Raw genomic sequence first — 55,152 nt, 5'->3', positions numbered from 1 at the left:
CGTCGGGCGTCGAGGTGATCTCCTGATGCGCGCCGATATGGGTGCCGAGGCGCAGCAGCGCGGCATGGATGGTTTCGACGTCGTCGACCCGGCCGGGGCGGATGACGGTGTCGGTGACCTTGGCTTGGGACTCCCCTCGCATGTATCAGGCCGAGGTTCCGGCCGGGCCTGGCCCTGTCAAAAGGTCATCAAGCTCGCCAATGCGGTCTTCTGAAAAGACGCGAATACCGTTCGCTTCGAGCAATGCGGTGGTCGTGCCAACACCGGCCACCAGGTTGCTCGAAAAACTCCCATCATAGATGAAGCTGCTGCCACAGGACGGGCTGCCGTCGGTTAGAACTGCATAGCGACATCCTGTTTCGCGGGCGAGATCGAGCGCGATCTGCCCGGCTTCGCGGTAAAGGTCGGTCACATCGTTGCCGGTTAGCTCGACCACTTGCCCTTGGCCTCGGAGCACGGTGCGGCCGTCACCTGCGCTGCGAATTTCTGCCGGGGGACGCGGCGTGGAAAAACCTGCGGCGACTTCCGGGCAGACTTGCACGATCCGGCCGTCCGCCTGCCACCGCGCCAGTATGGGATGGTCGTTGAGCCGGTAGGAGCCGTTATAGCGAACCTTGCCGCCGAGCAGGCAGGCCGAGACGAGAACCCTTTCCATGTCAGCTCCTCCCTTTGCCACGCGCGACCTCCAGTGCGCTCTCAAAACGCCACCCGGTCGCCGCCCTTCAGTGCCAGCATTTCGCGCGCCTCCGCCGGTGTAGCGACCTCCAGCGACAGCCCGTCGAGAATGCCACGGATGCGCAGCACCTGATCGGCATTCGACTTCGCCAGTTGCCTTCCGTCGTAGAGACTGTCCTCCAGCCCGACCCGGACATTGCCGCCCATTGCCGCCGCGATCGAAATCAGCGGCATCTGGTGCCGGCCGGCGGCGAGCACTGAGAACTGGTAGCTGTCGCCGAACAATTTGTCGGCAATGCGCTTCATGTGGACGAGGTTTTCGGGGTCGGCGCCGATGCCGCCCAAAATGCCGAGCACGAACTGGATGAACAGTGGCCCCGACACCAGCCCACGATCGCGGAAATGCGCCAGCGAATAGAGGTGGCCGACATCGTAGCATTCGAACTCGAAGCGGGTGCCGCAGCCCTTGCCGAGCTTTTCGAGCACGCCCTCCATGTCGGCGAAGGTGTTCTTGAAGATCGTGTCGCGGGTGGCTTCCAGCAGCTTCGGCTCCCACTCGTGCTGCCAGTCCCTCGGCTTGTCGAGCATCGGGAACAGCGCGAAGTTCATCGAGCCCATGTTGAGCGAGCACATTTCGGGTTCGGCCCGCAAGGGTGCCGCCAGCCGCTGGTCGAGCGTCATCAGCGACGAGCCGCCAGTAGTGATGTTGATCACCGCATCGGTCGCCTGCTTGATACGCGGCAGGAACTGCATGAACACGTCCGGATCGGCGGTCGGCCGCCCGTCTCGGGGATCGCGGGCATGCAGATGCAGGATCGAGGCGCCGGCTTCAGCGGCCGCGATGGCGTCCGTCGCGATCTGGTCCGGCGTCACCGGCAGGTAGGGCGACATGGACGGCGTGTGCACCGAACCGGTGACGGCGCAGGTGATGATGACTTTCCTCGGCGCCATATTTTGTCCCTCAGCCCCCGACCGGCAGGTCGAGCTCGGCGGCGAGCACCTCGAGCGAGTCGCCGATGATGGCTATGATCTCACCGATCTGTTCAGCCGTGACGATCATCGGCGGCGCGACCATGAAATTGTCGCCGTCGACACCGCCCTTGACCTTGCGGCCATAGATGATCAACCCACGCGCATAGGCGAGGTCGAGCAGCCGCTGTGTGGCTTTCTTGGCCGGCGCGATCGGTTCCAGCGTCTCGGGATCGGCAACCATCTCGGCGCCCAGCAAAAGACCTTTGCCGCGCACATCGGCGATGAACGGGAAGCGCCTGGCCAGCCCCTTCAATTCGCCGATCAGCACATCGCCCATGGCAGCCGCATTGGCGATCAGGTCGAGCCGGTCCATCTCGCCGAGCACGGCGAGGCCTGCTGCGCAGGCGAGCGGATTACCGGCATAGGTGTGGCCATGCTGGAAGCCGCCGGAGGCAAGCAGCGGCTCGACCAGCCGCATGGGCGCCGCCAGCGCGCCGAGCGGCGCATAGCCCGAGCCCAGCCCCTTCGACAGCGCGACGATGTCCGGCTTGCAGTTCCAATGGTCGCCGCCGAGGAATTTGCCGGTGCGGCCGGCGCCGCTCATCACTTCGTCATGGATGAGCAGGATGCCATAGCGGTCGCAGATCTCGCGGATGCGCGGATAGTAGCTGTCCGGCGCCACCAGCGCCGCGGTGGCAGCACCGCCGACCGGCTCCATGATGAAGGCGAGCACGCTGTCCGGGCCTTCAGCGAGGATCTTCTCCTCCAGCATGTCGGCATATTGGATGCCGCGCTGTTCCATCGAAAGATTGTCGCGGTCGCGCCAGGCGGCCGGCGCCGGCACTGTCGGCATCACCTGCATCAATGGCGTGAACGTCTCGGCCAGCGCGTCGTCGCCTGTGACGGAAAGCGAGCCGAGCGTTCCGCCATGATAGGACGGAAAGCGGGTGATCACCTTCCAGCGCTCGGGCTGGCCGGCGGCCACCGCCCATTGCCGGGCGAGCTTGATGCAGGATTCCGTCGCTTCCGAGCCGCCGGAGACGAAGAAGATGCGGTCCATTCCCGCGGGCAATCTGCCGGCAAGTTCCCTCGCAAGTTCCTCGGCCGGCTCGTTCTCGAAATGCAGCCGGTAGGCGAAGGTGGTCTTGTCCATTTGCCGCTTCATGGCGTCGAGCACATTGCGGTTGGAATGGCCGATATTGGCGACCATCGGCCCGCTCGATCCGTCGATAAAGCGGCGGCCGTCCTTGGTCCAGAAATAGATGCCCTCGGCGCGATCGACCAGCGGCCGGCGCAGGCTGGAGAGATAGAACAGATGCGACGGCGGCCGCGTCTCGGCTTCGGGGGCAGGGCTCTTGGACTTCAGCATGTCAGGACTTTCCGAGATAGCGGTCGATTACATTCTTGGTCACGCGCTCGACCATCGGGTCCTGCCTTAGCAGGCCGGCAACCCATTCGCAGCTTCCGGCATGAAACACCTCGCCCTTGCCGCGCGGGAAATTGACGATCATGCCGTTGCCGCGCTTGACCTTGTCGAGATTAGCGTCGCTCGCCTCACCGAACAGCGTTTGTGCAGTAAACCGGCCGTCCTCGTCGCCGAGGAACTGGTCCTTGAGCGGAATGTCGGCGCTCTCCTCGACCTGGCTGGCCATGCCGACCGCAAGCACCTCGAGGCCATCAGGCGCGCCGCTGGTGGCGGTGGGATAGGGCAGGCCGCCGCGGATCTCGAAATCGAGCCCGTCGACCTCGTAGCCATAGATATGGCTGTCGGCGCCCAGCAGATCGCCATAGTAGATGCCGGTGCCGGCGAACGCCCAGTGCTCGGGACGGTAGACCGGAAAGCCGCGCACGCCGCGCGGTGCGCAGCCGCCCCAGCCGGCATAGACGCCTCGCGTTGCGTTGAGGCCGAAGGTCGCCGAACCCGGCCGGCCGATCTCCGGCGCCTCCCAGGAGTTGGTGGCGCGGGTGACATCGCCGCCGCTATAGGCGGGGTCTTCGGCGCGCGCCTTGTACTTGTAGCAGACCTGCCGGCGGCCCTCGTCCTCCAGCCGTGTCTGCCACATGAAATTGCCGGCGAAGCGGGCCGCGCGGCCGCCACGTGTCACATACGCGTCGACCGCGTCGCGCATTTCCCAGGTCCAGTATTCGTCATGGCCGACGAAGACGACGCAGTCGTAGCCGTCGAGAATTTCTGGCGAGAAATGCAATTCGTGCTGGCTGGCGAGATCGACCGCATAGCCGGCGCGCTCGGCAAAGCGGAAGAAATGGCTGTCATAACTCGCCCAGCCGGACGAAGCGTACTTTTTCGAATGCCTCGTGGCAAAAGCCCATTCCATATGCGGATAGCGCGGCACCGTCTTAGGCGGCACCGCGACCTCCAGCGGCACGCGTGGCGCATCTTTCGGCAGCACGACGAAGCCGCGGCACCAGGGCCGCTGTGTCGACACCATGCGCGCATACTGGTCGCGGTTCGCGCCGGTGATGCCTTCATAGTGATTGGAGCCGCCCCAGGTGTTGTAGGCGAGCCAGGTGCCCGTCGCCGCCATCTGCAACACGCGGCCGGGTTTCTTACCAAGCTTCGGTGCGACGATGAAGAGATGGTGGCAGCGGATCGGCTTGCCGTCACGGCTATCCGCTTCAAGCGTGATGCGATAGGCGCCGGACGGCCAGTCGTCGCCGATGCGAAACTCGAACAACGCCTCCCAGCCGCAGCCCTCGACCGAGCACTGGTCCGGCGTGTCCTGCCAGCGCGCCGCTATGCCAGTCTTCTCGAACGCCTTTGTCTCGGAGCCGCCGTCGCGGACGATCGTGATGCCAAAAGTGGCGGCCGTCGCGCTGACATGCAGCGCCACCGTTTCGCCCGGGCGGTAGGAAAACCGGTCGCTGTAACACCAGATCTCGCCACGCTCGCCGTCCATCCCCGGCCGTTCGTAGTAATGCGTGCGCACTGCCTGCCGGCGCTGCTCCGGCGTCAGTCCGAAATCGGGGAATTCGGTCGGCAGATTGGTCATTGACACCGCAAAGGGCTCGAACGCCGCCATTTCGGCGATCTGCCGGCCAAGCGTCAAATGGAAACGATCGGGCCAGCAATCGCCAGGGCCACCCTTGGCCGCTCTCGCCAAACCGACTATCTCAAACAAGGCGGTGTTTTCCGCACCTGGGAGCCGACATGCTGAGAGTCCAGAAGGTCAAGGTCGACGACATTTACGTGCCGGCCGCGCGCAAGAAGACGCTGCATCCCGAGACTGTCCGCCATCTGGCGGAGGACATTCTGGAAAACGGCATGAAGATGCCGATCCAGGTGCGCCACGACGGCAAGCGCCATATCCTCGTCGAGGGCCTGCACCGGCTGGAAGCGGCCAAGTGGCTCGGCGAGACCGAGATCGACGCCTATCTGGTCCAGGCCAAGCGCCACTAGGCGAACTCCTGAGCCGTCGGCCGACGCCGGCCGTTCCTGTCACCCTCCTGTGAATTTTTTCGCGGACCGTGTCGGCCCGCGCTGCGCTCACCCGTCTTTGAAGCGGAACCGCAATTCAAACACGCCGAGGAGACCCCATGACCACCAAGCTCGACATCGCCCCCGCCAATGACCGCGAACTGGTTCTCGCCTGCATCATCGATGCGCCGCGCGAGAACGTCTATCGCTGCTGGACCGACAACAAGCTGGTGACGCAGTGGTTCGCGCCAAAGCCGTGGACGACGCCGCGCGCCGAAATGGACGTGCGCACCGGCGGTAACAGCCTGGTCGTCATGGCCGGTCCCGACGGCAATGAATTTCCGAACCCAGGCGTCTTCCTCGAGGTCGTTCCGGGCGAGAAGATCATTTTCACCGATGCCTATACCAGTGCCTGGGAGCCATCCGAAAAACCGTTCATGACCGGCGTGCTCACCTTCGAGGACGAAGGCAACGGCAAGACCCGCTACATCGCGCGCGCCAAGCACTGGAGCGTCGCCGACCGCGAGCAGCACGAGAAGATGGGTTTTCACGAGGGCTGGGGCCAGTGCACCGAACAACTCGAAGAACTCGCCAAGACACTTTGACAGCGGCAAGACCGGAGGAGACCAGCATGTCCAGATCGATATTTTTCGCCATTCTTGCTTCAGCCGCAGCCCTGTTTGCCGCGCCGTGCCAAGCCAACGCAGAGGAGACCAAGCCCGCCATGACCACCGAGACCAAAGCACTGCCGAAGCCGGAAAAGTCCGGCCTGCTGCCGATCGACGGCCTGAACTATTATTACTCCATCTATGGCAAGGGCGAGCCGCTGCTTCTGCTGCATGGCGGTCTCGGCACCACGGATATGTTCGCGCCGATCCTGCCCAGGTTTGCCGAAAACCGCACCGTCATCGCCGTCGACCTGCAGGGCCATGGCCGCACCGCGCTTGGCGACCGGCCCTTTGGCCTGGAGGCGATGGGCAACGACATGGCCGCGATCGTCAAGGCGCTGGGTTACGACAAGGTCGATGTCCTGGGTTATTCGCTCGGCGGCGGCGTCGCCTTCCGCATGGCCGTCCAGCACCCCGAAACGGTGCGCCGGCTCGTCCTGGTCTCGGCCGGCTATGCCGCCGACGGCTTCTATGCCGAGATGCGCGGCCAGCAGGCGCAGGTCAGCGCGGCGGCGGCCGAATTCATGAAGGACACGCCAATGTACAAATCCTATGTCGCGGTGGCGCCGCATCCGCAGGATTTCCCAAAGCTGCTCGACACGCTCGGCACCTTTATGCGCAAGGATTATGACTATTCCGCCGATGTGGCCAAGCTCAAGATACCGGTGATGCTGGTCTATGGCGACAGCGACATGTATCGGCCCGAGCACGAGATCAAGTTCTACCAGATGCTCGGCGGCGGGTTGAAGGATGCTGGCTGGATGCGCGAGAACCTGTCGCAGAACCGTCTGGCCATCCTGCCCAACCGCACCCACTACGACGTCTTCTTCGCCCCGGAACTGACGGCCACGACGCTGCCCTTCCTCAATGGCGAGACCAAGGTGAAGAGCTGGGACGAGGTCGTCAGCGAAACGAAATAGTCATCTGTCCGGCAATTGCCTGACTGCGGCCGTCTCTCCCGGAGACGGCCGCAAGCCTTCTATGAAGCCTTGGCGCGGCGCGGCTCTCTCAGATGCTTGATGCCGCTCATCTCGACGAAGTTCGTCGCCGCTTCCCAGAGATAGTCGCCATAGAGGAACGGCTCGAAGGGGGTTGCGCCGGCAAGCGGCAGCGGCGCGATCTCGGCGTCGACGCGCGGCTCGTAGAAAAACGGGATTGAGAACCGCGCCGTTTTCGGCGCGATCACCCGGTGCCGCGTCGCCCTGACGCGCCCGCCGGTCCAGCGCTCAAGCAATTGGCCGAAATTGACAGCCAGCGTGCCGTCGGCGGGCGGCACGTCGATCCATTCGCCGGCGAGGTTCTTCGCCTGCAGGCCCTCGACGCCGTCCTGGGCGCAGCGTGACGAAACCTGAATCGGCATGTTCGCGCCCGATGACGGTGCGGGTCTCGCCCTTGTGGACGACCGAAAACTCCGGGCCACTCGTGTCGACGCCGCTGTTCGGGTCACGCAAAGGGTAGCGGATCAGCCGCAGCGTCGAGATGCCACCGTCGAAATCTGCGTCGAAGATCGTCTCCGGCAGGCCGAGCCCGCGCGCGACCGAGCGCATCAGCGCGTTGCCCACCGCTTCCATCGCCAGATAGTAGCTTGCGGCGGCCGCGCGCCAGCCCGGCAGCGCCTGCTCGGCGGGCAAGGGCGTCGGCTCGCAAAGCGGATCGTCGGAACGGGTCGTCCGCGCATGCGCAAGGTCCGGCCCCATGTCGATGCCTTCCTTGTAGGAGACGGCTGTCGGCTGCAGCGGGAACCAGCCGCGATAGACATTCTTCCTGGTCCGGTCGAAATTCCAGCGCAGCAGTTTCTGCTTTTCGGCCTCGGGCAGGGCGAAGATCTCGAGCAGGCGCGCCCGTTTCTGAGGCGTCAGCCAGGCATCGCCGGGGAAGTCGCGGACCGCCATGAAGCCGATGCCCGAAGCAGCGGCCATGATCGTGGCATCGGCGCGCTCGCGCTCGGGCGAGGGTGGTCCGAACAGATCTGCGATTCCGATGGTTTCGATGTCCTGCGCCATATGGCTGCCTCCCGAGCGGCTGGCCGCAAGCAGGCGCGGGGTCTGCCGTTCTGTCAATCCCATACCGGCACCCGTCATTGGGCCAATGGCGGCACCGCAACGCCACGGCCACACAACATCACTGCAACTGATGATGTCCCATCAAAGCTTTTGAATTGACGCTGCAATCTTCGCCGCTAGCGTTAGCCAATATCCCATGAAGGCATGGAGTGCGGCGATGGCAAGGTATGGTGGCGGGTGCCTGTGCGGCGCGGTTCGCTATAGCGCGGAGGCTACGCCGATCAACGAGCGCGTCTGCCACTGCCGGCTCTGCCAGAAGGTGATCGGCGCAGCCTTCAACGCGCGCGTGCTGTTCCGCATCGACGACGTGACCGTCGAAGGGCCGGTGGCGATGGTCAACACCTCGCCGGACCTCAAGCGCGGCTTCTGCGCGGCCTGCGGCACGACGATGTTTTCGCGGCGGGATTCCGCCGGCATCATCGGCATCACGACAGGCTCGCTTGACGATCCTTCGGTGTTCAAGCCGCAGATGCATATCTGGACGGCCTCGAAGCAGCCCTGGGTGCAACTCGACGACGGCCTGCCGCACTATGAAGGCGCGCCGCCTCCGAACTAGGATTTTCCCTCCTCCCACTGTGGGACAAGGGTGGGCGCCGGCGTTAACAGAATTTAATCCGAAACCACGAGATAGCCGGCAAAGCGTCATTGGCGAGCCATCATTGCCTGCTTATCTATCGGCTTGCGGGCCGGTATTCGAGGAGGCGACGGATGAGCGACAGCATCAACACCCTGGACGAGCTTTTGAACGACCCGATGGTCCGGCTCGTGATGGAGCGTGACCGCGTGCAGCCGGCGGAGCTTCGCATGTTGCTCGAAAGGGCCCGCGGGCGCACCGCCGAAGACGCGTCCGCCGATCAGCCGGTCGTGCCGCCGGCGCATGTCGTGGCCAGGACCTGCCTGCAGCAATGGTTGCTCGGATAAGAGCAATTCCAGGAAAAGTGTGCAGCGGTTTTCCGTCCGGAATTGCGTCAAAACAAGAGTATCAATCGCTGAACCGCCCCTCTTCTGCCGTCAGCCGGAATTCGCCGGCAAATAGCTGTAGTGGCTGCGGAAATAGGCGAGCCTGAAGCCGAGACGCGCATAGTTGCGATAGGCCGGTCCGTCGCGGTCGGGGTGCGGCGCCTCGATGTCGGCGACGAACAGCTTCGCGCCGGCGGCAATGCCGTCGCGAACCATCGCTTCGCCAAGCAGCGCGTCGAGATCGAAGCTCGGTGCCATGATGCCCGGCACCGGCGCGTCGATGCCGCTCCAGGCCATGCCGTCGGCGCCGATGAACAGCGAGCGCACCGCAACGACCGCGCCGTCCCGCTTCAGCATGTAGTGATGCCAGCCCAGCCGGCCGACCAGCGCCAGCAGCCAGGGCGAGGTCGGCAGCCGGTAACGGCTGTCGACGAAACCAGCCCATTCCTCTGCCGTTGCCGGCGTCACCCGTTCGACCGAATGCCCATCGGTCGGGAACAGCGGCTTGGGCGCCAGCGGTGTCGCGTCGCGAAAGATCCGTTCCCAGCCGCTCTGGCGCTGCAGGCCGCGCGCCTCGAGCCAGCATCTGAGTGACGACGGCTCCGCGTGCGGATTGGCATAGAACCACGGTCTCGCAATGCCGGCGGCACGGTAGTGCGCCAGGAGCGTGTCGAGCTGGCTTTCGGTGGCCGGGCGCTCGACGCCAAGATTCTTCACGCTGTTGAAATGGATGAACGGGATCGTCGTGCAGGTGGTCCAGACGAGATCGGCTTCCTCGGCGATCGACAGGCCTTGGCGCGCGGCGAAATCGGTAGGCGCGGCGGCGTAGAGGTCGTGCCAGGCATTGACCTCCGCGCGTTCGATGGCGCGGCTGAAGTCGCGGGAGACATCCTCCATTGCAATCGCGGGATGGTGCGGTTCGGGCAGGACAACGGGTTGCAATTCGGACAGTGCAGCGGTCGACATCGGTTCCTCCCAACTCACACCTTACGTTGTAAGATTAGCGAATGGTAATATTACCACGAAACTTGTCAAGCTGGATCGGGCGCACCCTACAAAACCGTGAATTGGATTCCCCGTCTCGCGACGCTATCCCACAGCCGGGATCGGCCGAAAGCGGCGCTTCCCATGCAATTTTCGCCTGGGAAGGATCGACATGGCTGACATCTGTACTCAGGGCCTGGACACCGGCTTCGTCGGCCTGGGCTACGCCAAGGTAGCGTTTCTCGGCGTGGTGCAAGGCATCACCGAATTGCTGCCGATCTCGTCCACGGCGCATATGCGCATCGTGCCGGCCGTGCTTGGCTGGCAGGATCCGGGCTCCGCGTTCTCCGCCGCCATGCAGCTTGCGGCCCTGGCGGCTGTGGTCAGCTATTTCTGGAGCGATGTCAGGGATATCCTGTTTGGTTCGCTCGACGCCCTGACGCGCCGCGATTTCGCCGACCGGCATTTCCGCCTGGCGCTGTGGATCGTGTTGGCAACCATTCCGATCGTCATTGCCGGCGTCGCGCTGTCGGGCCTGCTCAACGCCTGCAATTCGCCGCTGCGCAGCCTGAGCGTCATCGGCTGGGCCTGCATCGGCATGGCGATCCTGCTCGCGCTGGTCGAGATTTTTGCCCGCCACCGGCGAACCATCGGCGAAGCATCCATGGCCGACGCGCTGCTTGTCGGCGTCGCCCAGATCGGCGCCTTGATACCTGGCGTGTCGCGCTCCGGTTCGACCCTGACGGCCGCGCTCGGGCTTGGCTTCAAGCGGGCCGAGGCGGCACGCTTCTCCTTCCTGCTCGGGCTGCCGGCAATCGCGCTCGCCGGCCTCAAGGAATTGTGGGAGCTCCACAAGGTCCACCTCGATGCCCATGGCTGGTCGGTTCTCGCCGTCGGGCTCGTCGTCGCCTCGATTTCCGCCTTCTTTGCCATATGGGGCCTGATGAGCATTCTCGAGCGGTTCTCCGCCTGGCCCTTCGTCGTCTATCGCGGCGTGCTCGGCGTCGTGCTGCTGGTCGCGGTGGCGATGGGGTGGCTTGCCTAAAGTGCGCTGATATTCAGGTGATGCCGGCCTGCAAATGGCGGTTTCCTGCGCTTCCGGCGCTCACATACCCAACAGTATCTCCGCTCCGGTTCTCGGAACCCACCATTTTCGACGCGGCCTGACCTGAATCTCAACACACTTTATCGAACCGACGGCCGTCACCTGGAAATCTGTGTTGCGCGGCTACCACGCCTGCGATGCAAACGGTAAACCGTCTGTGATCGCCCTGCGCACGCATTGACTCGCTCGTGAATTCTCCCTTAGCTTTTTGTTAACAAACAACGGACGTGGGGCCGCAATGGCATCCTCTATGGGTTGGCATTGCGCGGCGCGGCTTGCAATAGCTCTGACGGCTTTCGCCTCTGTGCCGGGTTTGGCCAGCGCGGCCGGCCCGTCCATGATGGTCGGCGGTCCGACGTCCCAGCCAGTCGGCCACTATGATTTCTGCAAGATCCATCCCGCCGAATGTTCCATCCGCTCGCCCAACAACACGCCGGAGCATATGACCGGCAGGCTGTTGCGCGAGATCACTGCCGTCGATGCCTCGGTCAACACGCGCGTCAAGCCGATGAGCGACATGGACAATTACGGCAAGGAGGAATTGTGGGCCTATCCGGACAATGGCTTCGGTGATTGCGAGGACTATGTGCTGGAAAAGCGGCGCGAACTCATCAGCAGCGGCGTTGCCGTATCCAACCTGCTGATGACCGTCGTCCGCAAGCCGGACGGCGAAGGCCATGCGGTGCTCACCGTGCGCACGGACAAGGGCGACTTCATCCTCGACAACCTCAACGACAAGGTTCGCCTGTGGAGCGAAACCGGCTATCGCTACCTGAAACGGCAGGCGAGCGACAACACCGGGCACTGGGTCTCCATCCTCAGCGGCGACGAGACCCTGGTCAGCTCGGTCAAATAGCCCTGCCGCCAACCCGGCTTCAGTTTCTCCCGCAGACAAGGGCAGAGCAGAGCCGCGCTCGCTCACCATTTCGCTAATAATTGATTCAAACTTTGTTGGTAATTTCTCGTTAGGGAATTGCCAGTTGTCCGGCGGCGGTTGGTTGCCTTCGGTCTGTTGTGTTTTGCGTACAGGTCCAGATGCGGTTACCAGGCGTCGTCATTTTCTCGCTCGCGTCCCTGTGGCTTGCCGGCTGTTCTTCGACAGCGGGCGTCGATGCCCTGCAAATGCCGTCGAACGAGACGACCAGCTCCGTCGTACGGCCAAGCGTGCCCGTCGCGGCGGCCCCTGACACACCCGTTCTTCCGCCTATGTCGGACGAGGCCGCACCAGTGGCCGACAATGCGCCGCCCTTTTCCCTGGCCGAGGAAGAAGAGACGATCGCCACGGACACGCCGTTGCCGGAGGAGGCCATCGAGCCACCGGTCGAGCCGGTTGCGCTGGTGTCGCAGCCGAAGCGGCTGACGCGCGCAGCACCCCCGATGCTGGCCGGGCCGGTGACGCGCTACGGTTTCCGCGACGCCAAGCCGATCAATTTCGGCCGGGGGGCCTCGCCCCGGCACCTTGCCGTGCACGGCGTCGACGTCTCGCGCTGGCAGGGCAATGTGAACTGGGGCAAGCTGCGCGCCCAGGGCGCCAACTTCGCCTACATCAAGGCCACCGACGGCGGCGACCATCTCGATCCGATGTTCAGGACCAACTGGCGCAATGCCGATGCCGCCGGGCTGAAGCGCGGCGCCTATCATTTCTTCTACTGGTGCCGCACCGCCGGCGAGCAAGCCGACTGGTTCATCCGCAACGTGCCGCGGGTAGAAGGCGCGTTGCCGCCGGTGATCGATGTCGAGTGGAACGGCGACTCCTCCTGCAAGCGGCGACCGTCGCGCGCGACGGTGCAGGAAAAGATGCAGGTGTTCATGGACAAGCTGGAGCGACATTACGGCCAGCGGCCCATCATCTACACCAGCCCCGATTTCTATCGCGACAATCTGCGCGGCGCCTTCCTGGACTATCCGTTCTGGCTGCGCGCGGTGGCGCGGCATCCATCAAAAGTCTATCCCGGCCGCAAATGGCTGTTCTGGCAATATTCCGGCTCCGGCCTGTCGCACGGGGTGAGGGGCCGCATCGACCTCAACGTCTTCCATGGCGATGAGCGGCAATGGCGTGCCTGGGCCGGCGGCAGCCGCCAGATGATGGCCGACGCGGATTAGGACACCGTCCGCGTTCCAAGGTTTTGGCGGCAAATTTCAGCGTTTTTCTAACGATCCGCTCACCCTGTTCCTTAGCGGTCCCGCAACGCCCGATTGGTAACATCCACGTGATCGTGCATGTCGCCCCAAAGGCATGCCCTTAGGCCTGACCTGAGGGTGCGCAGCGGTTTTGAACAGCGACATGCTTCAAAACAATGGCGTGAGGGGTCGATGCGCAATCCGGTTCTGGCAGTCGCTTTTGTGGCCGCTCTCGGCTACGGATTTTTCAACACGCTCGGTCATATGCCGAGCGACAAGCCGGTCGCCATCCCCGACGCAGCACCTGGCGCCTCGCCGACGGCGCCGCGCCCGGTCCAGGAAAACGTCGTCGCCTACTACACGGGCGACGAGGCGATGCAGGCCGCCAAGAAGACTGGCCGCTCGACCCTGCCGCGGTTCCACAAACTGATCGCCGCCGGCACGCCCGGCACCTACACGGTGAAGTTCCCGCTGACGCAGAACGGCGCCACCGAGCATATCTGGCTGCAACTGCTCGGCTACAGCGACGGCACCTTCATCGGCCTGCTCGCCGACGAACCGGTCAACGGCAACAAATACAAGATCGGCGACAGGATGAAGGTGGCCGAAGCCGACGTCGAGGACTGGATGATCAAAAACGGCGGCGAAGTCTATGGTGGCTACACCGTACGCCAGGCGTTCGCCGACATGCCCAAGGAACAGGCCGCAAAGTACGGCATCACGTTCAAGGATTGAGGGCAGCGCCGCCTGAAAGCCTATCAGGCCTCGCGCCTTTCGCGCTCGCGTATCTCCGCCGTCTGCGCCAGCACCCAGTCCCGGAACACTTTGATCTTGGGTGTATTGCGGCGGCTTTCCAGGTGCACCAGCCAATAGCCATCGCCATCAGATCCAAGGACCTCGAATGGCTGTATCAACTGGCCCTTTGCCAGCAAGGCGCTGTAGATGTTGCGGGTGAGGATCGCAGCGCCCCGATCGGTCAGTGCCGCCATTGCATCGTAAGCCTGCGAACCGAGCGTCGGGCCCGCGATGACGCGATCGGGCTCGAAGGGTACGCCGGCTGCCTCGAACCAGTTTTTCCACCAGGGATCGTCGGCACAGCATAGCGCCACCTTGTAAAGATCCTCGGGGCGATGGATGCCGCCCACGCTCTCGGCCAGTTTCGGGCTGAGCATTGGGTATAGTCTGCCTTGAACAGATAGTGAGCAGTCAGGCCGGGCCATTTTCCGGTGCCGGTGCGAATCCCGATATCCATGTCCTCGCGTGTGAAATCGACCAGCCGGGACGATGTGTTGACCTTCACGGCAAGGTCGGGATGCATCAACTGGAATGTTCCGAGCCATACGGCCAGCCAGTTCGAGGCAAATGTTTCCATGGTCGTCACGGACAGCACGCCGGTCGCTCCACCCTTCGTGGCAACCCATGCATCCGCCAAGGCCGAGAAGGCCCCTGTTGCGTGCGGTGCCAACTGCTGTCCGGCCTCGCCAGGGCGATCTGCCTTGTTTTCCTTATGAAAAGTGGCGTTCCGGCACGTTCTTCCAGCACCTTGATCTGATAGCTGGCCGCGGACTGGGTCATGCCGAGTTCTTCGGCCGCCTTGGTGAAGCTGCCCAGCCGCGCCGCGGCTTCAAAGACGCGAATGGCCCCTAACGGCGGCAGCTCCCAACTCATGACGCATCAATCCTCCTGATGCATGGTACGCGACGTTCGATTGGAAACCAAGGCCGGAAAACGGCATGCTTTGTCCATCAGATCGAACCCGAAAGGACACGGCAATGACCACCCTGTACAGCACGCTTCGTCGTCCGATGCTCGACCTCTTCGTCGCACCGTTCAGGCCCCGCAAACGCGGCCTGCTCGACCACCGTTCGCTGTCGGACCATTTCCTGCGCGATATCGGCATGCTCGATGGACATGTTCCTCCCGGAACCATTCGCTGAGGCAGCTCTTTGACCATGGATGCAAGGGAGGGAAAGATGGATGTGTCATCCGAGGCTCTGGCGAAGAGCCGGCAAACGATCAGTGCCTATGAGGACTATGCCGAACGCTACGATGCAATCGTGAGGCATGTCCCCAACGACAGAGAGCAGGCATCGCTGAAGCGTCTTGTGGCGATCGCCGGCACAGCCGGTCGGATTCTGGAAGTCGGGTCGGGAGGATACGACGCGGACTTTCTGGAGGGCCTGGGCGTCAAGGTTCGCCGCACCGACGCGACAAAGCGGTTTCTCGAGTTGCAGGCCGCTGCGCGGCAAGCAGGGTGAGCTTCTCGATCTCCTCACCGATGATCTCGGCGGCCCCTACGATGCCGTCCTGGCGCTCGCCGTCCTGATCCATGTGCCACGCGATCAGACTGACCAGGTCCTTGCCAAGATTGCCCAGTCGCTGCGGCCAGGCGGCGCCTTCCTCGTGTCGATGCGCAATGGCGATGGCGAGACGGGCGGCGAGTATCACACGGTCTACTGGCGCAGGGACGATTTCGCGGCCCGTATCGAAGCCGCCGGGCTGGTGCTTATCAGGGACGATTTCAATGTGGGCCGCGATCGCGAAGAGTGGAACACGTTCCTGGCTGTGAGGCCATCATGACGCGGCCGCGGGCTGGATGATCAGGAATCTGCGGCGGCTACACCACGTGTCAGGCGTTCGCGCCGAAGGAACAGGCTGAAAAGTACGGGATCACGTTCAAGGATTGAGGCGGGTGCGGCGCCTCTTTCCCTTCTCCCCTTGTGGGAGAAGGTGGATCGGCGCGCAGCGCCGAGACGGTTGAGGGGTGCTGGACGGAATGAGATGTCAGTTGTTTAGCGCCTGTGTGCCCGATTGGACGAAGGTTTCCGCCAAGTTGGAACACCCCTCATCCGACCGAGCTTCGCTCAGTCACCGTCTTACACAGGGGAGAAGGGGAGTCCACTTGCCCTACGTCTCTACATATTCCGCCAGGCTGACACCTTTAGGCACATCCAGCCCGTCGGCGCGCAGGCCTTCGATATGAAATCGTATGGCGTCGCGAATTTCGGTTTCCACCTCAGGCACCGTCGCGCCGGTCGCGATGCAGCCGGGCAAGTCCGGCACATAGGCGGAAAAGTTGTTGCCAGCTTTCTCAATCACCACCGCGTAGCGCATAGAGGTGGCATCTAGTTCTCAGCTGCACCCGCTCGTCGAACCACACGTGTCGCACTTCTCGCAGGTGCCGTTTCGCACCATGGTGAAGTTGTGGCATTCCGAGCATTCGTTGCCGGTATAGCCCTGCATCAGCGATTGCTGACGCCGGGTCTCGGCAAGTGCCTTCGCCTCAGCAGCTTCGTTTGCCGCTGCGTCGGTGAACAGCGCCGAAGCCCCCGATGCCTCGTCGGCCGTTTCTTCGTAGACGATGTCCTCGACCAGTTCCCTGGCCCGCTCCTCATAGTCGCGCTTGTAAGCGATGGCTTCGTCGCTGGCCGGCTTCAGCGCCAGCACGTTGGAACCCGAAAAGGCAGTCGGCACGGCGCGGGCAGGGGCGGTGGTCGGCGCCGTGCCGCCAAAGCCCTTGGGCTCTGCGCTGGCGCCCGACACCAGCTTAACCGGAGAAACGCCGCGGGTCAGGCCCTTCGAGAAGGGCGTTGCCTTGCCTTCGGTGATGCCGCGGCCGAGTGCCGTCTTGTCGAAATCCGACTGGTCGACATGGGCGAGGTCGTGGCGGCCGAGATAGGACACGGCAAGCTCGCGGAACACGTAGTCGAGGATCGACGTGGCGTTCTTGATCGCGTCGTTGCCCTGCACCATGCCGGCCGGCTCGAACTTGGTGAAGGTGAAGGCCTCGACAAATTCTTCGAGCGGCACGCCATATTGCAGGCCGAGCGAGATGGCGATGGCGAAATTGTTCATCATCGCCCGGAAGGCGGCACCTTCCTTGTGCATGTCGATGAAGATCTCGCCGATACGGCCATCGTCGAATTCGCCGGTCCTGAGATAGACCTTGTGACCACCGACGACCGCCTTTTGGGTGTAGCCCTTGCGGCGGTTCGGCAGCTTTTCACGGTCGCGATAGAGACGTTCCACCACGCGCTCGACGATCTTCTCCGTCACCTGCACGGCGCGCTGCGCGGCCGGAGCCTGGATCAGCTGCTCGACCATATCGTCCTCATCCTCGTCGCCATCGGCGAGCAGCGAGGAGTTGAGCGGCTGCGACAGCTTCGAGCCGTCGCGGTAGAGCGCGTTGGCCTTCAGCGCCAGCTTCCACGACAGCATGTAGGCGCCCTTGGCGTCTTCCACCGTCGCTTCGTTCGGCATGTTGATGGTCTTGGAGATAGCGCCGGAGATGAAGGGCTGCGCCGCCGCCATCATCAGGATGTGGCTGTTGATCGACAGCGAGCGCTTGCCGATCTTGCCGCACGGGCTGGCGCAGTCGAACACCGCCAGGTGCTCGGCCTTCAGGAACGGCGCGCCTTCCAGCGTCATCGCTCCGCAGACATGGATGTTTGCGGCCTCGATGTCCTTCTTCGAGAAGCCCAGCGCCGGCAGGATCTCGAACGAGAAATCGTTGAGCTGTTCGTCGGTGAAACCAAAGGTCTCCTTCACCCAGTCGGCGCCCAGCGTCCACTGGTTGAAGACGAACTTGATGTCGAAGGCCGACTTCAGCGCCGCATTCAGCGCCGCGATCTTGTCATCCGAAAAACCCTTGGCTTTGAGCGAGCCGGGGTTGATGCCGGGCGCCTGGTTGAGATTGCCGTGGCCGACCGCATAGGCCTCGATCTCGGCGATCTGGCTCTCGGAGTAGCCGAGCGTGCGCAACGCTTCCGGCACGGCGCGGTTGATGATCTTGAAGTAGCCGCCGCCGGCGAGCTTCTTGAACTTCACCAGCGCGAAGTCGGGCTCGATGCCGGTGGTGTCGCAATCCATGACCAGGCCGATCGTGCCGGTCGGCGCGATAACGGTCGCCTGCGCATTGCGGTAGCCATGCTCCTCGCCAAGCTCGATGGCGCGGTCCCAGGCGGCCTTGGCGTGCTCGGCAAGCGCCTGCTGCTTGAGGTCCGACGCGACCAGCGGCACCGGGTTGACGGCCAGCTTCTCGTAACCGTCCTTGTCGCCATAGGCGGCGCGGCGGTGGTTGCGCATGACGCGCAGCATGTTCTGGGCGTTGCGGTCATAGTCCGGGAAGGCGCCGAGCTCGGACGCCATCTCGGCCGAAGTGGCGTAGGCAGTACCCGTCATGATCGCGGTGAGCGCGGCGCAGATGGCGCGGCCCTCGTCGGAGTCATAGGGAATGCCCGAGGTCATCAGCAGGCCGCCGATGTTGGCGTAGCCGAGGCCCAGCGTGCGGTATTCGTAGGAGAGCTTGGCGATCTCCTTCGACGGGAACTGCGCCATCATCACCGAGATTTCGAGCACGATGGTCCACAGCCGCACTGTGTGCTCGTAGGCGGCGATGTCGATCGTTCCGTCGGCGTTGCGGTAGGGCAGCAGATTGATCGAGGCGAGGTTGCAGGCCGTGTCGTCGAGGAACATGTATTCCGAGCACGGGTTGGAGGCCCGGATCGCACCGGCCGACGCGCAGGTGTGCCAGTCGTTCATCGTCGTGTTGAAATGCAGGCCGGGGTCGGCCGACGCCCAGGCGGCATAGCCGATCTTTTCCCAGAGATCCCTGGCCTTCAGCGTCTTCAGCACCTTGCCGTCCTTGCGGGCGGTCAGCTGCCAGTCGCCATCCTGCTCGACGGCGCGCAGGAAATTGTCCTTCAGCGACACCGAGTTGTTGGAGTTCTGGCCGGAAACGGTGAGGTAGGCGTCGGAATCCCAGTCGGTGTCGTAAGTCTTGAACGACATCGACGTGTAGCCCTGCTTGGCGAACTGGATGACGCGGTAGATGTAGTTCTCCGGCACCGCGTCCTTCTTGGCCAGCTTGATCTCACGCTTCAGCGCGGTGTTGATCGCCGGATCGAAGCAGTCGTCGTCATGGCCTTCGCAGTTGACGCAGGCCTTCATGATCGCTTCGAGATGCTTCTTGACGATCTTGGAGCCGGTGACCAGCGAGGCGACCTTCTGCTCCTCATTGACCTTCCAGTCGATGAACTCTTCGATATCGGGGTGGTCGGCGTCGACGATGACCATCTTGGCGGCGCGGCGCGTCGTGCCGCCCGACTTGATGGCGCCCGCCGCGCGGTCGCCAATCTTGAGGAAGCTCATCAGGCCGGACGAGCGGCCGCCGCCGGACAGCTTTTCGCCTTCGCCGCGCAGGAACGAGAAGTTGGAGCCGGTGCCCGAGCCGTATTTGAACAGGCGCGCTTCACGCACCCAAAGGTCCATGATGCCGCCTTCGTTGACGAGGTCGTCCTGCACGCCCTGGATGAAGCAGGCATGCGGCTGCGGATGCTCGTAGGAGGACTTCGACTTGGTCAGCTTGCCGGTGAACGGGTCGACATAGAAGTGGCCCTGGCTCGGACCGTCGATGCCATAGGCCCAGTGCAGGCCGGTGTTGAACCACTGCGGCGAGTTCGGCGCCACCCGCTGAGTGGCCAGCATGTAGGCAAGCTCGTCGCGGAAGGTGCGGGCGTCGTCCTCGGACTTGAAGTAACCGCCCTTCCAGCCCCAATAGGTCCAGGTGCCGGCAAGGCGGTCGAAGACCTGACGCGCATCGATCTCGGAGCCATAACGCTCGGCCTCGGGGAGCTTGGCCAGTTCCGCCTCGTCGGCGACGGAGCGCCACAGGAAGGAGGGAACGTCGTTCTCCTCGACCTTCTTCAGACGCGCCGGAACGCCGGCCTTGCGGAAATATTTCTGCGCCAGGATGTCAGCCGCGACCTGGGAGAACTGCGCCGGCACATCGATATTGTCCAAGCGGAACACCACCGAGCCATCCGGATTCTTGATCTCGGAAAGCGCCTTGCGGAATTCGATCTCCGCATAGGCAGATTGTCCTGGCTTGGTAAAGCGACGCTCGATGCGCATTGGTCCGATCCCTTTTGTCTATATATAGCGCTTTTCCCCGGGATTTCTGCCCCAAAGCGAAACGCGCAGTCCGCCGTTGGCCGACGTCTTGACAACGCCGGCATCTCCTTTCGCAGCTTCCGCCCGTCCTGCTGGCCAGACTCCTTGCGAAGCGCCTGTCCAACCCACTGGCGACCCCTGCGGGTCCCTCAAATCTGAAACTTCTTGCTCGATTCCCCCGATCGAGGAATTTCACATTATCTAGCGCCGAACCTGCCTGCAAACACTAAATATAGTGTTAACAGAGTATTTTTTCCAGTCCGACAATTGTCCCTTTTCGCCACCCCTGGCCCCAACAACCCCAACGCTTCCGCCGGCCTCGTAACGGGCGGAAATGCGGGCAAAACGCACAAATTCCGGGAAAAAAGACCGGGCTCAGAACATTCCGGTCGCGCTCTCAACAGGAGCGCATGGCCTATAAAAGGCGACTCGTTTTGCGCCGTCAAGGATTCGTTTGCGTAGCTTTTGTGACCCCAATATCTTGTGTGTCACACATGTGGATAACGGGGACAGAATGGCGCCCCTGAAACCCCGGTAGCCCGGCCTTTGCGACCGCCATGCCTCGCTTTGGCCGCTACGTGCAACGGCTATGATCCCACCGCCTTTTCATTTAGCCCTCTATGTTCTATGTCTGCCCGTCGCGCGGGGGCGCGTCTTGTCAACTAGAAAAGCATCCGCTACGCCCCGCTCATGACAGTTACCGTCCGTTTCGCCCCATCGCCGACCGGCCGCATCCATATCGGCAACGCGCGCACCGCGCTGTTCAACTGGCTGTTCGCCTTGAACAACAAGGGCCGCTTCATCCAGCGCTTCGACGACACCGATATCTCCCGCTCGACGCAGGAGTTCGCTGACTCCATCCTTTACGACCTGCACTGGCTGGGGATTTTCCCCGATGTCACCGAGTACCAGTCGCGGCGCGTCGAGATCTACGATGCGGCGGTCGAGCGGCTGAAGGCGGCGCGCGTGCTTTATGCCTGCTACGAAACGCCGGAAGAGCTCGATCTTCGCCGCAAGGTGCGCCGCACGCGCGGCCTGCCGCCGGTCTATGGCCGCGAGGCGCTGACGCTGACGCCGGAGCAGGTGGCCGAATACCAGTCTGACGGCCGCAAGCCGCACTGGCGCTTCCTCCTGCCGAACTTCACCAGCGATCCGCTGCAGCCCGAACGCACCGAAATCCACTGGAACGATCTGGTGCGCGGCGAGGAGACCGTCGACCTCGCCTCGCTGTCCGATCCGGTGCTGCTGCGCGAGGACGGCACCTATCTCTATACGCTGCCTTCCGTCGTCGACGACATCGAGATGGGCGTCACCCACGTCATCCGCGGCGACGACCATGTCACCAACACCGGTGTGCAGATCGCCCTGTTCCAGGCGCTGGAGGCCGCGCCGCCGGTTTTCGGCCACCACAATCTCCTGACAACGGCGTCGGGCGAGGGGCTGTCGAAGCGCACCGGCGCGCTGTCGATCGAAAGCCTGCGCGAGGACGGCATCGAGCCGATGGCCGTCGCCTCGCTGGCCGTGCTGGTCGGCACCTCCGAAAATGTCGCCACCATGCCTGACCTGGCCGAGCTTGCGGGGCATTTCGATCCGGCCGCGACCTCGAAATCAGCGGCGAAATTCGATCCGGACGAACTCTTCGTGCTCAATCGGGCACTGATTCACAACATGCCGTACTCCGAGGCGCGCGACCGGCTGATCGTGCTCGGCGTCTCCGGCGACAAGGCCGAGCCGTTCTGGCTGGCGGTGCGCGGCAATCTCGACAGGCTGGCCGATGCGGTTCAATGGTGGCGCATCCTCGGCGAGGGGCCGGAGGAGCCGCCGGAGCTTTCCGGCGAAGACCGCGACTTCCTGCGTGAGGCGTTCGACCTGTTGCCGGAAGAGCCGTGGAACGGCACCGTCTGGAAGGACTGGACCGGCAAGATCCGGGAGGTGACGGGCCGCAAGGGCAAGGCGCTGTTCATGCCGCTAAGGCTCGCCCTTACTGGACAGCCTTCCGGGCCGGAGCTTGCAGATCTATTGCCCCTGCTGGGTCGGGAAGGAACGCTGGCCCGACGACCCTGACCTTGCGCTGGTCTGGCGGCAACGCCGAGACCGGCGAGGTGGCGGGCTTTTCGGCCATACGCTTGATCGTGTCGCGGTCGAGCCCGCCCTCTGCATTGGCGAGCGTCTCGGGATCGGCGCCCGGATCCGGCTTGTTGGCCGGCACCGGAGTGAACGGCGTGGTCGTCGCATCGGGGACGGATTGTTCCGGGCTTGGCGGATTGCCGGCGATGATCTCGAAATTCCCAGCCTGAGCATTGCAGCCGCAGGCCGGCGGCCTGGGCATATTGGTCTGCTTGTAGAGATAGGCCGTTGGCATTTCGCTATAGGGCCTGCCGGTAACCGACGATGTCATGTTCGCCGAATCCTCATCCATGCCGCGGGTGTAGAAAACCTGCATCTCGGTGCCGGGGCAGCTCGATTCGCAGTTCTTCTGGTCGCGCTCGAAGTCGCCGAGCGAGGCGGCGTTCGACATCGGGAAGAAATAGCCGTCGCAGGTACGCACGCACATGGTGCGGTACTCGCCGCTCAGCCGCGGCAGGTCCATGCCGTCGGGCTGGTTGATCACCCGGCGTATTGCTCGCTCTTCGTCCGGATAGTCGGGTTGCTCGAGCGCTTCGAGATGGCCGCTGCCGCCGAAAAGCTGGTCGAACAGGTTGCCGTTGCCGCCTTCGCGGGCCGCTTCCTGGATCGGCGCGCGCCGCGGAGCCTCACGGCAGCCATTGGCGTCGAGCGCCGCGAGGATACGGCTGCGGTCGCGTCGCGTTCCGCCGCCGGCAAGCCGCCCGCGCTTTGCCTGCAAGGCGTCGAGATTGGCATTCATGCGATCGATGGTGGCGTTGAGTGCGGCGCATTCGCTGACGCTGCGGGAAAACAGCGAGAAGCCGCAGCCGGCACTGCTGGCCTGTCCCCGCGCCTTGGCCAGCTGCTGGCGCTGGCGGGTGATGGCGTCGTCATATTTGCGGATCAGGCCCGGCTTGCCACCGCCACCATTCGAGGCGGCCGCAAGCTGGGCTTCGAGCTGGCGGCAGGCGCGCGAGGCGGCTTGCGGCTCGGTGACGCCAACGACCGATGCCGCGAGCGCGCCAAGCAGCGCGGCAAGGTGCGTCAGCCTCAACCCTGCGCCCGCCATGTGCCCCAAAACTCCGCTTGCCTGTTCGCCACGAAACTAACGCGACCGCGGTTAACCGCGCCTTAGTCTGCGACCAAACGCAATCGAATCTGCAACCAAACGTGACGGCAGCCTACCGCCAAATGCGGCCTTAGCCCAGATTGACGACAGCCTGTGCCTTGTGCGCCGCCTCGACCACGGCGAGCGCGGTCATGTTGACGACGCCGCGCGAGGTCACCGAAGGCGTCAATATGTGTGCAGGCTTGTCGGTGCCGAGCAGGATCGGCCCGACATGCAGCGCATCCATCATGGCGCGCAGTGCGGTGAGCGTGATGTTGGCCGAATCGAGGTTCGGAAACACCAACAGATTGGCTTCGCCCTTCAGCCGCGAATGCGGATAGACGCGCTGGCGCAAATGCTCCGACAGCGCCGAATCGGCATGCATCTCGCCGTCGCACTGGAGCTCCGGCGCGATGCGCGCCAGGATCGCCGCCGCCTGGCGCATCTTCAGCGCGCTCGGTGAATCGCGCGAGCCGAAATCCGAATGCGACAGAAGTGCTGCCTTGGGCTCGATGCCGAAGCGCTGGATCTCCTCCGCCGCGAGCACCGTCATCTCGGCGATCTCTTCCGCCGTCGGGTCGACCGAGACATGCGTGTCGGTGAGGAAGATGATGCCGCGCTGCGAGATCAGCATCGACAGCGTCGACAGATCCCGGTCCTTGATGCCCGCGCGTGGCCCGATGATCAGGGTGACGTTGCGCAGATGCCGCTCGAAACGGCCTTCGAGACCGCAGACCATGGCATCGGCATCGCCGCGCTTCAGCGCAAGGGCTGCGATCACCGTGTTGTCGGTACGCACCATGGTGCGTGCGGCTTCCGTCGTCACGCCGCGCCGGCCGGCAAGCTCGATCAACAGGTCGACATAGTGGCGGTAGCGCGGATCGTCCTCGGGGTTGATCAGGCCGAAATCGACGCCCGGCTTGATGCGCAATCCATAGCGCTTCAGCCTGACTTCGATGACGTGCGGACGGCCGATCAGGATTGGCTCGGCAATGCCTTCCTCCAGCACCACCTGGGCGGCGCGCAGCACGCGCTCGTCCTCGCCCTCGGCATAGATGACGCGCTTGGAGCTCGACGCCTTGGCCGACGAGAACACCGGCTTCATCACCAGGCCAGAGCGGAAGACAAAGCGGTTCAGCTTGTCGATATAGGCGGCGAAGTCGGTGATCGGCCTGGTCGCCACACCGGTGTCGCAGGCCGCCTTGGCGACCGCCGGCGCGATACGCAGGATCAGCCTAGGGTCGAAGGGCGAGGGGATCAGGAAATCGGGTCCGAAGATCGGCGTCTCGCCCGAATAGGCGCGCGCTGCGACGTCGGACGGTTCCTCGCGGGCGAGTGCGGCGATCGCCCGCACCGCCGCCATCTTCATCTCTTCATTGATGGCGCTGGCGCCGCAGTCCAGGGCTCCACGAAAAATGTAAGGAAAGCACAGTACGTTGTTGACCTGATTGGGAAAATCGGAACGGCCAGTGCAGATCATCGCGTCGGGCCGCGCCGCCCGCGCGGCCTCCGGCATGATCTCCGGATTGGGGTTGGCCAGCGCCAGGATCAGTGGCTTCGGTGCCATATGCTGCAGCAGTTCCGGTTTCAGCACGCCGGCGGCCGACAGGCCGAGGAAGACATCGGCGCCCGAAATCACATCGGCCAGCGTTCGCGCTGCAGTATCCTTCACATAAGGATCCTTCCAGCGGTCCATCTCGTCCGTGCGTCCCCTATAGGCGACGCCGAAACGGTCGGTGACCCAGATGTTCTCGACCTTGGCGCCGAGCGAGACCAGCAGATTGAGGCAGGCCAGAGCGGCGGCACCAGCGCCCGAGGTGACGATCTTGATGTCGGAGATGGTCTTGCCGGCGAATTCCAGCCCGTTGAGCACCGCGGCGGCGACGATGATCGCCGTGCCGTGCTGGTCGTCGTGGAACACCGGTATGCCCATGCGGGCCTTGAGCTGTTCCTCGACCTCGAAGCACTCGGGCGCCTTGATGTCCTCGAGGTTGATGCCGCCGAAGGTCGGCTCCAGCGCCGAGATCGTCTCGACCATGCGCTCTATGCCGGGCGCGTCGATCTCGATGTCGAACACGTCGATGCCGGCGAATTTCTTGAACAGCACCGCCTTGCCTTCCATGACAGGCTTGGAGGCGAGCGGGCCGATATTGCCGAGGCCAAGCACCGCCGAGCCGTTGGAGACGACGCCGACCAGGTTGGCGCGCGCCGTGTAGTCGGCGGCGGTTGCCGGATTGTCGCGGATTTCGAGGCAAGGGGCGGCGACGCCGGGCGAATAGGCAAGCGCCAGGTCGCGCTGGTTGCCGAGCGGCTTCGTCGCCTGGATTTCGAGCTTTCCGGGGGTCGGGTGCTTGTGGAAGTAGAGTGCGGCCTCGTCGAGGTCCGACCGGGCCGTCTTCTTGTTCTCGCTGTCCATACCGGCCCTCCCTGCGATGTTGCTTCGCTGCCTTTTAGCATGCGGCATCGGTTTTTCGCGACGCCAAATGACGCAAGCGCGAAGGAAAGGGTCAAGGTCGAAAAGACTGAGCTATTGCAATCTTTTGTGTTGAGATCCTGCGAGAAAGCCGGACCTTGCGTCAGAATGCACTGACGTAGAGGCCGCCATCGACCGGAATGTTCTGCCCGGTCAGGTAGCCGGTATGAACCGAGCACAGGAAGGCGCAGATCTGGCCGAACTCCTCCGGCGTGCCGAGCCGCTTGGCCGGCACGTCGGCGCTGATGCGGGCTTTGCGCGCGGCCGCCGCCGCCGGGTCTTCCGGCGTCCCGGCTTCATGCGGGCCGCGCAGCCGGTCGGTGTCGAGCTTGCCGGGCAGCATGCTATTGATAGTCACGTTGCGGTCGATCACGGTGCGGGCCACGCCGGCCAGGAACGAGGTCAAGCCGGCGCGCGCGCCGGACGACAGATCGAGGCCGGGGATCGGCACATAGACCGACAGCGAGGTGATGTTGACGATGCGGCCGAAGCCGCGCGCCGCCATGCCGTCGATGACCGCCTGGATCAGCTCGATGGGGGTCACCATGTTCTGGGTGACGCCTTCGAGGATCTTCTCGCGGTCGAGCGTGCGGAAGTCGCGCAGCGGCGGGCCGCCATTGTTGTTGACGAGGATGTCGGGATCGGGGCAGGCGGCAAGCATCGCCTTCTGCACTTCGGGCTTCGAGACGTCACCGAGGATCTCGGTCACCTTGACGCCGTAGCGATCACGGATGTCCTGGGCGGTCCTGGCCAGCAGCTCGCCATTGCGGCCGTTGACCACCAGATCGCAGCCGGCCTCGGCCAGCGCCATGGCGCAGCCGCGCCCAAGTCCTTTGCTTGATGCGCAGACGATCGCCTTCTTGCCGCGAATGCCGAGATCCATGGTGATTTTCTCCTCTGATCAAGCGCGGCACGCTAGCTCTTCAGCTGGACCAATCGCAACCGTCATACGGTTGTTGCATGAATCGGGGCATAGGCTGCGCGAAAGCAACGGTGACGATCTGATGTCTGGCCCAGAGCCCCGCACTTTCCGCAGCATGTTCATCTCCGACGTCCATCTCGGCTCGAAGGCGGCCAAGGCCGACTTCCTGATCGATTTCCTGCGTCATCACGACGCCGATATCATCTATCTCGTCGGTGACATTGTCGATGGCTGGCGCCTGAGGCGCAGCTGGCACTGGCCGCAGAGCCACAATGACGTTGTGCAGAAATTGCTGCGCAAGGCGCGCAAGGGCGCCAACATCACCTACATTGCCGGCAATCACGACGAGTTCGCCCGCCAGTTCCAGGGCGTGCATTTCGGCGGCATCGTCGTCGCCGACCGTGCCATCCACGAGACCGCCGACGGCAGGCGCCTGCTGGTCATCCATGGCGACCAGTTCGACACCGTCGTCCACAATGCGCGCTGGCTGGCCTATCTCGGCGACTACGCGTATGACGCAGCCATGCTCGTCAACAGGGTGGTGACGCGGCTTCGCCAGTTGCTTGGCCTGCCTTACTGGTCGTTTTCGTCCTGGGCCAAGGTCAACGTCAAGAAGGCGGTGAACTTTATCGGCTCGTTCCAGACCATGCTGACGGAGGAAGCGCGCCGCTCGCATGTCGACGGCGTCATCTGCGGCCACATCCACCATGCCGCGATCGAGAACTACGAGGACGTGCAGTACATCAACACCGGTGACTGGGTGGAAAGCTGCACGGCGGTGGTCGAGCATTTCGACGGCCGGATGGAAATCCTGCACTGGGCCAAAGTCCTGCCCGAGGCCCCGGACGAACCGTTCATTCCGATGCTCATCGAGGACCGGGTGGTCGAAGCGGCCTAGGCTAGGCGGTTTCCGGCTCTGGGATTAATCGATTAGTCCAACCGGTTTCGCCCGGTTTTTCTCCATGTTAATGGTCGATTGCGCTGCTGGCCGTCTGGTAGAACGCGGCGTAATTGGATCGATTCATGTCACTGCCGCCGCTTTCACCCGAACAGCTCGTCAAGCCGCGCCATTTCGAATTGCGCATGACCCTGATCTTCTTCACGCTGTTCGTTTCACTCGGCACCCATCTGCCTTATTTCCCGCTGTGGTTGCAGGCCGAGGGTTTCCATGCCGAACAGATCGCGGTCATTTTGGCCGCGCCGATGTTCCTGCGCGTGCTGACGACGCCGCTGCTCACCGCCCTGGCCGACCGGGCGAAGGACCGCGCCAATGTCTATGTCGTGCTCGTCGCCGCCACCATGGTCATTTCCGCCGGCTATTTCCTTAACCCCACCTACGCCATGGTGCTCGCGGTATCGCTGGCGCTGACCATCGTCTGGACGCCGCATTCGCCGATCGCCGATTCGCTGGCGCTTTCGGGCGTGCGCCGGTTCGGCTCCAACTACACTGCCATGCGCAAATGGGGCTCGATCTCCTATCTCTGCGCCAATATCGCCGGCGGCTTCATCCTGGCCTGGACCGGCCCCAAGGCCGTGCCGGCGATCATCTTCGTTGCCCTTGCCGCGGCGCTTCTGGCCGGATTGCTGGCGCCGCGCCTTGGCCGTCCGCGCCGCGCTTCGCCGCTTTCGGCCACCGACATCCAGCATTCGGCGCCAAAGCTGCTCAATGCCTATTTTCTCTATTTCACCTTCGGCGTCGGCATCATCACCGCCAGCCATGCCTTTCTCTACGGCTTCGTGTCGATCTACTGGAAATCGATTGGCATCAGCGATTCGGTCGTCGGGCTGCTGTGGGCCTGGGGCGTGGTCGCCGAGGTCTGCATGTTTTTGTTTTTCAACCGCATTTTCGCCTCCGTTTCCGTCGTCCAGGTCATGGTGATCGCCGGCATCGGCTCGATCGTGCGCTGGATCGCCTTTCCACTGATCTGGCCGCTTGGCCTTGGCGTCGCCGGCTTCTTCGGCGTCCAGACGCTGCATTCAGTGTCGGTGGCGATGGTTCTGATCGGCCTGCAGAAGATGATCGGCGAAACCGTCTCCGAAGAGCGCACGGGTGCTGCGCAAGGCATCGCCTATTTCTTCAACGGCTTCTTCATGGCCGTGGTCACGCTGGCGTCGGGCCCACTCTACGACCGCCTCGGCGTCGACGGCTTTCTGGCCATGATCCCGATCGCCATCATCGGACTGGTGCTGATCGGGCTCGCCGCGCGCTCAGCCCCAAAGCGCCCTGTCAGGGGGTGAGACCAGCGACCCCTCGTAGACGAGGCCGGGCTCGCGGTCGCGGGCCAGCAGCAGCGCGCCGTCGAGATCGACGAAATCGGCGCCTTGGGCCAGCAAGACGGCCGGCGCCATCGCCAGCGACGTGCCGACCATGCAGCCGACCATGACGCCGAAGCCGAGCTTGCGGGCCCGGTCGCGCAGCACCAGCGCCTCCGTCAGGCCGCCCGACTTGTCGAGCTTGATGTTGACGGCGTCGTAGAGACCAACCAACGCTTCGAGGTCCTTGGCCTCGTGCACGCTCTCGTCGGCGCAGATCGGTACCGGATGCGCGATGTGCCGCAAAATACCATCACGGCCGGCGGGAAGCGGCTGTTCGATCAGCGCGATGCGCTGCGCGGCGGCGAATGCGAGGTTTTCGACGATATTCTCATCGGTCCAGCCCTCATTGGCATCGAGGATAATGCGGCTGTCCGGCGCCGCTTCCGTCACGGCACGAATGCGGGCGATATCATTGTCGCCGCCGATCTTGACCTTGAGCAGCGGTCTTGCGGCATTGGCGCGCGCCTGCGCCGCCATCGCCTCCGGCTCACCGAGAGACAACGTGTAAGCCGTCTCGAGTGCTTGCAACGGAGCCTTGCAAATGCTGGCTGCCACAGGCTTGCCGCTTGCCTTTGCTTCCAGATCCCAGAGCGCGCAATCTATGGCGTTGCGGGCAGCTCCTGCCGGCATCACATCAAGCAAAGCAGCGCGACTGATTCCGTCGGCGATCCTCTCGCGCATAGCCTCGATCGCCTCGCGCACGCCCTCCATGGTCTCGCCATAGCGTCTGTAGGGAACGCATTCGCCGCGCCCGATATGGCCGTTCTCGCCGATCGTCACGGTGATGACTTCGGCTTCCGTCTTGGACCCGCGTGAAATGGTGAAGGTGACGGCGATGGGAAAACGCTCGGATTCGACCGAAATGACACGCGCCATATTTTTCTTCTCAGGCTATGCGACAACGGCATGCCGGCAAATGACAGGCTGGTTCCGGCAGGCTAAACAGGACGCCATGTTGACCATCGGCAAACGCGACGCAAGCGGCACCGCCGCCAAGGAGCCAAATGGCCAGCCGCGCATCGCCGTAGGCGAGGAGGGCGGCGTTCTCGGCTGCGCCTTTTCCGGAACCTGGACGACGCGCACCGTGGCGCTGGTCGACGCGGAGATGCGCCGGATCGAGAAGCGCAGCGGTTTCAAGACTTTGGCGCTAGATCTTTCGCACATCGAAAAGATGGACACGGCCGGCGCCTGGCTGATCGATCGCCTGGTCAGCGCTTTCGAGAAGAAGGGCGTCGAAGTCAAATTGGAAGGGCAGAGCGAGATCGCTTCGATCCTGCTCGGCGCCGTCGGCGACGCCGTCCGGCGAGAGCCCGAATCGGGAGCGGCCGGGCCGCCCAACATCATTATCCGCGCGCTCGAGGCGGTCGGCCGCCGCGTTTATGAAATGCGCGACGATTTCCTGTCGTCGATGAACATCCTCGGCGCCACCATCCGCGGCGCGCAGATGAAGCTCGGCCGCGGCCATGCCGTCAATCCGGCCGCGATCTTCAACCAGATCGATCGCATGGGCGTCGGCGCCATCCCGGTTGTGGTGCTCATGTCGGCCATCGTCGGCGCCATCGTCGCCCAGCAGGGCGCCTACCAGCTCAGCTATTTCGGCGCCGACATCTTCGTCGTCGACCTCGTCGGCGTGCTGATCCTGCGCGAGCTCGGCGTGTTGATGACCGCGATCATGATCGCCGGCCGCTCCGGCAGCGCGATCACCGCCGAGATCGGCTCCATGAAGATGCGCGAGGAAGTCGATGCGCTGAAGGTCATTGGACTGAACCCGATCGGCGTGCTGGTCTTCCCGCGCCTGGTCGCCCTGGTGATCGCCCTGCCTTGCCTGACCATCATCGCCAATTTCGCGGCGCTCGGCGGCGGCATCGCCGCTGCCTGGCTCTATTCCGACATTCCCCCGGCCGCCTTTATCGACCGTCTGCGCGTCGCCATCGATCTCAGCACCATCTTTGCCGGCCTGATCAAGGCGCCGTTCATGGCCATGATCATCGGCACCATCGCCTCCGTTGAAGGCATGAAGGTGGGTGGCAGCGCCGAATCGCTGGGACAGCATGTGACCGCCTCGGTGGTGAAGTCGATCTTCGTCGTCATCATCCTCGACGGGCTTTTCGCCATGTTCTACGCGGCGATCGAGTTCTGACATGGCGACGCGGACTGAGGCCAAGGTCGGGGAGAATAGGGACGAGGGCGATATCGTGCTGTCGGCGCACGACATCACCGTCTCCTTCGGCGACAAGCTCATCCTCGACAAGCTCTCGCTCGACATCCGGCGTGGCGAGATCCTCGGCTTCGTCGGCGCCTCGGGTGCGGGCAAGTCGGTCCTCCTGCGCACCATCCTCGGCCTGACTCCCAAACAGTCGGGCACGATCAAGCTGTTCGGGGTCGATGTCCAGAAGGCGAGCGACATCGAGCGCTTGCGCATCGACATGCGCCTTGGCGTGCTTTTCCAGCACGGCGCGCTGTTTTCGGCGCTGACGGTGCAGGAGAATGTGCAGGTGCCGATGCGCGAATATCTCGACCTGCCGAAAAAGCTGATGGACGAGCTGGCTTTGCTGAAGATCGAACTGGTCGGCTTGCCGCCGGACGCGGCGCAGAAATTCCCCTCCGAGCTTTCCGGCGGCATGATCAAGCGCGCAGCCCTTGCGCGCGCGCTGGCGCTCGACCCGGACATCGTCTTCCTCGACGAGCCGACCTCCGGCCTTGACCCGATCAGCGCGGCCGAATTCGACGAACTGGTGGTCAAGCTGCGCGACACAATGGATCTGACGGTCTACATGGTCACGCACGACCTCGACACGCTGTTTACCGCCTGCGACCGCGTTGCCGTGCTCGGCAAGAAGAAGGTGCTGGTCCAAGGCACGATCGACGACATGCTGAAGAGCGAGGAGCCGTGGGTGAAATCCTATTTCCGCGGAAAACGCGCGCGCCAACTTGATCTTGCGGCGCGCGCATAGCCATAAGTGGGGCAATGGAAACCAGAGCCAACTACGTCATTGTCGGCATCTTCACGCTGGCAGCGATCCTCGCGGCCTTCGCCTTCGTCTATTGGACCGCTGCGATCGGTGACAGGGGCGAGACGGCGGTGCTGCGCGTGCGCATTCCGGGCTCGGCCTCGGGCCTCGGGCGCGGCAGCTTCGTGCTGTTCAACGGCGTCAAGGTGGGTGACGTCAAGCGCGTCTATATCGATGTCGACAACCCGACCGTCGCCATCGCCGACACCGAAATCGACCGCGTGACGCCGATCACCAAGTCGACGCAGGCCGATATCGGGCTTGCCGGCCTGACCGGCCAGGCCAATATCGAGCTCAAGGGCGCCGACCCCAAGGAGGTCAAGCTGCTCGACCAGGCCGAAAAGGAAGGCCGGGTCGCCGAGATCGTCGCCAACCCATCCGCCGTGACCAACCTGCTGCAGACCGCGCAGGACATCTTCACCCGCGCCGACAAGGTGCTTTCGAATCTGGAAGGTTTCACCCAAGACGTTCGCGGTCCGCTGACCCAGACCGTCAAGAACGCGCAGACATTCTCCGATGCGCTGGCCAAGAATTCCGATGGCATCGACAAGTTCCTCGCCAGCGTCAGTTCGCTGTCGGATGAGCTGCAGGGCGTGTCGGGCAAGCTCGACGGCACGCTGAAGGCCGCGGAAGGTCTGCTCAACGCGGTCGACAAGGACCAGATCAAGAGCATCGTCGCCAATGTCGATACGGTCACCGGCAATCTGAAGGAAACCTCGAAGCAGTTCGACGGTGTGCTCAAGAACGTCGACACGGCGGTCGGGTCGATCAACAACTTCGCCCAGAAGACGCAAGGTACGCTGGACAAGGTCAATGGCGTTCTCGACGGCATCGATCCGGCAGAGGTGCGCACGGCGCTCGCCAATATCCAGAAAGCCAGCGAAAGTGCCGACAAGGCCGCCGCCGACATCGCCAAGGTGACCGACAGGATCGCCGACAGAAGCGACGATATCGACCAGACCATCAAGGACGCCAAGCAACTGGCACAGCGCCTCAACGATGCCTCGGTGCGCGTTGACGGCATCTTGGCCAGGGTCGACACCTTGCTCGGCTCGGGCCAGGCCGACGGCGTGATGGCCGATGCCAGAAATACATTGAAGTCGTTCAAGCAGGTCGCCGATACGCTCAATGCCCGCCTCGGCACTATCACCGACAATCTGGCGCGTTTCTCGGGCCAGGGTCTGCAGGATGTTGAGGCGTTGGTCCAGGACAGCCGCCGCTCGATCAACCGCATCGAGGAGGCCGTGACCGATCTCAGCCGCAATCCGCAGCGGATCCTGTCGGGCGGCGAGGGCGAGGTCCGGCAATATGACGGCAGGGTGCGGCGTTGACTTCGGCGTCCGTCCACCGCAAGAACATAGACCGCAATTGCGGGTTGATCTTACGATCCGGGGACAACGGGGATCGCGCGTGAAGTCGGTGTGGGTAAGAACAGGCGGGTTGACATCGGCTGCGGCACTGCTTGCGCTGACGCTTGCCGGTTGCGCAGCACTTGGCGGCAAGCCTGCGCCGCTCGATACGTTCGAACTTTCGGCGCCGTCGATCGACGCGCATGGCCGCAGCCGCCGCCAGATCCTGATCGCCCAGCCCTCCGCGCTCAAGGCGCTGGACAGCCAGAACATCGTCATCAAGCCGTCGGACCGCTCGATCCAGTATCTCAAGGGCGCGCAATGGGCCGACCGGCTGCCACTGATCGTGCAGGCGAGGCTCGCCGAGACATTCCAGCGCTCCGGCAGCTTCGCCGGCGTCGGCAAGCCGGGCGAGGGCCTGGCGATCGACTATCAGGTGATCGTCGAGGTCCGCTCCTTCGAGGTCCGGGTCGATGGTGGCGAGCACGCCGAGGTCGACCTGTTTGTGCGCATCCTCAACGACCGCAACGGCGAGGTGCGTGCCTCCAAGAGTTTCACCGCGTCCGCCCCGGTCTCCGGCAGCGGCAACCCCGCCTATGTCGACGCTTTGGACAGCGCCTTCGGCCAGGCGGCGAGGGACATCGTGCGCTGGACCGATTCGGTGATCTGAACCGCCGAGCGCGATGCCCAGACAAGCCACCGCTGTTCTGAGGAGTTATGCATGGCTGCTGTCGGTTTCGTTCAAAGAACATTCTTGGTCGATGGCAGGGAGGTAACGTGCCGTTTCTCCCAGCCAGAAGCCGAGGAGGGGCGAGACTTCCAATGCCGATACGAAATAGGGTGGGCGGAAGGCCCACGCTCCCGAAAAGCTTGCGGCATTGATGAGGTGCAAGCGCTGCTGCTTGCAATGCAAATGGCGCATGCTGACCTGTTGTCCGCTCGCGAAAGCAACGGACGCCAAGTGTCATGGCTCGATCAACAAAGCCTTGGATTACCCGTAGCCAATTCAATTCGTGATTGGGATTCTGAGGGCGGCTTCTGAACGCTGCCGTCCGAAAGAAAAGGCGGGAGATCTCCCGCCTTTTTCGCTTCCTTTGTTCTATCCGCCGCTCAGTGCAGGCGGCCGCTGGCGTGCGCCAGCATGGTGTAGACCTTGCCGGTGTCCGACGTCAGATAGGTCTGCGCCATGATGTTGTCGCGGTCGTTGCGCGACACGTCCTTGAGCAGCTTCTCGAAATCGTCGCAGTAGCGGTCGACAGCGGCGCGGAACTCTGCCTCCGTCTGATACTTGCGGCGGATCTCGTCGAAGGTCTGCTGGCCCTTCAGCGTATAGAGGCGCCGCGTGAACACGTCACGCTCGCCACGCCTGTAGCGGTTCCACAGCTCGATCGACGCGTCGTGGTCGATCGCCCGCGCAATGTCGACGGACAGCGAGTTCAGCGACTCCATGACGTGAAGCGGCGAGCGCTGGGCCGGAGCGGAACGTTCCGCGGGCACGGCAGGCCTCGCATCCTCCTCACGCGATGCGCCGGTGAGCAGGTCGCGCACCCAGCCGCCCTGTGGCGTGCGGCCATTGGGGTCGCGACGCGGGCCCGCCTCGGCGGGGCGCTCGAGATCGAGCGTGCCGCGCAGCGTTGCACCGCCCAGCGGCACCTGAGGCGCCGGACGCTCCGGCTGCTGCGGCGCCGGCGGACGGCGCTGTGGCTCAGGCGCACGCGCAACGGGCGTCTGAGGCGCGGGGCGCAGGTTGCGCTGCTCCGAGCTGTCGCTGCTACCGCGGCCCGATTTCGCAACGATGTCCGACAGTTCCTTGAGCGCGTTGATCTGCTCGGATACGGCGCGGCGGATGGCCGAGGTCGATTCCTTGGCCTCTTCCGGCATCTCGATGACGCCCTTCTTGAGTTCGGCACGGGTCAGGTCGAGCTCGCTCTTGATCGAGCCGGCCGTACGCCGCATCTCCTCGGTGGCGTCGGCGAAGCGCTTGGTTGCTGAATCGACGACATCGGCAATGGCGGTGCGGATCTTCTCCGCCGATTCCATCGTCCGCCCCTCGGCATTCTGCATCGTCTGGCCGACCAGGTTCTCGAACGACCGCATCACCTTCTCGAGGTCTTCCGACTTCTTGACCAGGCCGACGGCGAGATCCTCCAGCGAAGACTGCCGTTCCAGCGTGTGCTCCAGGTTGCTCTGGGCCGAGCTCAGCAGGTCCGAAGCGGAAGACAGCAGCCTGCTGTGCTCGTCGAACTTGGTGGCGATCGAGGCGACCTCGCGCAAGGTGGCGGACGACAGTTCAGTGAGCCGCGTCGTGTTCGAATCGACCAGGCGTGCCGAGCTGGCGAAGGTCTGTGCGGCCTTTTCCGTCGTTGCCGCGAAGCTCTGCGTGCTGCCGGTAAGGCGTTCGTCGACCTGGCCGAGATTGAGCGCTGCCTGGTCGATCAGCTGACCGAGCTGCGCGCTGGAGGTGCTCATGCGGCCGATCAGATCGGCGACGCTTTCGGCGAGCGTCGAACGCGCGCCTTCGACCGCCGACAAGGTCTCGGCCGTGCGGCTGGCGAGCGCGTTGACGAGGGCCGCGTTTTCGCTGCGCAGCTTCTCGGTCGCCCGCTCGGTGACCTCTTCCATGCTCTTTTGCAGTTCCGAGCCGCCCTGGGCGAAGCGTTCGACCAGCGGCCGGGCCGTCTCGTCGAGGATCCTCGACATTTCGGCCGACCGCGCCGCGAGCATGGTATTGAGCTCGCGGGTGTTGGCGCCGATGGTCTTGGCCGCGTCGTTGGTGCTCTGGCCGATATGCTGACCGACCGCGGTGAAGGTTTCGGCGATCACGTTGGCGCGCGAGATGAGCTGCGCCTCGGCACCCGAAATCTGCTCATTGAGCTTCTGGCCCATCGTTTCAGCCGTGTGGGCGAGGCGGTTCTCGACGCCGGCGACCTGTTCCTCGACACGGGCGGCTGCCGCCGCCGCGCTCGAAGCCAGGCGCTCGTCGGCGCCGGCCAGCGCCTGCTCGATCTCGCGGGCATGGACGGCCAGGTCCTGACCGGTCTGGCGTGCACGGTCGGCAACGCGCTGCTCGGTGCTGGCAAAGGCGCCGACAATGGTCTCGGCGTGCCCGCCGATCGCAGTGCTGCTGTCGGCGATGCGCGACACCAGGCGCTGGTCCGCATCGTCGAAGATGCGGGCGATCTCGGATGCACGCGACGACAGCGCTTCCGACCCTTCGGCGATGCGCGAGAGCAGATGCTGGTCGGCGGCATCGAAGATGCGGCCAAGGTCCGTGGCGCGTGCTGCCAGCGCTTCGGCCGATTCGCCGATACGCATGCTCAGCCGCTGGTCGGCGCCTTCGAAGTTGCGCAGGATATCACCGGCGCGAGCCGCCAGCGACTGCGCCGTTTCGACAGCGCGGGCAACCAGCTTCTGGTCCGCCGCGTCGAAAGTGCCGGCGATCTCGCCGGCACGAGCGGCCAGCTGTTCGGCCGTCGCCTCGGCGCGAGCCAGCAGCGAGTTCGAAGTTTCGTCGTGCCGGGCAAGCAGCGCGCTGGTCGTGTCCTCGGTACGCGCAAGCAGCGCACTGGTGGTATCTTCCGCACGCGCATGCAGGCGGCGATCCGCCTCCTCGAAGGCGTGAGCGATGTCCTCGGCCCTGGCGAGCAGGGCGGCAGAGGTCTGCTCGGCGCGCTCGGCGATTTTGCGGTCGGCGTCGCTGAAGGCGAGGCCGGCCTGCTCGTGCAGGGCGCTGGTGACTTCCATGACCTTCTCGCGCAACTGGCCGGCGACGAAGACGGCGCTCTTTTCCAGCACGCTGCGAACACTGTCGACGCCGGTCGACAGCGCGCGCTCCATGGTTCCGGCACGCTCCTCGATGATGCCGGTCTGGCGGCTGAACGCCTGCTCGATCTTTTCGACGTCGGAGGCGATTGCCGCGGAGATGTCCGTGCTTCTGGCGGCGATCTGGTCGATGTGGCCGGACAGGGAGCGGTCGACGTCCTTGCGCGTGTCGGCGAGCTTGGCGAGATCGTCTTCCAGCGCGCGAGCCAGCATGTCGCGGCCTTCGGCCAGCTTGCCGACATGCCCGGCGATGATGTCGTCGACCTCGCCGCGGCTGGTCGCGATCTTCTGCAGGTCCGCCTCGAGCGCTCGCCTGAGGATATCGCGGCCTTCGGCCAGCTTCTCGACCTGGCCGGCGACCAGCCCGTCGATCGAGGAGCGGCTTTCCGCCAGTTTGGCGAGATCGTCTTCCAGGGCCTTGGACAGCGTCGAGCGGTCCTGCGCCAGCCTGTCGGAGTGGCTCTGGAGGAGGCCGTTGACATTCTCCAGATCGGCTTCCAGCACCCGTGCGAACTCCGAACGGTTTTCGGTCAGCTTCTGCGACTGGTCGGTGATGGCGTTCCTGATCGTGTTGAGATCGGCCTCCAGCGCGCGCTTGAGGATATCGCGGCCTTCGGCCAGCTTCTCGACCTGGCCGGCAACCAGCCCGTCGATCGAGGAGCGGCTTTCCGCCAGCTTGGCGAGATCGTCCTCAAGCGCTTTTGACAGAGTCGAGCGATCCTGGAACAGCCTGTTCGTGTGGTCGTCCATGATGCCGCTCACATTCCGCAGATCGTCCTCGACGACCTTCGACAGCGTCGAGCGATCCTGGACAAGCCGGTTCGTATGATCGGCGATCAGGCTGTTCACATTCTGCAGATCGGCTTCCAGGGCCTTCGAAAGCTGGCTGCGCTCTTCCGCCACCTGCTCTGAATGACCCGCGATGGCGCCCTTGATCGTATTGATATCGGCTTCCAGGGCGCGCTTGAGGATATCGCGGCCTTCGGCCAGCTTCTCGACCTGGCCGGCGACCAGCCCGTCGATTGACGAGCGGCCTTCCGCCAGCTTGGCAAGGTCGGCCTCGAGCGTCTGCGATAGTAGGCTGCGGTCGTCGGCGAGCCTGACGGAATGACCCTCGATCAGGTTCCTGATGCCCGACAGATCGCCTTCCAGCGAACGGCTGAGTTCGCTCCTGTCCTCGGCGAGTTTCGCGGAATGGGTCTCGATCAAGCCCTTGATGCCGATAATGTCGGTCTCCAAAGCCTTTGCGAGGACCGAGCGGCCCTCGGCGATCTTCTCGACCTGGCCGGCGACCAGACCGTCGATGCTGGCGCGGCTGTCGGCCAGCTTGCCGAGGTCAGCTTCCAGGGCACGCGAAAGAATGCTGCGGCCTTCGGCGAGTTTCCCGACGTGCCCGGCAACCATTTCATCAATGATCGTACGAGCTTGCACGAGTTTGTTGGAGTCATCATTCAAAGCCTGGGTAAGCCGGTTGCGGCCTTCCTCGAGCTGTTCGAGATGGCTGCCCAGCGAGGCGTCGATGGCGGCGCGCGATTCGTTGACCTTGCGCAGATCCTCTTCCAGCGCGCGCGAAATGAGACTGCGGCCTTCCGCCAGCTTCTGCACCTGGTTGGTCACGGCGTCGTCGATGCCGGCGCGGTCTTCCGCGAACCTGGCGAGGTCCGCCTGCATGGCCTCGGCCATACGGTCGCGGCTCTCGGCAAGCTTGCGGCTGTGGTTCTCGACGGCTTCCTCGATGCCGACGCGGGCGTCCGCAAGCCGCTGGATATCGCTGTCGAAGGAGCGCGAAACCACGTGCCGGGCCGCTTCCATGCGGCCGGCGAAATCGCTGGCGCGGGCTTCGAGCATCGACGAGGTTGACGAGATGATGTCGGCCATGTCGGCGCCGATCTGGGTCTTGCCCTGATCGATCATTGACGACAGCGCGTCCTTGCTCTCGGCGAAGGTATGGGCGATTTCGCGCGCGCGCTCGACCAGCGTCTCGTTGATCTGGCGGGCGCGGGCCTCGAGCGCGGCATTGAGCTTCTGCGTACCGGTGTCCAGCGCCTCGGCGCGGGTCTGGAATTCGCTGATCAGCGCCTGGCCGCGTTCGGCAAGGGTACGTTCGATGCCGTCGAGGCTGGCCTCGAATTCGGAGCTCAGCGTGCGCGCGGCACCGCCGAGCAGCGACACCATGCCGGTGGTGCGGTCGTCGAGCAGGTCGGTCAGCGAGCGGGTAAGGCCGTCGGTCGTGTCCGTCAGCTTGGCGATGCGGGTATCGAGCAGCGAAGCGAAGGCCTCGCCCGAGGTCGACAGCTTGTCGGTGATCGTATCGAGACGGCCTTCGACCGAATCGAAGATCGACATCGAGCTTTCGTTGATCCTGTCGATCAGCGTGTCGCCGGAATTGGTGATCGTCATCGACAGCTTGGTCGAGGCATTGAGGATGCTGTCACGAATGATGTCGCTGGCCGAGCCGATTTCGTCCCGGAGCGTCTCATGGGCGCCGGCAATCGAGGCGCGCACGCGCTCGGCGTGGGTAACGACCGCCTCGCGCTCGCTGCCGAGCCCGTCGACCAGCGAGCGGATACGCGCTTCATTCTCGGAATAGGAGCGCTCGATCTGGTTCACTTCGCTGTGGACCAGCGTCTCGAGCTCGACGGCGCGCGCAAGCGTGCGCTCGATGCCTTCGCCCATCGCCGCCACTTCGCGGCGAACGGCCTGGCCGATCATCATGACGCGATCCTGGGCAAGGTTTTCCGGCTCGGCGAGGCGGAACGCCACTTCCGTCATGGATTGCGCGGCAATGCGCATTTCCTGGGCGCGGCGCACCATGGCCGCGAAGGCCCAGAACAGGATGATCGGAACGATCGCGGCGACCGCCAGGCCGATCAGCTCGGGGCGAGCGAAGAACTGGTCGAAAGTGCGGATCTTCCAGATACTCGAGCCGAACAAAAGGTTCGCCAGGCCGCCGGCACCGGCGATCCAGGCCAGCGAAATGAACGCCACCACCCAATAGATCGTGCTCGATGCGCGCCGGTTGAGGCCGTGCAGAAGCGTCCGGTAGTCCTTCTGGCGGTCGTCATTGGCGGGTGTGAAGCCCGCCGGTTGCGTGCCGTTGCGGTTTTCCACCGGGCGCAGCTCGGCCGGCTTGGTCGTGGCCGAAGGCGTTCCGTTCTGGCTCAGATTCCCGTTCTGGCTCAGATTTGCGGTCTGGTTCAGATTGGCGGTCTGGCTTTGATTGACCACCGGCTCGGCTTTCTGGCCGCGCCCTTCGCGCGCCAGTTCGTCCGCCGCCTGCGAAATCTGCGCTTCCAGATCTTCCATCGACGCCGCCATATCGAGGCCGCCGTCGCCATCTCCGCTCAAATCGAGGTCGAGCGCTTTTTCAAGTTCCCTGGCTACGTCGCTGTCGAGATTACGTGTCGTCGTTGGTTTCTTCGCCATGCCTTCGCTACCCTGTACTAGCTGCCGAGGGACTTCTGATTTTGGCCTGATTCTGGCTTCTCTTATCCCGTGCAGGAGGCTGAAAATGGACCCTCGTATCGTAATGACACACAGGGGTAAAGAAAACCTGCATTCCTCGCGATACGTAAAACTTTAAATATAGGGTTAACGCAGACGTGATTTCGCCGCCTCCATCGCAACATTTTTCCGGGCCAATCATTAACCCGTTAGCTACGCGAATGGCCTAGATTTCCCGGCCAGTCAAACATCAAGGAGCTGCAATTCCCATGCGCGGCGAAAGCGGCATTGCCTTTTCCATGCCCGGCGGTGATGTGTCGGGAACGGCCCGGTCGCGGCCTGTGGATCTTGCTCATCTCGCGCGCCAGACGATGGGCGATCGCGGTCTTGAACAGGAGGTGCTGGCGCTGTTCGTGCAGCAGGCACTTTCCGTACGCGACAAGATCCTCGAAGCCGACGTCAAGGAAAGGCTGCTTCTGGCGCACGGGCTGAAAGGCTCGGCGCGCGGGGTGGGGGCCTTCGCCATCGCCGATTGCGCCGCAGCCATCGAGGGGCAGCCGGAGGACGTCAAAACCCTCGGGCGGCTTGGCGTGCTGATCGAGGAAGTACGCGATTTCATCGCCGCCATTAGCCGATAAGCGCAGCTCTCCAAAAAAACGTCACGAAGCGGCGCTTTCGCGCCGCAGTTGACTTGTCCGGCCAAGTGATTATCTCGGCTGGAACTCCCTTCAGGTGACAAATGACCAAGCTGACCTTCATTGCCCATGACGGCACACAATTCGACGTGGACGCCGAAAACGGCTCGACCGTCATGGAAAATGCGATCCGCAATGCCGTGCCCGGCATCGAGGCCGAATGCGGCGGCGCCTGTGCCTGCGCGACCTGCCATGTCTATGTCGACGAGGCCTGGACGGCTGAGGTCGGCGAGCCGGAGGCGATGGAGGAGGACATGCTGGACTTCGCCTATGAGGTACAGCCCAACTCGCGACTGTCCTGCCAGATCAAAGTCCGCGATGCACTCGACGGTTTGGTCGTGCGCGTTCCCGCCCGCCAGGGCTGATTTTCCCGCTCCAATCGATTTTTGCCTTGGCCGCTTGGCAGCGAGCCCATGCTCATGCAGTGTCGCGCGGTTTCCGAAACAAGGCACATGGCATGACCGAGACGATCAAGACGGACGTACTCATTGTCGGGGCAGGGCCGGTCGGCCTGTTCGCCGTGTTCGAGCTCGGCCTCTTCGACATGAAGTGCCATCTGATCGACATTCTCGACCGCCCCGGCGGCCAATGCGCCGAGCTCTATCCGGAAAAGCCGATCTACGACATTCCCGGCTGGCCGCTGATCACGGCGCAGGGCCTCGTCGACAAGCTGCTCGAGCAGATCCACCCGTTCAAGCCGGACTTCACCTACAACCGCATGGTCTCCAGCCTCGAAAAGCTCGAGGACGGCAGCTTCCGCGTCACCACCGACGAGAACGAGGTGTTCGAGGCCAAGGTGGTGGTGATCGCCGCCGGCGGCGGCTCGTTCCAACCCAAGCGACCGCCCATTCCGGGCATAGAACCCTATGAGGGCAAAAGCGTCTTCTATTCGGTGCGCCGCATGGAGGATTTCCGCGGCCATGATCTCGTCATCGTCGGCGGCGGCGATTCCGCACTCGACTGGACGCTGAACCTGCAGCCGGTGGCAAAGAGCGTGACGCTTGTCCACCGGCGCCCGGAATTCCGGGCTGCACCGGACAGCGTCAACAAGATGTATGCCATGCAGGAGATGAAGGAACTCGACTTCCAGGTCGGCCAGGTCACCGGCCTGACGGGCGCCGACGGCCAGCTTTCATCCGCGATCATCAAGGGACCCGACGGTGACGTCGAGGTGCCATGCACGCGCATGCTGCCCTTCTTCGGCCTGACCATGAAGCTCGGACCGATCGCCGAATGGGGGCTCAACCTGCATGAGAACCTGATCCCGGTCGACACCGAAAAATTCCAGACCTCGGTACCTGGCATCTTCGCCATCGGCGACATCAATTGGTACCCCGGCAAGCTGAAGCTGATCCTGTCGGGTTTTCACGAGGTGGCGCTGATGGCGCAGGCTGCCAAGCGCATCGTCAGCCCAGGCGAGCGCATCGTGTTCCAGTACACCACTTCGTCGACCAGCCTGCAGAAGAAGCTCGGTGTTCACGACTGAGGGTTGCTGAGGCCTTATTCCGCCAGCACTGGCGCCGCGGCTTCGTCGCGGCCGCGTAGCGGCTTTTCCGGCATCAGCGCGAGTGCGGCCAACGCCAGCACCAGCGTGACGGCCGCGACCAGGAAGATCATCACGAACGGCATCACCGAGGTGACCTGGCCAGCGGTCAGCGTGCCTTCCTCGGCAAGCGGCAAGCCGTATCCGAGAGCGACGGCGCCAAGCATGGCGACGCCGAGCGCGCTGCCCAGCGAACGCAGGAAGGTCAGCACACCGGTGGCGACGCCGAGATGCATGCGGTCGACTGCGTTCTGCACCGAGACCGTGGCGACAGGAAATGTCGTGCCCGTGCCAAGCCCGATTGCCATCGTCAGCAGCTCGACCACCAGCAGGGACGCATGTCCGGCGACGAAGCTGAGCAATCCCAGACACAGGATGGCGAAGGTCACGCCGACCATGGCGATTCGCTTGTAGTGGACAAAGCGCGGGATCATGCGCCCGCTGAACGTTGCGCCTGCGACGGTGCCGAGCAGCAGCCCGAGCATGGCGGTACCCGACTGGCTGACCGAGAGGCCGACGATCGATTGCAGGTAGACTGGCAGGTAGACGGCCAGGCCGATATTGGCGGCCTGCAACAGGAACATGGACAGCGTGCCGGCCCGAACGATCGGATTGGCGAGCACTTCGAGCGAGATCAGCGGTTCGGCCGCCCGCAGCAGGCGCAGCGCGAAAGCGCCCCAGAAAGCCGCCGAGCAAGCGACAAGCCCGAAGATTTCGCGCGATAGCCAAGGGTAGGCGCTGCCGCCCCAGTTCAGCGCCAGCAGCAGCAATGCCGTGGCGACCACAAGCAGCAGCGCGCCGAGCGCATCGATGCGATGGCGTTTGGCGGCAATCGGCAGCTTCTTCAGCGGCCTGTTGATGATCGCCATCGCCAGCAGGCCAAGCGGGATGTTGATCCAGAAGATCAAGGACCAGTGCAGGTGCTCGGCGAAGGTGCCGCCGAGCAGCGGCCCGGCGATGCTGGCGACCGCCCATGTCCCGGAGATCCAGGCGGCATAGCGCGCCCGCTCGCGCGGCGGCACGAGGTCGCCGATGACCGTTTGCGTCAGGGCGAACAGGCCGCCGCCGCCGGCACCCTGGATCGCCCGGCCGACCACCAGCACCAGCATATTCGGAGCCATGGCGCTGACCAGCGATCCGATGAGGAAGATGAGGATCGCGGCATAGATGGTCGGGCGACGCCCGTAGACGTCGGAGATCTTGCCGTAGAGCGGCGCCATGGCGGTCGCGGTCAGGAGGTAGGCCGTGACGATCCATGGCAGATATTCGGCATGGCCGAGCGCGTGCGCAATGGTCGGCAGGGCCGGCGCGACGATGGTCTGGTCAAGAGCCGCCAGCAGCATCGACAGGAGAACGCCGCCGATGATGGCGTTCTTCTCGGTTTCCGTCAGCGGCAATGCCGCTCCCATCGTCAGTCTGTCGACAGCCTGGTCCATTGTCCTGGTCTTTCATGGGTGTGCGGCGCGCTGCCGTGGGCGGCCGGCCTGGCCGGTCCGGTGCGTCTGCCGCGTCGATTGGTTATCTCGTGCTTCGAGGGTTCCGCGCTGCGAACCTGACATATGTCGTTCCGTATAGGCCGATTTCGACAGGGGCTCGAAAGTTTTTCCGGCCTGGCACTATGCTTCGGCGAAATTGGCTTGCGTCGTTTACGCTCATCACCGGGCGAAAATCAGGCCGGCGGCAACCGGCCTTTCTCGATGCCCTCGATCCGGTAGCGCAAGAGCCGCAGGATGCGGCTTTCGAAATTGACGCTCTCGACGCGATCGAACCGCAGCTGGTCCTGGTCATGCGCGGCGAGTTCAGCCGCCGTAATCGCGGCCGCCTTCGCCTTTGCCGCCGCGCAGGTCTTTTGCGGATAGCTCGCCTTCAGCGCATCCTCGAGTTGCTTGCCATGGTTCTTGGCAATCTCGACATGGCGCTCCTCGTGGCGCTTGATGTCGGCCGACAACGTGTCCCAGAACAGCCGCACATCCGGGCCTGCCTTGCGCGAACGGCGCCATTCCGGAAGGATCACCTTGACCTTGACGGTCACTATGGCGTCGGCGATGCGGCAGGAGCCCGGCTTTTCCGCATAGCTGACGCGGGTGGTGAACGCCATTTGCGTGGCGCCGGGATGCCTAGACCCGGTGCTCTTCACCTGCGGTCCGTTTTTCGAAAGCTGCTTTTCGATATCGTCGAGCGTGCGGCCGCCAATGGCGAAGTAGCTGTAGGTCTTGACCAAATTGGCCGCACCCGCCGGCAAGGCGGTCAAGGCGAGCATCAGGGCGCAGAGGAGGTGTTGTTTCATCAGGTTGCCTCTTTAGCCACCTTGCGTTACGGCCGTGCCCGGCGCAACGGATTTGATTTCCGGCGGATCAAAGATGGTTGATGGGCGATGACGACAAAGCGGTGGCAGCTGGCGCACGGACGTCATCTCGATCTTGGCGGCAAGGCCGTGGTCGTCGGCATCCTCAACGTCACGCCGGACAGTTTTTCCGATGGCGGCCTGTTCGCCTCCCGCGAGCAGGCAGTGGCCCAGGCGCGCCGCATGGTCGAGGAGGGGGCTGAAGTCATCGATGTCGGTGGAGAATCGACGCGGCCAGGCGCCTCTCCCGTGACGATGGAGGAAGAGCAGGCCCGCGTGCTGCCGGTCATCGAGGCGCTCGCCGGGCTGGGCGAGGCATTGATTTCGGTCGATACCTATCGCGAGGACACCGCCCGGCTGGCTGTCGCCGCCGGCGCGCACATCGTCAACGATGTCTGGGGCCTGCAGCGCGAACCGGGCATCGCCCGCGTTGCTGCCGAAACGGGGGCCGGGCTGGTCATCATGCACACCGGGCGCGACAGGCAAAAACTGCCGGACGTGATCGAGGACCAGTTCTTCTTTCTCAGGAAATCGCTGGAGATCGCGCATGCCAGCGGCGTTGCCGACGCCCAGATCGTGCTCGACGCCGGCTTCGGCTTCGCCAAGGAAACGGCGGAGGAAAACCTCGATCTGATGGCGCGGTTTTCCGAGCTGGCGGCACTAGGCTATCCGCTGATGGCCGGTACGTCGCGAAAGCGTTTCATCGGCAACGTTACCGGTCGCGACGCGATGGACAGGGCCGCGGGCACGGCGGCCACCAGCGTTATTTTGAGGCTCAAAGGCGCGCACTTATTTCGCGTCCACGATGTCGCAATCAACGTGGACGCTCTGGCCGTCGCCGATGCTATGCTGGCGCGCGAAATTCCGGGAAGCTGAGCCATGTACGTCATCCGCATGAAGAACTGCGCCTTCTTTGCCCGCCATGGCGTGCTGGACGAGGAGGAGACGCTTGGCCAGCGCTTTTATGTCGATGCGGCTTTGACCGTTGAGCCCGGCCGCGCGCTGGTCGACGATTCCATCGACGATACAGTCAATTACGGCGTCGCCTTCGCGGTCATCGAAAAGATCATCACCGGGCAGCGGCGCTTTCTGATCGAGGCGCTGGCGCTGGAGGTGGCGCGGGCGCTGACGGCGCGGTTTCCGCAGATCAAGAAGGCCGAGATCACGGTGCGCAAGCCCAACGCGCCGGTGCCCGGCGTACTCGATCATGTCGAGGTGACCGTTGTCTGGCCAGAATAACACCGTCTATCTCAGCCTGGGCGGCAATCTCGGCGATCCGGCGAAGTCGATGGCGGCCGCGCTGCGCATTCTGGACGGCGACGACAAGACACGTGTCGTTGCGGTCTCCTCGCTCTACCGCACGCCGCCCTGGGGCAAGCTCGACCAGCCGGATTTTCTCAATGCCGCCGCCACGATCGCCACGACGCTCGCGCCGCGGGCATTGCTCGAGCTTTGCCTCGATGCCGAACGCCGGCTGAAGCGGGTACGCGAGGAGCGCTGGGGGCCGCGCCTGATCGACATCGACATCCTGGTGTTCGGCGACCGGATCATCCACGAGACGGGCCTGGAAGTGCCGCATCCACGCATGCTGGAGCGCGCCTTCGTGCTGGCGCCACTGGCCGAGATCGCGCCGGACCTTGCCGTTGGCGGCAAGAGCGTGTCGGAGCGGCTGAGCAGCGTCGATACGGCAGGCATAGAGAAATTGCCGTCGGGCCGGGACTGGTGGCTGGCCTGACGTCGCCCGAGATCAGCCGGAAAACCCGCCGCCATCGAGGAACGCCTGTTCCTCCTGCGTTGTCTCGCGGCCAAGCATCTTGTTGCGGTGCGGAAAGCGGCCGAAGCGCCGAATGATGTCGCGGTGCTCGATCGCATATTTTAGATCGTCCGGTGCCCTGGCGGTGGTGAGCTCCACCGCTTTGTCCTGGTCGGCGAGAAGCTCCGAATGCTCATAGGGCAGATAGAGGAAGACCCGCAGGTTTTCCTCGAGCAACAGGTCGTGGCCAGCGGCGATGGCCTTGCTGGCGAAATGCCTGGCCAACTCGTCGGTCGCATACATATGGCCGGTGCCGCGAAAGCAATTGCGCGGAAACTGGTCGAGCAGGATCATCAGCGCCAGCGATCCCTCGGCATGTTCCGACCAGGCATCGCATTCGCGCCGCGCGGCGGCGTAGTGCAGGTCGAGAAACCGGGCGCGGAAGTCGGTATCGAAGGCGTCGTTCTTCTCGAACCACGCATCTTCGCCGGCATCGCGCCAGAATTTGGCGACGGAGAGCGCCCGCTTGTCCAGTTCGGTCATTGCTTACTCCTCGGCAGGCTCGGATTTGTGCAGCACGCCGGCGGTCTCCTCGTTGAGTGCCTGGCCGGCACGCCGCGGCGGCGTCAGCGGCGCCGGAATTGGTGTGCCGATATTGCCTTTGAGGAAGCGTGCCCCGGCGCGAACGCCTTCGGCCAATTGCGTTTCGAAGCGGGCGGTATCACGGCGGCGGACATCCTCGATCACCTCGGCGACGTCGTCCGGATCGATCCCCAGCGCTTCCAAGGCGGAGCCGCCGAAGACAAGCGCCGATTCGAAGGTTTCACGCAGCTGGAAGTCGACGCCGGCACGAATGAGCTGCAGCGCGGTGCCGCGATCGAAGGCGCGCGCCAGCACCGTCAGGAGCGGAAACTCGGCCTTGATCAATTGCGCGATGCGCACGGCTGCCTCGGGTTTGTCGACGCAGATCAGCACCGCGCGTGCCCGGCCAGCGCCCGCCGCATGCAATATGTCCAGCCGCGTGCCGTCGCCGTAATAGACCTTGAAGCCGAAATCGGCCGCCGCCTGGATCATCTCGACCTCATTGTCGATGATCGACACGTCGATGCCGCGCAGCAGCAGCGGCTGGCTGGCGATCTGGCCGAAGCGGCCGAAGCCGATGACCAGCACGCTGCCCGAAAGGTCCGCGGCGACGTCGACCCCATCGAGCGACTGCTCGTCGCGCGGCGTGAGATAGCGCAGCGCGATAATGGCCAAAGGCGTCAGCACCATGGAGATGATGACGATCGCGGTCAGCGTCGCATTGGCACGGCTGTCGATGATGCCGACCGTCGCGGCGGCGGAATAGAGCACGAAGGCGAATTCGCCGCCCTGCGCCATGAACACGGCGCGTTCGAGCGCTTCGCGGTGGCCGCTCTTGAGCATGCGGGCGACCAGGTAGATGCCGAGCGCCTTCATCACCATGTAGGCGACGACGTAGATGGCGACGATTCGCCAGTTCGCGGCCACGACGTGCAGGTCGAGCGACATGCCGACGGCGAGGAAGAACAGGCCGAGCAGAATGCCACGGAACGGCTCGATGTCGGCCTCCAGCTGGTGGCGGAAGGTCGATTCGGACAGCAGCACACCGGCGAGGAACGCGCCCATCGCCATCGACAGGCCGGAGAGCTGCATGGCCAGAGCCGACCCCAGCACGACCAGCAGCGCGGCCGCCGTCATCACTTCGCGAGCCCGGGCATCCGCCAGGATGCGGAAGAACGGATTGAGCAGGTAACGACCCGCCACGACCAGCCCGATTATAGCGGCAAGGCCGATGCCGACTTCCGTCAGCCGTTGCGACAGGCTCATATCGGCGCCGCCCGGCACCAGGAAGGCGATCAACGCCAGCAGCGGCACGATCGCCAGATCTTCCAGCAGCAGGATGGAAACGATGCGCTGGCCCTTGGGGGTGGCCATTTCGCCGCGCTCTTCCAGCAATTGCATGACGATCGCCGTCGAGGTCAGCACGAAGCCCGCGCCGGCAACGAAGGATTGCGCGATCGGAAAGCCGCCGGCAAGGCCGACGCTGGTCAGCAACAAGGCGCAGACGCCGACCTGCAGGGCGCCGAGGCCGAATATCTCGCGGCGCAGGCCCCACAACCGTGACGGCTGCATCTCCAGCCCGATGATGAACAGGAACATGACGACGCCGAGTTCGGCGACATGAAGAATGGCTTCCGATTCGGAAAAGATGCGAAGTCCGAACGGCCCGATCACTACCCCGGCCGCGAGATAGCCGAGAATCGAGCCCAGCCCCATGCGTTTGAAGATCGGAACGGCCACCACGCCAGCGGCAAGCAGCGCCACCACCTGAATGAGTTCGCTGCCCGATGCTTCCGCCGCCATGCCTGCTCGTCCGTCTCCTGGAGGTTCCTCGCATATGCTGCGGAATCGAGACCAAGGATAGGGACTTCGGCCGGGATCGAACAGAGCGAATCGGCGCTGCGGCCTCGGCACTTGTTGCAGCCGCGTTACACAAGTTTACGCGGTATTCGCGTTGCGTGTCGCCACAATCAGCGGTTAAGGGACGCTCGGCTTCGGCCATTGGAGGGGAGCGACGATCAAGTCGCTGCCCTTTTTGAGGAGATGACTGACATGAAGAAGTTTTTGCTCGTTGCCGTGGGTGTTGCGGCGCTTGCCGGTTCGGCCTGCTCGAAGGCACCTGAGTGCACCGCCGAAATGGCGACCAAGAAGGCGCAGGACATGACGACCGCGCTGCAGGAGGCGATCACCAAGGATCCGTCCAAGGCAGCCGATCTGACGGCCAAGGTGCAGGCGGTGACGACCAAGTATCAGGGCGCCACGACGCTGGATGAGGCCTGCAAGGCCTATGACGAGCTGACGGCCACCATCAAGGGCTGATTGATCGTTCGGGAATTGAAGAAGGCGGTGGCCCGTGTGGGCCGCCGCCTCTTTCTTGCCCGCTACCGGGCCTCAGTTCGGCGCGATGGAGCCGACTTCGACCTCATCGACCCGCTTCAGGCTCATGCCGATGACCGGCACCAGCTGCTCGTCGACGCGCACCGCGACGGTCACCGTCATCGAGTTGTCGTCGGGAATGCGGGCCTGCATGACACCGCGCAGCTGTTTGCGGTTGATGGTGAAGACGACCTTGTGAGCGTCGACGACATTGCCGCCGATAATGTCGAGGCCTGACCCCGCGGCGCCGCCCATGAAGTTGCCCTTGTAGCCGTCCCGGCCCTTGCGCTCGACTGACGCCGACATTTTCTGGGTGAACATGCCGACCCGACATCCGCCGTCGAGCGTCATGCCGGTCTTGCCGTCAGGCGTCGAGCCGTTGAAACTGCAGGTGAATTTCGTGCCCTTGTACTTGCCAGCGACGATTTCGCCCGGGCCGACCCACTTGCCTTCCACCGATTGAAAGAATTGCTTGTCGGGTTCCGCGCCAAACGCCTTTTCAACGAGGCCGAAAGGGGCTGCAACCGCGACCGCGACAGGCAGGACGCTGGATAGAATTACGCTTTTCATCGACCACACCCGGCAACAAGGAAGCTGTTCTTGGAACACTTCCGACCATGAACAAGATTGGTTAATGCTTGGTGACTGCGGGGCGTCTCTTCACTTGCCGGAGGTCGATGTTTCACTTTCTTTCTTGGTTGCAAAGGATGTCAGCGCGGACAGGAAATCGCCCAGTCCCAGCCGCTTAGCGGCGATGAAGGGCAGGGGCCGCGCCGTCTCCATTGCTGCGATGCCGATCCGTGCCGTCATCATGCCGTTGACGACACCTTCGCCAAGCTTCGCCGAAAGGCGTGCGGCGAGGCCATGGCCGATGATCTGCTGGACAAAACTGTCGCCGACGGCGATCGAACCGGTGACCGCGAGATGGGCAAGAACGCTGCGCGCCAGCCGGAAGAAGCCCAGCGTGCCCGGCCGGCCACCGTAAAGTTCCGACAGGCGGCGAATGAGCCGCCCAGCCTCGAACACGACATAGGCGACATCGACGACGGCCCGCGGGCTGACCGCCGTCACCAGCGACACCCGCTTGGCCGCTTCGAGGATCATCACCTTGGCGCGCGCATCCAGCGGCCCGAGGATCTCGGTCTCGGCCAGCCGCACCAGATTGCCGCCGTCGATGATTTCACCGCGCAGCTCGGCCAGCGAGCGCCTGCCGGCCGCGGTTTCGGGTTTTGCCGCGACAAAGGCCGAAAGCTCGTCGACGACGGCCCTTGCGGCCTTCGGATCGTCGCGCGCCACGGCATCCAGCGACCGCTTCTGCAGTTTTTCGACCTCGGCGAGGCGGGCGATCGCCAGGAATTCGCGCGCGAGGATGACCATCAGCGCCAGCAGAGCGATCGCGGCCATTCCAGCGGCCAGCCAGCCCAGCCATTCGGCGCGCTCGAACAGGTCGCGAATGAGCTGGTCGGTCCACAGGCCGACGGCCAGCGAAACCAGGACACCCAGCGCGCCGAAGAACAGCCTGCCGAGCAGCGAACGCTTGCGCGGCGCGGTGGCAGGCGGCGGTTCGGCGGCGACGATGTCAGGTTCGTCGAAAACATCGATCTCGGCCGGCACGACGACAGCGACGCCAACCCCTGCGGCGCGCGGCTTGCGCGTCTGCGGCGGCTCGGCATGGGCACGGCGCGTTTCCCGCGCCTCCTGCTTTGGTTCGGGCTCAGCCTCGATGCGGAATGCCGCGGGTTTGCGGGGCGCTGTCATGCCAGGTGATCTCCGATCAGGAACTGCAAGGCGCGGTCGAGCCTGATATGCGGCAGCGAGAGCGTAACACCTTCTGCCGTGCGTTCGAGCTTTGGCGGACGAAAGCGCACGAAACGGATCGCCGGCCCGTTAGCATCAGGTTGCTGCGATCCGGAAACATCGAACACCGCATCAGCTTTCTCGGGTAAGTCACCGGGAAATATGGCAGTTTCGGCTTTCCCGTCGAATGTGTCGCCATTGATCCTTTCGCCCTTGAGTGGTGTGCCGATGATGACGGGCAGAGTTTCGCGGCCCTGCTTGACCGTGCCTTCGCGGGTCGCGCGCACGGCCCCCATGGCAACCACGTCGACATCGGCGCCGGTGAAATTCGCCCGTGTTACCGCCCGGTCGGCCAGCCGGCGCACGATCGCCTGCAGCCGGTCGTGGCTTTCGTGATGCAGATGGTCCGCCTTGGTCGCGGCAACCAGGATGCGGTCGATACGCCGCGAGAACAAGTCGGTGAGGAAATTGCCCCTGCCGGGCCTGAAGCAGGAGAGGATCTCGGTGACGGCGCGTTCCAGGTCGGCCATGGCTCCGGGGCCGGCATTCAGTGCCTGCATGGCGTCGATCAGGACGATTTGACGGTCGAGGCGCGTGATGTGCTCGCGGAAGAACGGTTTGACGACATGCGTCTTGTAGGCCTCGTAACGCCGCTCCATCATGGCTTGCAGTGACCCGGAACGCGGCCGCCGGTCGCCTAGCGCCAGCAAAGGCGAGAAAGTCAGCGCGGGCGAGCCCTCGAGGTCGCCCGGCATCAGGAAGCGGCCCGGCGGCAAGGTCGAAAGCGCCCGTTCGTCGAGTTTGCATGCCTTGAGATAGGCGGCAAAGCTCTCGGCCAGGCGGCGCGCCGTCATTTCATCGGCATCGGCGTTCGGATCGATCGTGGCGGCTAGCGCCCGCCAACCTTCCGAAAGGTCGGCGCGCACCGGCAGCGCCGCCATCGCCATTGCTTCGCGTGAAAAATCGGCGAAGGATTTGCCGAGCAAGGGCAGATCGAGCAGCCACTCCCCGGGGTAGTCGACGATGTCTAGCGACAATTTCCCGGCCGAAAACATGCGGTTCCAGCCGGAGGCTGATTCAAATTCGATGGTCAGCCGGAGCTCGGAGATGGCGCGCGTCGATTCGGGCCAGACGCGATCGTTGACCAGCGCCGCTATGTGATCCTCGTACTGGAAGCGGGGAACGGCATCGTCTGGCTGTTCCTCAAGGAACGCCCGGGCGATGCGCCCGGATTTCTGCGCCTCGAACAGCGGCAGGCGCCCGCCATGGATCAGATTGTGGACAAGGGCGGAGATAAACACCGTCTTGCCAGCGCGTGAAAGGCCGGTCACGCCCAGCCGCAGCGACGGGGAAAAGAGCCCGGCGGCCCGCCCTGAAAATGTATCGAGCGCAATCTTGGCTTCGTCGGAGAATGTGGTCAGCGATGATGCCAAAATGGGTCTCTCGGGCGCTTGTCACGCTCCGATATAGGCCTTGGACCCGTGGTTTGAAATGGCTCAGAGGTCGGCAGGCGTCAGAAAGGCTTCGAGATAGCCATTGCCTTGCGCGGCACTGGCAAGGGCGCCGGCGAAGCGCACGACAGCAAGACCGGATGTGGGAAAGCCGTGGTTCATCGTGCCGCGGGCGGCTTCTTCGCCGTCGCCCGAGACCGCCATCGCCAGATCCTCCGTCATCGGGTTGTGGCCGATGACCAGCAGCGGGCCGGGCCCGCCATTGTCGCGGATGAGGGTGAGGTAACCGGCGGCGTCCTCGCTGTATAAAGTGTCGAAGAACAGCACGCGGCCAGTGTCGGTTTGCCCGGCCAGACCTTCCAGCGTCTGGCGCGCCCGCATTGCGTTAGAGCAAAGGGTGATGTCGGGAACATAGTTGCGGACGCGCATGACCTCGCCCATCAATTCGGCATCGGCCATGCCGGCTGCATCTAGCGGACGATCGAAGTCACGGACGCCGGGCAGCGCCCACCCGGCCTTGGCATGCCTCAATAGGTACAGTCTGCTCACAGCTCCCTCACGCCACAAGACACCGGCCCGATTAGCCATCAGAACGGCCTGCTGCACAATGGCCGGCGCCACTCAAGCACAACAAATCATGTCAGAATTCGCTCACGTCCTTGAAGCAGAAGGGTTCCGCCATCAACTGCTAACATTTGCGTGACTCTATCGCCGATTGCGCTTGTGCAGGCTTCGGTCCGCGAATATATAGGCGCCAAATTTGGGGTTGTTGGGTGAGTCGCATGAACGACATCGTTACCGCCGATTACGTACCCTCCGAAGACGAGCCGTTCATGAACGAACGGCAGAAATCCTACTTTCGCCTAAAGCTCGTCACCTGGAAGAACGACATTCTGCGCGAAGCGCGCGAAACTCTCGAAATTCTGCAGCAGGAAAACGCCAACCATCCCGATCTCGCCGATCGTGCCTCGTCGGAAACCGACCGCGCTATCGAGCTTCGTGCCCGCGATCGCCAGCGCAAGCTCATTTCGAAGATCGATTCGGCGCTGCAGCGCATCGATGAAGGCACCTACGGCTATTGCGAAGAAACCGGCGAGCCCATCGCGCTGAAGCGGCTCGATGCACGCCCGATCGCGACCTTGTCGATCGAGGCACAGGAGCGTCACGAGCGCCGCGAGAAGGTCTATCGCGACGACTGACGCGAGCAAAACCGAGCAATTTCAAATTCATGGCCGGGTTTCCCGGCCATTTTTGTGCCTGGTTTGTCCTGTGCAATACCGGGAAAAGTGCAGAAAAACAAAGAGTAGAGCGCTTCAGCTCTAGCGTTTGTGGTTGGCCAGTTCGCCGAGAAGCTTCGTCATCTCGTCGTCGAGCGATTGCGGTGGCGCATTGGCCGCCGTTTTGCTCGCAGGCCTGGAATGCGAGTTGTCCAGCGAGACCTCGAGTTCCTGCATCAGCGTATCGTCGATGGATTCGTGCTTTGCCGGCGCCGGGGCGTGCCTGGCGGTGTTGGTGGTCGACCCATAGGCCGGAAGCGGCGTAACATTGCTCGCCTGATAGTTGGGCGCGGCCGGTTTCGGTGCCGGCGCCGGCGTGACCGGGCGGGGTCGGGCAGGGGCCGGAGCGGCCGCAACCGGCTGCGGTGGCGCTTGCTTTGCCGGTGCCGGGGCGGGCTGAACTGCGCGCGGCCGCGGTGCCTGGGCCTGCTGCTGGCCGCCATCTCCGGTCAGCGCCGGGCGGCGCGGTGCCGCCAGCCGGATGTCGCGTTCGACGACGACGTCGGTCGGGCCGCCGATCAGGAGCAGGTGCTCGATGTCGTCGCGGCGCACCAGCACAAGCCGGCGGTGGCTGTCGACGGCGGTGGCATCCATGACGGCGAGCCGCGTCTTGCGGTTCCTGCCGCCGGCGACGAATGTTCCGAACGTCAGGCTGCGGACAAGCTTGACGATGAGCAGAACGACGACGAGCAGAACCAGCGCCGCAAATGTCCACAGGATTGCGGCGACATATCCAGGACCCGCTACGCCATCCAGCCACTGCAGCATCGGTGCCCCCAATCGGCTTTTGAAGTGAGGCGACACTAGACTGTAGCGGCAGGCCACCGCAAGTTACCTTTCCGCTTCGT

The 55,152-nt window shown here is 63.9% G+C and carries 53 protein-coding genes and 1 pseudogene (1 of these 54 cut by a window edge); 27 read left to right on the top strand and 27 right to left on the bottom strand.

Features of this window, described 5'->3' with window-relative positions:
- The 5 genes in view from ACFX5Q_RS08830 to ACFX5Q_RS08810 are tightly spaced (at most 41 nt apart) and all read right to left on the bottom strand, a layout consistent with a single transcriptional unit that may run on beyond the window.
- On the bottom strand, positions 1–142 hold the start of the coding sequence (locus ACFX5Q_RS08830) for a GNAT family N-acetyltransferase (protein ID WP_404277063.1). The gene continues 380 nt to the left of window position 1, outside the view; the window shows 142 of its 522 coding nt (coding positions 1–142); its start codon is at positions 140–142; its stop codon lies beyond the left edge, outside the window.
- Positions 143–145: 3 nt separating this feature from the next.
- Positions 146–655: a DUF523 domain-containing protein gene (locus ACFX5Q_RS08825; RefSeq protein ID WP_404277061.1), complete on the bottom strand. Its 510-nt coding sequence runs from the start codon at positions 653–655 to the stop codon at positions 146–148.
- 41 nt (positions 656–696) lie between these two features.
- A complete protein-coding gene (locus ACFX5Q_RS08820) occupies positions 697–1,626 on the bottom strand; it encodes a 3-keto-5-aminohexanoate cleavage protein (RefSeq protein ID WP_404277059.1) in 930 nt (309 codons plus the stop codon).
- Positions 1,627–1,636: 10 nt separating this feature from the next.
- Entirely contained in the window at positions 1,637–3,016 is a 1,380-nt protein-coding gene (locus tag ACFX5Q_RS08815) for an aspartate aminotransferase family protein (protein ID WP_404277057.1), read from the bottom strand.
- Between the two features lies 1 nt (position 3,017).
- Positions 3,018–4,658, bottom strand: a complete 1,641-nt coding sequence (locus ACFX5Q_RS08810; RefSeq protein ID WP_404277137.1) for a N,N-dimethylformamidase beta subunit family domain-containing protein — start codon at positions 4,656–4,658, stop codon at positions 3,018–3,020.
- 158 nt (positions 4,659–4,816) lie between these two features.
- Between ACFX5Q_RS08810 and ACFX5Q_RS08805 the strand changes: the two genes are divergently transcribed.
- From ACFX5Q_RS08805 to ACFX5Q_RS08795, 3 genes are all read left to right on the top strand, one after another.
- On the top strand, positions 4,817–5,065 hold the full coding sequence (locus ACFX5Q_RS08805) for a ParB N-terminal domain-containing protein (RefSeq protein ID WP_192178918.1): 249 nt from the start codon (positions 4,817–4,819) through the stop codon (positions 5,063–5,065).
- Between the two features lie 137 nt (positions 5,066–5,202).
- Complete coding sequence (locus ACFX5Q_RS08800; RefSeq protein ID WP_404277055.1) at positions 5,203–5,688, top strand: SRPBCC family protein; 486 nt, start codon at positions 5,203–5,205, stop codon at positions 5,686–5,688.
- Positions 5,689–5,714: 26 nt separating this feature from the next.
- Complete coding sequence (locus ACFX5Q_RS08795; RefSeq protein ID WP_404277054.1) at positions 5,715–6,671, top strand: alpha/beta fold hydrolase; 957 nt, start codon at positions 5,715–5,717, stop codon at positions 6,669–6,671.
- Between the two features lie 59 nt (positions 6,672–6,730).
- On the opposite strand, the gene ACFX5Q_RS08790 is transcribed toward ACFX5Q_RS08795, so the two are convergent.
- Both ACFX5Q_RS08790 and ACFX5Q_RS08785 read right to left on the bottom strand, forming a co-directional pair.
- Positions 6,731–7,027 carry a 2OG-Fe(II) oxygenase family protein gene (locus ACFX5Q_RS08790; protein WP_404277053.1) on the bottom strand — a complete coding sequence of 99 codons (297 nt, stop codon included), beginning with the start codon at positions 7,025–7,027 and terminating at the stop codon, positions 6,731–6,733.
- Positions 6,978–7,754, bottom strand: a complete 777-nt coding sequence (locus ACFX5Q_RS08785; RefSeq protein WP_404277051.1) for a hypothetical protein — start codon at positions 7,752–7,754, stop codon at positions 6,978–6,980. The genes ACFX5Q_RS08790 and ACFX5Q_RS08785 overlap by 50 nt, the downstream gene beginning before the upstream one ends.
- Positions 7,755–7,971: 217 nt before the next feature.
- Between ACFX5Q_RS08785 and ACFX5Q_RS08780 the strand changes: the two genes are divergently transcribed.
- Both ACFX5Q_RS08780 and ACFX5Q_RS08775 read left to right on the top strand, forming a co-directional pair.
- Positions 7,972–8,370 carry a GFA family protein gene (locus ACFX5Q_RS08780; protein ID WP_404277049.1) on the top strand — a complete coding sequence of 133 codons (399 nt, stop codon included), beginning with the start codon at positions 7,972–7,974 and terminating at the stop codon, positions 8,368–8,370.
- 152 nt (positions 8,371–8,522) lie between these two features.
- Positions 8,523–8,735, top strand: coding sequence for a hypothetical protein (locus ACFX5Q_RS08775; RefSeq protein WP_006206072.1), 213 nt, complete (start codon positions 8,523–8,525; stop codon positions 8,733–8,735).
- Between the two features lie 90 nt (positions 8,736–8,825).
- Here the strand turns inward: ACFX5Q_RS08775 and ACFX5Q_RS08770 are convergent, their stop codons facing one another.
- Positions 8,826–9,740 carry a hypothetical protein gene (locus ACFX5Q_RS08770; protein WP_404277047.1) on the bottom strand — a complete coding sequence of 305 codons (915 nt, stop codon included), beginning with the start codon at positions 9,738–9,740 and terminating at the stop codon, positions 8,826–8,828.
- A gap of 190 nt (positions 9,741–9,930) precedes the next feature.
- On the opposite strand from ACFX5Q_RS08770, the gene ACFX5Q_RS08765 reads away from it, so the two are divergent.
- From ACFX5Q_RS08765 to ACFX5Q_RS08750, 4 genes are all read left to right on the top strand, one after another.
- Positions 9,931–10,803 (top strand): undecaprenyl-diphosphate phosphatase, encoded by an 873-nt coding sequence (locus tag ACFX5Q_RS08765; RefSeq protein ID WP_404277045.1) that lies wholly within the window; start codon positions 9,931–9,933, stop codon positions 10,801–10,803.
- Positions 10,804–11,101: 298 nt separating this feature from the next.
- Positions 11,102–11,719 carry a transglutaminase-like cysteine peptidase gene (locus ACFX5Q_RS08760; protein WP_404277044.1) on the top strand — a complete coding sequence of 206 codons (618 nt, stop codon included), beginning with the start codon at positions 11,102–11,104 and terminating at the stop codon, positions 11,717–11,719.
- A 179-nt stretch (positions 11,720–11,898) separates the two neighbouring features.
- Positions 11,899–12,966, top strand: a complete 1,068-nt coding sequence (locus tag ACFX5Q_RS08755) for a GH25 family lysozyme (RefSeq protein ID WP_404277042.1) — start codon at positions 11,899–11,901, stop codon at positions 12,964–12,966.
- Positions 12,967–13,176: 210 nt separating this feature from the next.
- Positions 13,177–13,719, top strand: a complete 543-nt coding sequence (locus ACFX5Q_RS08750; RefSeq protein ID WP_404277040.1) for a DUF2314 domain-containing protein — start codon at positions 13,177–13,179, stop codon at positions 13,717–13,719.
- A gap of 23 nt (positions 13,720–13,742) precedes the next feature.
- Here the strand turns inward: ACFX5Q_RS08750 and ACFX5Q_RS08745 are convergent, their stop codons facing one another.
- The 3 genes from ACFX5Q_RS08745 to ACFX5Q_RS08735 are packed head-to-tail and all read right to left on the bottom strand — an operon-like array spanning position 13,743 to position 14,652.
- Positions 13,743–13,973: a hypothetical protein gene (locus ACFX5Q_RS08745; RefSeq protein WP_404277038.1), complete on the bottom strand. Its 231-nt coding sequence runs from the start codon at positions 13,971–13,973 to the stop codon at positions 13,743–13,745.
- On the bottom strand, positions 13,961–14,356 hold the full coding sequence (locus tag ACFX5Q_RS08740) for a LysR substrate-binding domain-containing protein (protein ID WP_404277135.1): 396 nt from the start codon (positions 14,354–14,356) through the stop codon (positions 13,961–13,963). The genes ACFX5Q_RS08745 and ACFX5Q_RS08740 overlap by 13 nt, the downstream gene beginning before the upstream one ends.
- A gap of 5 nt (positions 14,357–14,361) precedes the next feature.
- The gene (locus ACFX5Q_RS08735; RefSeq protein WP_404277036.1) at positions 14,362–14,652 is read right to left on the bottom strand and encodes a LysR family transcriptional regulator; all 291 of its coding nucleotides are present in this window, start codon (positions 14,650–14,652) and stop codon (positions 14,362–14,364) included.
- A 104-nt stretch (positions 14,653–14,756) separates the two neighbouring features.
- On the opposite strand from ACFX5Q_RS08735, the gene ACFX5Q_RS08730 reads away from it, so the two are divergent.
- Positions 14,757–14,921 carry a hypothetical protein gene (locus ACFX5Q_RS08730; RefSeq protein WP_404277034.1) on the top strand — a complete coding sequence of 55 codons (165 nt, stop codon included), beginning with the start codon at positions 14,757–14,759 and terminating at the stop codon, positions 14,919–14,921.
- 36 nt (positions 14,922–14,957) lie between these two features.
- Positions 14,958–15,564, top strand: a pseudogene (locus ACFX5Q_RS08725) (class I SAM-dependent DNA methyltransferase).
- A gap of 327 nt (positions 15,565–15,891) precedes the next feature.
- On the opposite strand, the gene ACFX5Q_RS08720 reads toward ACFX5Q_RS08725, so the two are convergent.
- Together ACFX5Q_RS08720 and ACFX5Q_RS08715 are read right to left on the bottom strand one after the other, a co-directional pair.
- Positions 15,892–16,098 (bottom strand): type II toxin-antitoxin system HicB family antitoxin, encoded by a 207-nt coding sequence (locus ACFX5Q_RS08720; RefSeq protein WP_404277032.1) that lies wholly within the window; start codon positions 16,096–16,098, stop codon positions 15,892–15,894.
- A gap of 18 nt (positions 16,099–16,116) precedes the next feature.
- Positions 16,117–19,896, bottom strand: coding sequence for a vitamin B12-dependent ribonucleotide reductase (locus tag ACFX5Q_RS08715; RefSeq protein WP_404277030.1), 3,780 nt, complete (start codon positions 19,894–19,896; stop codon positions 16,117–16,119).
- 729 nt (positions 19,897–20,625) lie between these two features.
- On the opposite strand from ACFX5Q_RS08715, the gene gltX reads away from it, so the two are divergent.
- On the top strand, positions 20,626–21,999 hold the full coding sequence (gene gltX, locus ACFX5Q_RS08710) for a glutamate--tRNA ligase (RefSeq protein WP_404277028.1): 1,374 nt from the start codon (positions 20,626–20,628) through the stop codon (positions 21,997–21,999).
- Here gltX and ACFX5Q_RS08705 read toward each other — a convergent pair.
- From ACFX5Q_RS08705 to ACFX5Q_RS08695, 3 genes are all read right to left on the bottom strand, one after another.
- Entirely contained in the window at positions 21,917–23,110 is a 1,194-nt protein-coding gene (locus ACFX5Q_RS08705; RefSeq protein WP_404277027.1) for a DUF2865 domain-containing protein, read from the bottom strand. The genes gltX and ACFX5Q_RS08705 overlap by 83 nt on opposite strands.
- 130 nt (positions 23,111–23,240) lie before the next feature.
- Positions 23,241–25,565, bottom strand: a complete 2,325-nt coding sequence (locus tag ACFX5Q_RS08700) for an NADP-dependent malic enzyme (RefSeq protein ID WP_404277025.1) — start codon at positions 25,563–25,565, stop codon at positions 23,241–23,243.
- Between the two features lie 160 nt (positions 25,566–25,725).
- Positions 25,726–26,505, bottom strand: a complete 780-nt coding sequence (locus tag ACFX5Q_RS08695) for an SDR family oxidoreductase (RefSeq protein ID WP_404277023.1) — start codon at positions 26,503–26,505, stop codon at positions 25,726–25,728.
- A 121-nt stretch (positions 26,506–26,626) separates the two neighbouring features.
- On the opposite strand from ACFX5Q_RS08695, the gene ACFX5Q_RS08690 reads away from it, so the two are divergent.
- Complete coding sequence (locus ACFX5Q_RS08690) at positions 26,627–27,442, top strand: UDP-2,3-diacylglucosamine diphosphatase (RefSeq protein WP_081482303.1); 816 nt, start codon at positions 26,627–26,629, stop codon at positions 27,440–27,442.
- A 125-nt stretch (positions 27,443–27,567) separates the two neighbouring features.
- Positions 27,568–28,782 (top strand): MFS transporter, encoded by a 1,215-nt coding sequence (locus ACFX5Q_RS08685; RefSeq protein ID WP_404277020.1) that lies wholly within the window; start codon positions 27,568–27,570, stop codon positions 28,780–28,782.
- Here ACFX5Q_RS08685 and dgcA read toward each other — a convergent pair.
- Positions 28,753–29,736 carry an N-acetyl-D-Glu racemase DgcA gene (gene dgcA, locus ACFX5Q_RS08680; protein ID WP_404277019.1) on the bottom strand — a complete coding sequence of 328 codons (984 nt, stop codon included), beginning with the start codon at positions 29,734–29,736 and terminating at the stop codon, positions 28,753–28,755. The two genes, ACFX5Q_RS08685 and dgcA, sit on opposite strands and share 30 nt — an antisense overlap.
- Before the next feature lie 76 nt (positions 29,737–29,812).
- On the opposite strand from dgcA, the gene ACFX5Q_RS08675 reads away from it, so the two are divergent.
- Genes ACFX5Q_RS08675 through ACFX5Q_RS08655 form a run of 5 tightly spaced genes read left to right on the top strand, consistent with a single transcriptional unit; the run spans position 29,813 to position 34,262 of the window.
- The gene (locus ACFX5Q_RS08675; protein ID WP_404277017.1) at positions 29,813–31,000 is read left to right on the top strand and encodes an ABC transporter permease; all 1,188 of its coding nucleotides are present in this window, start codon (positions 29,813–29,815) and stop codon (positions 30,998–31,000) included.
- 1 nt (position 31,001) lies between these two features.
- Positions 31,002–31,814 (top strand): ABC transporter ATP-binding protein, encoded by an 813-nt coding sequence (locus tag ACFX5Q_RS08670; protein WP_192178897.1) that lies wholly within the window; start codon positions 31,002–31,004, stop codon positions 31,812–31,814.
- 14 nt (positions 31,815–31,828) lie between these two features.
- The gene (locus tag ACFX5Q_RS08665) at positions 31,829–33,202 is read left to right on the top strand and encodes an MlaD family protein (RefSeq protein ID WP_404277015.1); all 1,374 of its coding nucleotides are present in this window, start codon (positions 31,829–31,831) and stop codon (positions 33,200–33,202) included.
- Complete coding sequence (locus ACFX5Q_RS08660; protein ID WP_404277014.1) at positions 33,180–33,890, top strand: ABC-type transport auxiliary lipoprotein family protein; 711 nt, start codon at positions 33,180–33,182, stop codon at positions 33,888–33,890. The genes ACFX5Q_RS08665 and ACFX5Q_RS08660 overlap by 23 nt, the downstream gene beginning before the upstream one ends.
- Before the next feature lie 51 nt (positions 33,891–33,941).
- The gene (locus ACFX5Q_RS08655; RefSeq protein ID WP_404277012.1) at positions 33,942–34,262 is read left to right on the top strand and encodes a DUF6968 family protein; all 321 of its coding nucleotides are present in this window, start codon (positions 33,942–33,944) and stop codon (positions 34,260–34,262) included.
- Positions 34,263–34,330: 68 nt separating this feature from the next.
- Here the strand turns inward: ACFX5Q_RS08655 and ACFX5Q_RS08650 are convergent, their stop codons facing one another.
- Entirely contained in the window at positions 34,331–40,468 is a 6,138-nt protein-coding gene (locus tag ACFX5Q_RS08650) for a kinesin (protein ID WP_404277011.1), read from the bottom strand.
- Between the two features lie 287 nt (positions 40,469–40,755).
- Between ACFX5Q_RS08650 and ACFX5Q_RS08645 the strand changes: the two genes are divergently transcribed.
- The 3 genes from ACFX5Q_RS08645 (at position 40,756) to ACFX5Q_RS08635 (ending at position 42,667) form a co-directional block, all read left to right on the top strand.
- Positions 40,756–41,124, top strand: a complete 369-nt coding sequence (locus ACFX5Q_RS08645; protein WP_006206095.1) for an Hpt domain-containing protein — start codon at positions 40,756–40,758, stop codon at positions 41,122–41,124.
- 101 nt (positions 41,125–41,225) lie between these two features.
- Positions 41,226–41,546: a 2Fe-2S iron-sulfur cluster-binding protein gene (locus ACFX5Q_RS08640; RefSeq protein WP_006206096.1), complete on the top strand. Its 321-nt coding sequence runs from the start codon at positions 41,226–41,228 to the stop codon at positions 41,544–41,546.
- Positions 41,547–41,638: 92 nt separating this feature from the next.
- Positions 41,639–42,667, top strand: a complete 1,029-nt coding sequence (locus tag ACFX5Q_RS08635) for an NAD(P)/FAD-dependent oxidoreductase (protein WP_006206097.1) — start codon at positions 41,639–41,641, stop codon at positions 42,665–42,667.
- A 14-nt stretch (positions 42,668–42,681) separates the two neighbouring features.
- On the opposite strand, the gene ACFX5Q_RS08630 is transcribed toward ACFX5Q_RS08635, so the two are convergent.
- Entirely contained in the window at positions 42,682–44,160 is a 1,479-nt protein-coding gene (locus tag ACFX5Q_RS08630; RefSeq protein ID WP_404277009.1) for an MDR family MFS transporter, read from the bottom strand.
- 233 nt (positions 44,161–44,393) lie between these two features.
- A complete protein-coding gene (locus tag ACFX5Q_RS08625) occupies positions 44,394–45,011 on the bottom strand; it encodes a DUF922 domain-containing Zn-dependent protease (RefSeq protein ID WP_404277008.1) in 618 nt (205 codons plus the stop codon).
- A gap of 87 nt (positions 45,012–45,098) precedes the next feature.
- Here ACFX5Q_RS08625 and folP point away from each other — a divergent pair, with 87 nt between their 5' ends.
- From folP to folK, 3 genes are read left to right on the top strand one after another with little or no spacing between them, the layout of a single operon-like run.
- Entirely contained in the window at positions 45,099–45,944 is an 846-nt protein-coding gene (gene folP / locus ACFX5Q_RS08620) for a dihydropteroate synthase (RefSeq protein ID WP_404277006.1), read from the top strand.
- Between the two features lie 3 nt (positions 45,945–45,947).
- On the top strand, positions 45,948–46,307 hold the full coding sequence (folB, locus tag ACFX5Q_RS08615; protein ID WP_006206102.1) for a dihydroneopterin aldolase: 360 nt from the start codon (positions 45,948–45,950) through the stop codon (positions 46,305–46,307).
- The gene (folK, locus tag ACFX5Q_RS08610) at positions 46,291–46,803 is read left to right on the top strand and encodes a 2-amino-4-hydroxy-6-hydroxymethyldihydropteridine diphosphokinase (protein WP_404277004.1); all 513 of its coding nucleotides are present in this window, start codon (positions 46,291–46,293) and stop codon (positions 46,801–46,803) included. The genes folB and folK overlap by 17 nt, the downstream gene beginning before the upstream one ends.
- A gap of 12 nt (positions 46,804–46,815) precedes the next feature.
- Here the strand turns inward: folK and ACFX5Q_RS08605 are convergent, their stop codons facing one another.
- Together ACFX5Q_RS08605 and ACFX5Q_RS08600 are read right to left on the bottom strand one after the other, a co-directional pair.
- Positions 46,816–47,364 carry a DUF924 family protein gene (locus ACFX5Q_RS08605; RefSeq protein ID WP_404277003.1) on the bottom strand — a complete coding sequence of 183 codons (549 nt, stop codon included), beginning with the start codon at positions 47,362–47,364 and terminating at the stop codon, positions 46,816–46,818.
- A gap of 3 nt (positions 47,365–47,367) precedes the next feature.
- Complete coding sequence (locus ACFX5Q_RS08600; protein WP_404277001.1) at positions 47,368–49,206, bottom strand: monovalent cation:proton antiporter-2 (CPA2) family protein; 1,839 nt, start codon at positions 49,204–49,206, stop codon at positions 47,368–47,370.
- A gap of 249 nt (positions 49,207–49,455) precedes the next feature.
- Between ACFX5Q_RS08600 and ACFX5Q_RS08595 the strand changes: the two genes are divergently transcribed.
- Positions 49,456–49,722: a hypothetical protein gene (locus tag ACFX5Q_RS08595; RefSeq protein WP_006206106.1), complete on the top strand. Its 267-nt coding sequence runs from the start codon at positions 49,456–49,458 to the stop codon at positions 49,720–49,722.
- Positions 49,723–49,794: 72 nt separating this feature from the next.
- Here the strand turns inward: ACFX5Q_RS08595 and ACFX5Q_RS08590 are convergent, their stop codons facing one another.
- The 4 genes from ACFX5Q_RS08590 to ACFX5Q_RS08575 all read right to left on the bottom strand — a co-directional run bounded on the left by ACFX5Q_RS08590 (position 49,795) and on the right by ACFX5Q_RS08575 (position 53,576).
- Complete coding sequence (locus tag ACFX5Q_RS08590; protein ID WP_404276999.1) at positions 49,795–50,349, bottom strand: hypothetical protein; 555 nt, start codon at positions 50,347–50,349, stop codon at positions 49,795–49,797.
- A gap of 90 nt (positions 50,350–50,439) precedes the next feature.
- Positions 50,440–51,537, bottom strand: a complete 1,098-nt coding sequence (locus ACFX5Q_RS08585) for a YcjF family protein (protein WP_404276997.1) — start codon at positions 51,535–51,537, stop codon at positions 50,440–50,442.
- Positions 51,534–53,009, bottom strand: coding sequence for a YcjX family protein (locus ACFX5Q_RS08580; RefSeq protein ID WP_404276995.1), 1,476 nt, complete (start codon positions 53,007–53,009; stop codon positions 51,534–51,536). Before ACFX5Q_RS08580 ends, ACFX5Q_RS08585 begins: the two co-directional genes overlap by 4 nt.
- Before the next feature lie 63 nt (positions 53,010–53,072).
- Positions 53,073–53,576, bottom strand: a complete 504-nt coding sequence (locus ACFX5Q_RS08575) for a SixA phosphatase family protein (RefSeq protein ID WP_404276993.1) — start codon at positions 53,574–53,576, stop codon at positions 53,073–53,075.
- Positions 53,577–53,809: 233 nt separating this feature from the next.
- On the opposite strand from ACFX5Q_RS08575, the gene dksA reads away from it, so the two are divergent.
- Positions 53,810–54,226 carry an RNA polymerase-binding protein DksA gene (gene dksA / locus ACFX5Q_RS08570; protein ID WP_006202025.1) on the top strand — a complete coding sequence of 139 codons (417 nt, stop codon included), beginning with the start codon at positions 53,810–53,812 and terminating at the stop codon, positions 54,224–54,226.
- Positions 54,227–54,346: 120 nt separating this feature from the next.
- Here dksA and ACFX5Q_RS08565 read toward each other — a convergent pair whose 3' ends face one another.
- Positions 54,347–55,072, bottom strand: a complete 726-nt coding sequence (locus ACFX5Q_RS08565) for a hypothetical protein (protein WP_404276987.1) — start codon at positions 55,070–55,072, stop codon at positions 54,347–54,349.
- Positions 55,073–55,152: the final 80 nt, after the last annotated feature.

The organism is Mesorhizobium sp. IMUNJ 23033 (assembly GCF_044778005.1).
Lineage (GTDB): Bacteria > Pseudomonadota > Alphaproteobacteria > Rhizobiales > Rhizobiaceae > Mesorhizobium > Mesorhizobium amorphae_A.
The sequence above is the reverse complement of the archived record's forward strand: the minus strand, read 5'-3'. Positions and strand labels throughout refer to the sequence as shown.

Bases quoted from the DNA above. Each gene is read 5' to 3' on its own strand.
- ACFX5Q_RS08825 (WP_404277061.1), bottom strand. From the start codon at position 655: ATGGAAAGGGTTCTCGTCTCGGCCTGCCTGCTCGGCGGCAAGGTTCGC.
- ACFX5Q_RS08820 (WP_404277059.1), bottom strand. From the start codon at position 1,626: ATGGCGCCGAGGAAAGTCATCATCACCTGCGCCGTCACCGGTTCGGTG.
- ACFX5Q_RS08815 (WP_404277057.1), bottom strand. From the start codon at position 3,016: ATGCTGAAGTCCAAGAGCCCTGCCCCCGAAGCCGAGACGCGGCCGCCG.
- ACFX5Q_RS08810 (WP_404277137.1), bottom strand. From the start codon at position 4,658: ATGACCAATCTGCCGACCGAATTCCCCGATTTCGGACTGACGCCGGAG.
- ACFX5Q_RS08805 (WP_192178918.1), top strand. From the start codon at position 4,817: ATGCTGAGAGTCCAGAAGGTCAAGGTCGACGACATTTACGTGCCGGCC.
- ACFX5Q_RS08800 (WP_404277055.1), top strand. From the start codon at position 5,203: ATGACCACCAAGCTCGACATCGCCCCCGCCAATGACCGCGAACTGGTT.
- ACFX5Q_RS08795 (WP_404277054.1), top strand. From the start codon at position 5,715: ATGTCCAGATCGATATTTTTCGCCATTCTTGCTTCAGCCGCAGCCCTG.
- ACFX5Q_RS08785 (WP_404277051.1), bottom strand. From the start codon at position 7,754: ATGGCGCAGGACATCGAAACCATCGGAATCGCAGATCTGTTCGGACCA.
- ACFX5Q_RS08780 (WP_404277049.1), top strand. From the start codon at position 7,972: ATGGCAAGGTATGGTGGCGGGTGCCTGTGCGGCGCGGTTCGCTATAGC.
- ACFX5Q_RS08775 (WP_006206072.1), top strand. From the start codon at position 8,523: ATGAGCGACAGCATCAACACCCTGGACGAGCTTTTGAACGACCCGATG.
- ACFX5Q_RS08770 (WP_404277047.1), bottom strand. From the start codon at position 9,740: ATGTCGACCGCTGCACTGTCCGAATTGCAACCCGTTGTCCTGCCCGAA.
- ACFX5Q_RS08765 (WP_404277045.1), top strand. From the start codon at position 9,931: ATGGCTGACATCTGTACTCAGGGCCTGGACACCGGCTTCGTCGGCCTG.
- ACFX5Q_RS08760 (WP_404277044.1), top strand. From the start codon at position 11,102: ATGGCATCCTCTATGGGTTGGCATTGCGCGGCGCGGCTTGCAATAGCT.
- ACFX5Q_RS08755 (WP_404277042.1), top strand. From the start codon at position 11,899: ATGCGGTTACCAGGCGTCGTCATTTTCTCGCTCGCGTCCCTGTGGCTT.
- ACFX5Q_RS08750 (WP_404277040.1), top strand. From the start codon at position 13,177: ATGCGCAATCCGGTTCTGGCAGTCGCTTTTGTGGCCGCTCTCGGCTAC.
- ACFX5Q_RS08745 (WP_404277038.1), bottom strand. From the start codon at position 13,973: ATGGCGGCACTGACCGATCGGGGCGCTGCGATCCTCACCCGCAACATC.
- ACFX5Q_RS08740 (WP_404277135.1), bottom strand. From the start codon at position 14,356: ATGGAAACATTTGCCTCGAACTGGCTGGCCGTATGGCTCGGAACATTC.
- ACFX5Q_RS08735 (WP_404277036.1), bottom strand. From the start codon at position 14,652: ATGAGTTGGGAGCTGCCGCCGTTAGGGGCCATTCGCGTCTTTGAAGCC.
- ACFX5Q_RS08730 (WP_404277034.1), top strand. From the start codon at position 14,757: ATGACCACCCTGTACAGCACGCTTCGTCGTCCGATGCTCGACCTCTTC.
- ACFX5Q_RS08720 (WP_404277032.1), bottom strand. From the start codon at position 16,098: ATGCGCTACGCGGTGGTGATTGAGAAAGCTGGCAACAACTTTTCCGCC.
- ACFX5Q_RS08715 (WP_404277030.1), bottom strand. From the start codon at position 19,896: ATGCGCATCGAGCGTCGCTTTACCAAGCCAGGACAATCTGCCTATGCG.
- gltX (WP_404277028.1), top strand. From the start codon at position 20,626: ATGACAGTTACCGTCCGTTTCGCCCCATCGCCGACCGGCCGCATCCAT.
- ACFX5Q_RS08705 (WP_404277027.1), bottom strand. From the start codon at position 23,110: ATGGCGGGCGCAGGGTTGAGGCTGACGCACCTTGCCGCGCTGCTTGGC.
- ACFX5Q_RS08700 (WP_404277025.1), bottom strand. From the start codon at position 25,565: ATGGACAGCGAGAACAAGAAGACGGCCCGGTCGGACCTCGACGAGGCC.
- ACFX5Q_RS08695 (WP_404277023.1), bottom strand. From the start codon at position 26,505: ATGGATCTCGGCATTCGCGGCAAGAAGGCGATCGTCTGCGCATCAAGC.
- ACFX5Q_RS08690 (WP_081482303.1), top strand. From the start codon at position 26,627: ATGTCTGGCCCAGAGCCCCGCACTTTCCGCAGCATGTTCATCTCCGAC.
- ACFX5Q_RS08685 (WP_404277020.1), top strand. From the start codon at position 27,568: ATGTCACTGCCGCCGCTTTCACCCGAACAGCTCGTCAAGCCGCGCCAT.
- dgcA (WP_404277019.1), bottom strand. From the start codon at position 29,736: ATGGCGCGTGTCATTTCGGTCGAATCCGAGCGTTTTCCCATCGCCGTC.
- ACFX5Q_RS08675 (WP_404277017.1), top strand. From the start codon at position 29,813: ATGTTGACCATCGGCAAACGCGACGCAAGCGGCACCGCCGCCAAGGAG.
- ACFX5Q_RS08670 (WP_192178897.1), top strand. From the start codon at position 31,002: ATGGCGACGCGGACTGAGGCCAAGGTCGGGGAGAATAGGGACGAGGGC.
- ACFX5Q_RS08665 (WP_404277015.1), top strand. From the start codon at position 31,829: ATGGAAACCAGAGCCAACTACGTCATTGTCGGCATCTTCACGCTGGCA.
- ACFX5Q_RS08660 (WP_404277014.1), top strand. From the start codon at position 33,180: ATGACGGCAGGGTGCGGCGTTGACTTCGGCGTCCGTCCACCGCAAGAA.
- ACFX5Q_RS08655 (WP_404277012.1), top strand. From the start codon at position 33,942: ATGGCTGCTGTCGGTTTCGTTCAAAGAACATTCTTGGTCGATGGCAGG.
- ACFX5Q_RS08650 (WP_404277011.1), bottom strand. From the start codon at position 40,468: ATGGCGAAGAAACCAACGACGACACGTAATCTCGACAGCGACGTAGCC.
- ACFX5Q_RS08645 (WP_006206095.1), top strand. From the start codon at position 40,756: ATGCGCGGCGAAAGCGGCATTGCCTTTTCCATGCCCGGCGGTGATGTG.
- ACFX5Q_RS08640 (WP_006206096.1), top strand. From the start codon at position 41,226: ATGACCAAGCTGACCTTCATTGCCCATGACGGCACACAATTCGACGTG.
- ACFX5Q_RS08635 (WP_006206097.1), top strand. From the start codon at position 41,639: ATGACCGAGACGATCAAGACGGACGTACTCATTGTCGGGGCAGGGCCG.
- ACFX5Q_RS08630 (WP_404277009.1), bottom strand. From the start codon at position 44,160: ATGGACCAGGCTGTCGACAGACTGACGATGGGAGCGGCATTGCCGCTG.
- ACFX5Q_RS08625 (WP_404277008.1), bottom strand. From the start codon at position 45,011: ATGAAACAACACCTCCTCTGCGCCCTGATGCTCGCCTTGACCGCCTTG.
- folP (WP_404277006.1), top strand. From the start codon at position 45,099: ATGACGACAAAGCGGTGGCAGCTGGCGCACGGACGTCATCTCGATCTT.
- folB (WP_006206102.1), top strand. From the start codon at position 45,948: ATGTACGTCATCCGCATGAAGAACTGCGCCTTCTTTGCCCGCCATGGC.
- ACFX5Q_RS08605 (WP_404277003.1), bottom strand. From the start codon at position 47,364: ATGACCGAACTGGACAAGCGGGCGCTCTCCGTCGCCAAATTCTGGCGC.
- ACFX5Q_RS08600 (WP_404277001.1), bottom strand. From the start codon at position 49,206: ATGGCGGCGGAAGCATCGGGCAGCGAACTCATTCAGGTGGTGGCGCTG.
- ACFX5Q_RS08595 (WP_006206106.1), top strand. From the start codon at position 49,456: ATGAAGAAGTTTTTGCTCGTTGCCGTGGGTGTTGCGGCGCTTGCCGGT.
- ACFX5Q_RS08590 (WP_404276999.1), bottom strand. From the start codon at position 50,349: ATGAAAAGCGTAATTCTATCCAGCGTCCTGCCTGTCGCGGTCGCGGTT.
- ACFX5Q_RS08585 (WP_404276997.1), bottom strand. From the start codon at position 51,537: ATGACAGCGCCCCGCAAACCCGCGGCATTCCGCATCGAGGCTGAGCCC.
- dksA (WP_006202025.1), top strand. From the start codon at position 53,810: ATGAACGACATCGTTACCGCCGATTACGTACCCTCCGAAGACGAGCCG.
- ACFX5Q_RS08565 (WP_404276987.1), bottom strand. From the start codon at position 55,072: ATGCTGCAGTGGCTGGATGGCGTAGCGGGTCCTGGATATGTCGCCGCA.